Source organism: Streptomyces sp. NBC_01260 (assembly GCF_036226405.1).
GTDB classification, from domain to species: Bacteria; Actinomycetota; Actinomycetes; order Streptomycetales; family Streptomycetaceae; genus Streptomyces; species Streptomyces laculatispora.
On record NZ_CP108464.1, the window covers coordinates 1,317,103 to 1,374,620 of the forward strand.

Annotated in this window: 51 protein-coding genes and 1 pseudogene (2 of these 52 only partly in view); 30 read left to right on the top strand and 22 right to left on the bottom strand. The window is 71.4% G+C overall.

From position 1 onward, the window contains the following. Positions 1-2,134: the 3' portion of an alpha-mannosidase gene (locus tag OG322_RS05830; protein WP_329306138.1), read on the top strand. It extends 980 nt beyond the left edge of the window; only the last 2,134 of its 3,114 coding nucleotides appear in the window; the start codon falls outside the window, past its left edge; it ends in the stop codon at positions 2,132-2,134. A 45-nt stretch (positions 2,135-2,179) separates the two neighbouring features. Here OG322_RS05830 and OG322_RS05835 read toward each other — a convergent pair whose 3' ends face one another. From OG322_RS05835 to OG322_RS05845, 3 genes are all read right to left on the bottom strand, one after another. Further along, positions 2,180-3,922, bottom strand: coding sequence for a pyruvate dehydrogenase (locus OG322_RS05835; RefSeq protein WP_123463481.1), 1,743 nt, complete (start codon positions 3,920-3,922; stop codon positions 2,180-2,182). 115 nt (positions 3,923-4,037) lie between these two features. Beyond that, positions 4,038-5,516, bottom strand: a complete 1,479-nt coding sequence (locus OG322_RS05840) for a protein phosphatase 2C domain-containing protein (RefSeq protein ID WP_329306139.1) — start codon at positions 5,514-5,516, stop codon at positions 4,038-4,040. A 140-nt stretch (positions 5,517-5,656) separates the two neighbouring features. Beyond that, positions 5,657-9,433, bottom strand: a complete 3,777-nt coding sequence (locus OG322_RS05845) for a S8 family peptidase (protein ID WP_329306140.1) — start codon at positions 9,431-9,433, stop codon at positions 5,657-5,659. 211 nt (positions 9,434-9,644) lie between these two features. On the opposite strand from OG322_RS05845, the gene OG322_RS05850 reads away from it, so the two are divergent. From OG322_RS05850 to OG322_RS05860, 3 genes are all read left to right on the top strand, one after another. After that, positions 9,645-10,634 (top strand): helix-turn-helix domain-containing protein, encoded by a 990-nt coding sequence (locus OG322_RS05850; protein ID WP_329306141.1) that lies wholly within the window; start codon positions 9,645-9,647, stop codon positions 10,632-10,634. A gap of 108 nt (positions 10,635-10,742) precedes the next feature. Then, positions 10,743-11,225, top strand: a complete 483-nt coding sequence (locus OG322_RS05855; protein ID WP_185095474.1) for a DUF456 domain-containing protein — start codon at positions 10,743-10,745, stop codon at positions 11,223-11,225. Positions 11,226-11,402: 177 nt separating this feature from the next. Continuing rightward, a complete protein-coding gene (locus tag OG322_RS05860) occupies positions 11,403-13,784 on the top strand; it encodes a glycosyl hydrolase family 95 catalytic domain-containing protein (RefSeq protein WP_329306142.1) in 2,382 nt (793 codons plus the stop codon). A 6-nt stretch (positions 13,785-13,790) separates the two neighbouring features. Here OG322_RS05860 and OG322_RS05865 read toward each other — a convergent pair whose 3' ends face one another. After that, entirely contained in the window at positions 13,791-15,158 is a 1,368-nt protein-coding gene (locus tag OG322_RS05865) for a DNA-3-methyladenine glycosylase 2 family protein (RefSeq protein ID WP_123463472.1), read from the bottom strand. Between the two features lie 72 nt (positions 15,159-15,230). Then, positions 15,231-16,418 (bottom strand): ribosome small subunit-dependent GTPase A, encoded by a 1,188-nt coding sequence (rsgA, locus tag OG322_RS05870; protein ID WP_123463470.1) that lies wholly within the window; start codon positions 16,416-16,418, stop codon positions 15,231-15,233. 374 nt (positions 16,419-16,792) lie between these two features. Here rsgA and OG322_RS05875 point away from each other — a divergent pair, with 374 nt between their 5' ends. Next, complete coding sequence (locus OG322_RS05875) at positions 16,793-17,293, top strand: DUF5949 family protein (protein ID WP_123463468.1); 501 nt, start codon at positions 16,793-16,795, stop codon at positions 17,291-17,293. A gap of 129 nt (positions 17,294-17,422) precedes the next feature. On the opposite strand, the gene OG322_RS05880 is transcribed toward OG322_RS05875, so the two are convergent. The 6 genes from OG322_RS05880 to OG322_RS05905 form a co-directional block, all read right to left on the bottom strand. Next, positions 17,423-17,833 carry a rodlin gene (locus OG322_RS05880; RefSeq protein WP_123463465.1) on the bottom strand — a complete coding sequence of 137 codons (411 nt, stop codon included), beginning with the start codon at positions 17,831-17,833 and terminating at the stop codon, positions 17,423-17,425. A gap of 119 nt (positions 17,834-17,952) precedes the next feature. Next, entirely contained in the window at positions 17,953-18,135 is a 183-nt protein-coding gene (locus OG322_RS05885) for a hypothetical protein (RefSeq protein ID WP_123463463.1), read from the bottom strand. Positions 18,136-18,320: 185 nt separating this feature from the next. Beyond that, positions 18,321-18,731: a rodlin gene (locus OG322_RS05890; protein ID WP_123466229.1), complete on the bottom strand. Its 411-nt coding sequence runs from the start codon at positions 18,729-18,731 to the stop codon at positions 18,321-18,323. 182 nt (positions 18,732-18,913) lie between these two features. Then, positions 18,914-19,204 (bottom strand): hypothetical protein, encoded by a 291-nt coding sequence (locus tag OG322_RS05895; RefSeq protein WP_123463462.1) that lies wholly within the window; start codon positions 19,202-19,204, stop codon positions 18,914-18,916. A gap of 448 nt (positions 19,205-19,652) precedes the next feature. Beyond that, positions 19,653-19,886 carry a chaplin gene (locus OG322_RS05900; protein ID WP_123463459.1) on the bottom strand — a complete coding sequence of 78 codons (234 nt, stop codon included), beginning with the start codon at positions 19,884-19,886 and terminating at the stop codon, positions 19,653-19,655. 294 nt (positions 19,887-20,180) lie between these two features. Beyond that, positions 20,181-20,582: a rodlin gene (locus OG322_RS05905; protein ID WP_123463458.1), complete on the bottom strand. Its 402-nt coding sequence runs from the start codon at positions 20,580-20,582 to the stop codon at positions 20,181-20,183. 462 nt (positions 20,583-21,044) lie between these two features. On the opposite strand from OG322_RS05905, the gene OG322_RS05910 reads away from it, so the two are divergent. Continuing rightward, positions 21,045-21,836, top strand: coding sequence for a chaplin (locus OG322_RS05910; RefSeq protein ID WP_329307712.1), 792 nt, complete (start codon positions 21,045-21,047; stop codon positions 21,834-21,836). A 91-nt stretch (positions 21,837-21,927) separates the two neighbouring features. Here OG322_RS05910 and OG322_RS05915 read toward each other — a convergent pair whose 3' ends face one another. The 5 genes from OG322_RS05915 to OG322_RS05935 form a co-directional block, all read right to left on the bottom strand. Beyond that, entirely contained in the window at positions 21,928-22,863 is a 936-nt protein-coding gene (locus OG322_RS05915; protein WP_123463454.1) for a dihydrodipicolinate synthase family protein, read from the bottom strand. Next, positions 22,860-23,867 carry an ABC transporter ATP-binding protein gene (locus tag OG322_RS05920; RefSeq protein ID WP_123463451.1) on the bottom strand — a complete coding sequence of 336 codons (1,008 nt, stop codon included), beginning with the start codon at positions 23,865-23,867 and terminating at the stop codon, positions 22,860-22,862. The genes OG322_RS05915 and OG322_RS05920 overlap by 4 nt, the downstream gene beginning before the upstream one ends. Beyond that, positions 23,864-25,834 carry a dipeptide/oligopeptide/nickel ABC transporter permease/ATP-binding protein gene (locus tag OG322_RS05925; protein ID WP_123463449.1) on the bottom strand — a complete coding sequence of 657 codons (1,971 nt, stop codon included), beginning with the start codon at positions 25,832-25,834 and terminating at the stop codon, positions 23,864-23,866. Before OG322_RS05925 ends, OG322_RS05920 begins: the two co-directional genes overlap by 4 nt. A gap of 1 nt (position 25,835) precedes the next feature. After that, positions 25,836-26,786 (bottom strand): ABC transporter permease, encoded by a 951-nt coding sequence (locus OG322_RS05930; RefSeq protein ID WP_123463447.1) that lies wholly within the window; start codon positions 26,784-26,786, stop codon positions 25,836-25,838. Positions 26,787-26,967: 181 nt separating this feature from the next. Further along, the gene (locus OG322_RS05935) at positions 26,968-28,563 is read right to left on the bottom strand and encodes an ABC transporter substrate-binding protein (RefSeq protein ID WP_124285520.1); all 1,596 of its coding nucleotides are present in this window, start codon (positions 28,561-28,563) and stop codon (positions 26,968-26,970) included. A gap of 170 nt (positions 28,564-28,733) precedes the next feature. Here OG322_RS05935 and OG322_RS05940 point away from each other — a divergent pair, with 170 nt between their 5' ends. The 4 genes from OG322_RS05940 to OG322_RS05955 all read left to right on the top strand — a co-directional run bounded on the left by OG322_RS05940 (position 28,734) and on the right by OG322_RS05955 (position 33,494). Next, positions 28,734-29,465: a FadR/GntR family transcriptional regulator gene (locus OG322_RS05940; RefSeq protein WP_123463443.1), complete on the top strand. Its 732-nt coding sequence runs from the start codon at positions 28,734-28,736 to the stop codon at positions 29,463-29,465. Positions 29,466-29,665: 200 nt separating this feature from the next. Further along, positions 29,666-30,667, top strand: a complete 1,002-nt coding sequence (locus OG322_RS05945; protein ID WP_123463441.1) for an acetylxylan esterase — start codon at positions 29,666-29,668, stop codon at positions 30,665-30,667. 94 nt (positions 30,668-30,761) lie between these two features. Then, positions 30,762-32,198: an exo-alpha-sialidase gene (locus OG322_RS05950; protein ID WP_329306143.1), complete on the top strand. Its 1,437-nt coding sequence runs from the start codon at positions 30,762-30,764 to the stop codon at positions 32,196-32,198. Positions 32,199-32,312: 114 nt separating this feature from the next. Continuing rightward, positions 32,313-33,494, top strand: a complete 1,182-nt coding sequence (locus OG322_RS05955; protein WP_329306144.1) for an FAD-dependent monooxygenase — start codon at positions 32,313-32,315, stop codon at positions 33,492-33,494. Positions 33,495-33,523: 29 nt separating this feature from the next. On the opposite strand, the gene OG322_RS05960 is transcribed toward OG322_RS05955, so the two are convergent. Further along, positions 33,524-34,210 carry a FadR/GntR family transcriptional regulator gene (locus OG322_RS05960; protein ID WP_123463434.1) on the bottom strand — a complete coding sequence of 229 codons (687 nt, stop codon included), beginning with the start codon at positions 34,208-34,210 and terminating at the stop codon, positions 33,524-33,526. A 151-nt stretch (positions 34,211-34,361) separates the two neighbouring features. Here OG322_RS05960 and OG322_RS05965 point away from each other — a divergent pair, with 151 nt between their 5' ends. From OG322_RS05965 to OG322_RS05980, 4 genes are all read left to right on the top strand, one after another. Next, entirely contained in the window at positions 34,362-35,321 is a 960-nt protein-coding gene (locus OG322_RS05965) for a dihydrodipicolinate synthase family protein (RefSeq protein ID WP_329306145.1), read from the top strand. Continuing rightward, on the top strand, positions 35,318-36,283 hold the full coding sequence (locus OG322_RS05970; RefSeq protein ID WP_123463430.1) for an ROK family protein: 966 nt from the start codon (positions 35,318-35,320) through the stop codon (positions 36,281-36,283). The genes OG322_RS05965 and OG322_RS05970 overlap by 4 nt, the downstream gene beginning before the upstream one ends. Beyond that, entirely contained in the window at positions 36,280-36,960 is a 681-nt protein-coding gene (locus tag OG322_RS05975; RefSeq protein WP_123463428.1) for an N-acetylmannosamine-6-phosphate 2-epimerase, read from the top strand. Before OG322_RS05970 ends, OG322_RS05975 begins: the two co-directional genes overlap by 4 nt. A 63-nt stretch (positions 36,961-37,023) precedes the next feature. Then, the gene (locus tag OG322_RS05980) at positions 37,024-38,478 is read left to right on the top strand and encodes a sialate:H+ symport family MFS transporter (protein ID WP_329306146.1); all 1,455 of its coding nucleotides are present in this window, start codon (positions 37,024-37,026) and stop codon (positions 38,476-38,478) included. Between the two features lie 22 nt (positions 38,479-38,500). Here the strand turns inward: OG322_RS05980 and OG322_RS05985 are convergent. The 3 genes and pseudogenes from OG322_RS05985 to OG322_RS05995 form a co-directional block, all read right to left on the bottom strand. Next, positions 38,501-38,668, bottom strand: a pseudogene (locus OG322_RS05985) (MaoC family dehydratase); the annotation flags it as partial. Between the two features lie 191 nt (positions 38,669-38,859). Beyond that, positions 38,860-40,086 carry an acetyl-CoA C-acetyltransferase gene (locus OG322_RS05990; RefSeq protein ID WP_329306147.1) on the bottom strand — a complete coding sequence of 409 codons (1,227 nt, stop codon included), beginning with the start codon at positions 40,084-40,086 and terminating at the stop codon, positions 38,860-38,862. A 165-nt stretch (positions 40,087-40,251) separates the two neighbouring features. Further along, positions 40,252-41,148: a LysR family transcriptional regulator gene (locus OG322_RS05995; RefSeq protein ID WP_123463422.1), complete on the bottom strand. Its 897-nt coding sequence runs from the start codon at positions 41,146-41,148 to the stop codon at positions 40,252-40,254. Between the two features lie 180 nt (positions 41,149-41,328). Here OG322_RS05995 and OG322_RS06000 point away from each other — a divergent pair, with 180 nt between their 5' ends. The 5 genes from OG322_RS06000 to OG322_RS06020 all read left to right on the top strand — a co-directional run bounded on the left by OG322_RS06000 (position 41,329) and on the right by OG322_RS06020 (position 45,715). Further along, on the top strand, positions 41,329-42,246 hold the full coding sequence (locus OG322_RS06000; protein ID WP_123466227.1) for a CoA transferase subunit A: 918 nt from the start codon (positions 41,329-41,331) through the stop codon (positions 42,244-42,246). Positions 42,247-42,327: 81 nt separating this feature from the next. Then, positions 42,328-43,104, top strand: a complete 777-nt coding sequence (locus OG322_RS06005; protein ID WP_123463420.1) for a CoA-transferase subunit beta — start codon at positions 42,328-42,330, stop codon at positions 43,102-43,104. An 81-nt stretch (positions 43,105-43,185) separates the two neighbouring features. Further along, entirely contained in the window at positions 43,186-44,766 is a 1,581-nt protein-coding gene (locus OG322_RS06010; RefSeq protein WP_124285513.1) for a 3-hydroxyacyl-CoA dehydrogenase, read from the top strand. A gap of 73 nt (positions 44,767-44,839) precedes the next feature. After that, positions 44,840-45,283: a VOC family protein gene (locus OG322_RS06015; protein ID WP_123466225.1), complete on the top strand. Its 444-nt coding sequence runs from the start codon at positions 44,840-44,842 to the stop codon at positions 45,281-45,283. Between the two features lie 120 nt (positions 45,284-45,403). Beyond that, a complete protein-coding gene (locus tag OG322_RS06020) occupies positions 45,404-45,715 on the top strand; it encodes an NIPSNAP family protein (RefSeq protein WP_123466223.1) in 312 nt (103 codons plus the stop codon). A 578-nt stretch (positions 45,716-46,293) separates the two neighbouring features. Here the strand turns inward: OG322_RS06020 and OG322_RS06025 are convergent. Further along, positions 46,294-47,019, bottom strand: coding sequence for a DUF6597 domain-containing transcriptional factor (locus OG322_RS06025; RefSeq protein ID WP_123463415.1), 726 nt, complete (start codon positions 47,017-47,019; stop codon positions 46,294-46,296). A 161-nt stretch (positions 47,020-47,180) separates the two neighbouring features. Here OG322_RS06025 and OG322_RS06030 point away from each other — a divergent pair, with 161 nt between their 5' ends. After that, entirely contained in the window at positions 47,181-47,636 is a 456-nt protein-coding gene (locus tag OG322_RS06030; RefSeq protein WP_123463413.1) for a VOC family protein, read from the top strand. Positions 47,637-47,746: 110 nt separating this feature from the next. Here OG322_RS06030 and OG322_RS06035 read toward each other — a convergent pair whose 3' ends face one another. Then, positions 47,747-48,919, bottom strand: coding sequence for a YihY/virulence factor BrkB family protein (locus OG322_RS06035; protein ID WP_185095473.1), 1,173 nt, complete (start codon positions 48,917-48,919; stop codon positions 47,747-47,749). A 17-nt stretch (positions 48,920-48,936) separates the two neighbouring features. On the opposite strand from OG322_RS06035, the gene OG322_RS06040 reads away from it, so the two are divergent. The 10 genes from OG322_RS06040 to OG322_RS06085 form a co-directional block, all read left to right on the top strand. Further along, positions 48,937-50,574, top strand: coding sequence for an acyl-CoA dehydrogenase family protein (locus OG322_RS06040; RefSeq protein ID WP_124285511.1), 1,638 nt, complete (start codon positions 48,937-48,939; stop codon positions 50,572-50,574). A 277-nt stretch (positions 50,575-50,851) separates the two neighbouring features. Next, positions 50,852-52,132, top strand: a complete 1,281-nt coding sequence (locus OG322_RS06045; protein ID WP_123463407.1) for a GAF domain-containing protein — start codon at positions 50,852-50,854, stop codon at positions 52,130-52,132. Between the two features lie 81 nt (positions 52,133-52,213). Then, on the top strand, positions 52,214-52,819 hold the full coding sequence (locus OG322_RS06050; RefSeq protein WP_329306148.1) for a GNAT family N-acetyltransferase: 606 nt from the start codon (positions 52,214-52,216) through the stop codon (positions 52,817-52,819). 161 nt (positions 52,820-52,980) lie between these two features. After that, the gene (locus tag OG322_RS06055; RefSeq protein ID WP_309486338.1) at positions 52,981-53,064 is read left to right on the top strand and encodes a putative leader peptide; all 84 of its coding nucleotides are present in this window, start codon (positions 52,981-52,983) and stop codon (positions 53,062-53,064) included. Positions 53,065-53,178: 114 nt separating this feature from the next. Further along, positions 53,179-54,876: a nitrite/sulfite reductase gene (locus tag OG322_RS06060; RefSeq protein WP_329306149.1), complete on the top strand. Its 1,698-nt coding sequence runs from the start codon at positions 53,179-53,181 to the stop codon at positions 54,874-54,876. After that, on the top strand, positions 54,873-55,052 hold the full coding sequence (locus OG322_RS06065) for an IS1 family transposase (protein WP_123463400.1): 180 nt from the start codon (positions 54,873-54,875) through the stop codon (positions 55,050-55,052). The genes OG322_RS06060 and OG322_RS06065 overlap by 4 nt, the downstream gene beginning before the upstream one ends. Next, entirely contained in the window at positions 55,049-55,765 is a 717-nt protein-coding gene (locus OG322_RS06070) for a phosphoadenylyl-sulfate reductase (protein WP_329306150.1), read from the top strand. Before OG322_RS06065 ends, OG322_RS06070 begins: the two co-directional genes overlap by 4 nt. A 23-nt stretch (positions 55,766-55,788) precedes the next feature. Continuing rightward, on the top strand, positions 55,789-56,334 hold the full coding sequence (cysC, locus tag OG322_RS06075) for an adenylyl-sulfate kinase (RefSeq protein WP_241200271.1): 546 nt from the start codon (positions 55,789-55,791) through the stop codon (positions 56,332-56,334). Then, positions 56,331-57,266 carry a sulfate adenylyltransferase subunit CysD gene (cysD, locus tag OG322_RS06080; protein WP_123463394.1) on the top strand — a complete coding sequence of 312 codons (936 nt, stop codon included), beginning with the start codon at positions 56,331-56,333 and terminating at the stop codon, positions 57,264-57,266. Before cysC ends, cysD begins: the two co-directional genes overlap by 4 nt. Before the next feature lies 1 nt (position 57,267). Next, positions 57,268-57,518 carry the start of a sulfate adenylyltransferase subunit 1 gene (locus OG322_RS06085; RefSeq protein WP_123463392.1) on the top strand. The gene runs 1,093 nt beyond the window's last position, so 251 of the gene's 1,344 nt are visible here — the first part of the coding sequence; the start codon lies at positions 57,268-57,270; its stop codon lies off the right edge, out of view.

Sequence of the window (57,518 nt, forward strand, 5' to 3'; positions counted from 1 at the left end):
GGAGCCCGTCGGTTCGATGTGGGTGGAGTCCGACGCCAATCTGCCCGGCGGCGAGGCGCTGGCCCGGCAGATCGTGCACGGGAAGCGGTTCTTCGAGCAGGAGCTGGGAGTGGAGACCGAGGAGATCTGGCTGCCGGACTCCTTCGGCTGCACCGCCGCGTTCCCGCAGCTGGCCCGGCTGGCGGGAATCCGGTGGTTCCTGACGCAGAAACTGTCGTGGAACCAGACCGACAGGATGCCGCACCACACCTTCTGGTGGGAGGGCATCGACGGCACCCGGCTCTTCACCCACTTCCCGCCCGTGGACACCTACAACGCCCACTTCCACGGCCTCGAACTCGCCCACGCCGAGAAGAACTTCACGGACAAGGGACGGGCCACCCGCTCCCTGATGCCGTTCGGCTGGGGTGACGGCGGCGGCGGTCCGACCCGGGAGATGATGGAGAAGGCCCGCAGGCTCAGCGATCTGGAGGGGTCCCCGCGGGTCGGGATCGAGAAGCCGTCGGCGTTCTTCGCCGCGGCCGAGGAGGAGTACGGGGCGCAGGCGCCGGTCTGGTCGGGTGAGCTGTACCTGGAGCTGCACCGGGCGACGTACACCACTCAGGCGAAGACCAAGCAGGGCAACCGCCGCAGCGAACACCTGCTGCGAGAGACCGAGTTGTGGGCGACCGCGGCGGCCCTGCGGGCACCCGCGTACCGCTACCCGTACGAGGCGCTGGACCGGATCTGGAAGACGGTCCTGCTCCATCAGTTCCACGACATCCTGCCGGGCTCGTCCATCGCCTGGGTGCACCGCGAGGCCCGTGACACCTATGAGCGGGTGCGCGGGGAACTGGCGGACCTGGTGGCGGAGGCGGTGACGGCGCTCGGTGCGGCGCAGGGCCTGGTGGCTCTCAACTCCTGCCCGTACCAACGCAGTCAGGTCGTCGAGCTGGACGCCGAGGCGAGTGCGGTGCTGCCGTCCGGGGCTCATGCGCAGTCGCTCGGCGAGGGGCGCACCGCGGTTCTCGCCCAGTCGCCGGGGCTCGGCGCGGGGCCGCTGGACGGTGCGGCCGTCCCGGAGCAGGGGGTTTCGGCCGACGCCTGTGCGGACGAGGGGACCGTCCTCGACAACGGGCTGCTGCGCGTCACCGTCGACCGGGACGGGCTGATCGCCTCCGTCCTCGACCTGGCGGCGGGCCGCGAGGTCCTGGTCCCCGGCCATCGGGCCAACCTCCTCCAGCTGCACCCGGACCACCCGAACAACTGGGACGCCTGGGACATCGACGTCCACTACCGCCGCTCACGCACCGACCTGACCGACGCCGAGCTGGTCGAACTGGTGGAGGAGGGACCGCTGCGGGCGGCCGTGCGGGTGGTGCGTGCGTTCGGCGCGTCCAGGATCGTGCAGGAGATCCGGCTGGCCGCGGGGAGCAGGCAGGTCGACATCGAGACCGAGGTGGACTGGCAGGAGTCGGAGAAGGTCCTCAAGGCGGCGTTCCCGCTCGATGTGCACGCCGAACGGTCCACGTCCGAGATCCAGTTCGGCCACGTCCACCGGCCGACCCACGACAACACCGGCTGGGATGCGGCCCGTTTCGAGATCTGCGCCCATCGCTGGCTGCGGGTCGCCGAGCCGGGCTACGGCATCGCGCTGCTCAACGACTCGACGTACGGGCACGAGGTGACCCGGACCCCGCACACAACGGGCCTCGGCACGACCGTACGGCTCACGCTGCTGCGCGCCCCGCACAGCCCCGACCCGGCAACCGACCTCGGCACGCACCGGTTCCGGTACGCGCTGGCGCCCGGCGTGGAGATCACCGACGCGGTCCGGGAGGGGCTGGCGCTCAATCTGCCGCTGCGCGCCGCGGTCGCCCCGGCGGTGCCGTCGGTCGTGGCGACCGGCCATCCGGCGGTGACCGTGGAGTCGGTGAAGCTGGCCGAGGACCGCAGCGGCGATGTCATCGTCCGGCTGTACGAGTCGGCCGGCGGCCGGGCCGACGCGACACTCCGGGCCTCGTTCCCCGTCGTCGCGGCGCAGATCACCGACCTGCTGGAACGGCCGCTGCACGCGGCGGCGGCCGACGCGCACGGCCTCGCCCTGACGCTGCGGCCGTTCCAGATCCTGACGGTGCGGCTGACCCCTGCGTGAGGAACCGCCCCGGCCCGCGTCGGCGCCGTTCGCGGCCGTCGCGGGTCAGGGGCGGGGCATGTTCCGGAGGTTGGAGCGGGCCATCTGGACCATCCGGCCCACTCCGCCGTCCAGCACGATCTTGCTCGCGGAGAGCGCGAAGCCGGTCACCATGTCCGCGCTGATCTTCGGCGGGATGGAGAGCGCGTTGGGGTCGGTGACGACGTCGACGAGGGCCGGCCCCTTGTGCCTGAAGGCGTCCTTCAGGGCGCCTTCGAGCTCCTTGGGCTTCTCGACACGTACGCCGTACGCCCCCGAGGCCCGCGCGATCGCCGCGAAGTCCGGGTTCTTGTTGGTCGTACCGAACGACGGCAGTCCGGCCACCAGCATCTCCAGTTCGACCATGCCCAGCGAGGAGTTGTTGAACAGAACCACCTTCACCGGCAGGTTGTACTGGACGAGGGTCAGGAAGTCCCCCATCAGCATGGTGAATCCGCCGTCCCCGGACATCGAGACGACCTGCCGGTTCCGGTCCGTGAACTGCGCGCCGATGGCCTGCGGCAGTGCGTTGGCCATCGAGCCGTGGCTGAACGAACCGATCACCCGGCGTTTGCCGTTCGGCGACAGATAGCGGGCCGCCCAGACGTTGCACATGCCCGTGTCGACCGTGAACACCGCGTCTTCGTCGGCAAGTTCGTCCAGCACCGATGCCACGTACTCCGGGTGGATCGGGACGTGCTTGTCGACCTTGCGGGTGTACGCCTTGATCACGCCCTCCAGCGCGTCGGCGTGCTTCTTGAGCATCCGGTCGAGGAACTTGCGGTCGGTCTTCGCCTTCACCCGCGGGGTCAGACAGCGGAGCGTCTCGCGGACATCGCCCCAGACCGCCAGATCGAGCTTGGAGCGGCGGCCCAGGTGCTCGGGCCGCACATCGACCTGGACGATCTTCACATCGGTGGGCAGGAAGGCGTTGTACGGGAAGTCCGTACCGAGCAGGATCAGCAGATCGCACTCGTGGGTGGCCTCGTAGGCGGCGCCGTAGCCGAGCAGGCCGCTCATCCCGACGTCGTACGGGTTGTCGTACTGGATCCACTCCTTGCCGCGCAGCGCGTGGCCGACCGGGGCCTTCACCCGCTCGGCGAACTCCATCACCTCGGCGTGCGCGCCCGCCGTCCCGCTTCCGCAGAACAGCGTCACCCGTTTGGCCTCGTCGACCATGCGGCAGAGCTTCTCGATCTCCTCGTCGCCCGGCCGCACGGTGGGCCGCGAGGTGACCATCGCGTGCTCGATCGACTTCTCCGGTGCGGGCTGCGAGGCGATGTCGCCCGGCATCGAGACGACGCTGACACCGCCCTGGCCGATCGCGTGCTGGATGGCCGTCTGGAGCAGCCGCGGCATCTGCTGCGGGTTGGAGATCATCTCGTTGTAGTGGCTGCACTCCTGGAAGAGCAGCTCCGGATGGGTCTCCTGGAAGTAGCCGAGGCCGATCTCGCTCGACGGGATGTGCGAGGCGAGCGCGAGCACGGGTGCCATGGAGCGGTGTGCGTCGTAGAGGCCGTTGATGAGGTGGAGATTGCCGGGGCCGCACGATCCGGCGCAGGCCGCCAGTGTGCCGGTGATCTGCGCTTCGGCACCGGCGGCGAACGCGGCCGTCTCCTCGTGTCTGACCTGGACCCATTCCATCCCCGAGTGCCGGCGGATGGCGTCGACCACGGGGTTGAGGCTGTCGCCGACGACCCCGTACAGGCGCTTGACTCCCGCGCGGGCGAGGATGTCGACGAACTGCTCCGACACGTTCTGCTTGGCCATGGGTGCGTGCTCCCTCTGCCTGTTGCTCCGTGCACGTTCGGCTGTCCGGACTCCGGGGCGCGAAACCCCGGCCGGACGGGTTCCCCCGAAGTCCATCAACCCATGGCGCGCGCGGTTACGCCTCCCAGACGCCGACCGCCGTCCGGTCGTCGGCGTAACCCTTGACCCTGAGCTGGGTGTCCGCGAGGAACGCCGCGAGACCCGGCGCCCGGCCGGGTGCCCAGCGCTCGGCGAGCTCATCGGCCAGCGCCGGCTCGTCGCGCAGCGGATCCGCCAGACCGTTGCTGCACAGCAGCAGGGTGTCGCCCGGCCGGGCGACCGAGGCCCGGAACCGGAACGGCTCGGCGGGCGGCGGGACCGGGCTCTCGATGTACGGGGCCGGGGCGGTGGTGATCCCCAGGTCCATGGTCAGCCGCTCGCCGTCCGGCCCGCTCTCGGGGGACGACGCCGAGCCGAAGCCGACCACCCCCTCCCCGGCGAGTTCGCCGGGGTGCGGAACCTCCGGTTCGAGGTCCTGCCAGCTGCCGTCGCGAAGCCGGAAGAGCCCTCCGCCGCCGACGCCGAAGAAGACCCGGGTGCGGCAGTCGGGGTCGGCGGACAGCAGGAGGCAGCGCAGGCCCGCCGTGTACTCGTGCGCTTCGAGTCCGAGTTCGGCGGCGCGGGCACGGAGTTTGCCGTAGCTGCGGTCGGCGAGCCGGTGCAGGCCCGATTTGAGTGCGCCGCGGCGGCCCGCCCGTATGTCCTCGGAGAGCCGGGCATGGCTGCGTCCGACAGCCTCGCCGATCCAGCGGCAGGCATCGGCGGCGGCCGGATGCACGCCCTCGGCGGTACGGGCGCCGCCCGCGACGGCGACTAGGACGAGGGCGCTCTCGGCGGCGCCGAAGCGCACGGTGACCAGCGCGTCGCGCCGGGGCTCGCCCCGGAACCGTGCGGAGTCACCGCGCACGGAGGCGGCCCGCAGGGTGTACGTGCCGTAGCTGGCGCCGTCGAGCACGGTGTCGGCGACGAGGGCGTGGATCTCGCGCGGGTCGGTGGCGGGCAGCGCGGTGGGCTCGGCGTCGTACGTGGGCGGCCGGGCGCCCACGTACGAGGCGGGGCGGGGCGCTTGCGCCACGTGGGGTGCTTCCGCCCCGGCGATAGGGGCCGGGACCTCCACGTCCTGGCCGGGCGGCAGGTTCTGCGGGACACGGGGATCGGCGAGGGGAGGCGGGGGCGGCACGGGCGCCGGTTCGGCGGGCGGCGGCGGCGCTGCCGGTACCGGGCCCGCGAAGGTGCGGGGCCCGGACACACCGGCCGGGGGCTCCCAAGGAGCGCGTTCCGACTCCTCGCGCGGCGGCGGTGGAGCCGGGGGCGGAACGGGCGGGGTCTGCGCCGTCCGGACGGCCTCCGGCGGCGCGACACGCGGCCCGGGCACCGCCGCGGCGGCCTCGTACGCCTCACGGCCGTCGGGCCCCAAGGCGTCCGACGCCGAGTCGAAGCGGTCGTCGAGACTGTCGGCCGCCTGGCTCGCCCCGGCGTCCGGGGCGGATTCGTCGTACAGCCTGCGCCACCAGTCGTCCTCGTGGGCGGCGGGCCTCTCCCCCTGCTGACTCATGCCCATATTGTCGACCGCGGGGGCCCCGGCAAAACGGGTCATCCCGAAAATGTGCCCGAGGCCCGCCGGGAAATAGGTCCGCCGGGCGGCCCCACCCCCCACGGGAAGGACGCCCGGCGGACCGGTCGGGTGATCCGGCGTCAGCGCACGGCGTAGGCGTCGGTCACGGTCTGGACGACGGAGTTGCCCTTGGCGTCCGTCAGTTCGGTCCGCAGGGTGACCGGCTTGCCGGCCGCGTCCGCGTGGTTCACGGTCGCGGTCCAACGGCCGCCCTGCTGTGCGGTGGTGGCCCCGGTCCAGGTCTCACCGGCGTCGTACGAGTACGAGACCTTGACCGCGGTCAGCTTGCCGGGCGTGTAGCCGGCGTGACCCGTGACGCTCAGCCCGATCTTCTGACCGTCCTTCGCCGCGAGGGTCTTCATGCCGTCCGACGGCAGGTCGTAGCCCGGGAAGAGCAGCGCGAGGCCCTGGGAGTAGGCGCTCTCGTCCCGGTGCGAACGGAACTTCCAGGTGGTCTCGGTGGAGGTGGACCGCTTCCAGACCTGCGCGGGGCCGCCGATCTTCGTGGTGAACAGGGAGAGTTCGTACGGTGCGTCCTCGGCCGGAACCGTGAAGGTGCCGAACGGGTAGGAGCTGGTGCCGATCACCTTGCCGCCGCTGGTGAGCCGCATACTGCCGAGGTCACCGAACGACCCCTGGATGCCGGTGTGTTCGCTGTCACCGACGAAGGCGGGGGCGACACCGAGCAGATTGTCCTGGCGCTCGCCGGCCAGTTGCAGACCGCCCGTCGCGTCACGCGGGGCGACCGGGACCAGCACACCTCCGTACCAGTGCTCCGCGCGCTCGGACCCGGCCCGGTAGCTCCGCGCCACGTCGGTCATGGTCTCGCCCCAGGGGAAGCTGGAGGAGAGGTAACGCTGCCAGCTCATGTCGTCGGCGGAGGAGTACTCGGTACGGGTGCCGGGGACGGCGACCGTGTCGAATCCGCCGATGAAGAAGGAGGCGCCGTAGGGGCGGGAGACGGAGAGTGCGTCGACGTAGTCCGCCGCGACGCCCATCGACTCATAGGTGGAGGTGGACCTGGCCAGCTTTCGGTCGCGGACGGTGTACGTACGGTCCGAGGTGACCGGCCCGGTCTCGGGGAAGCCGAGGTTGTAGACGAACGGGCTGTTGGCGGTGGCCTCCCAGCGCAGGGTCACCGGGCCTTCCGCCAGGGCGGCGGTCAGCGCGGCGGCCTCGGAGGTCTCGATGCCGAGTACGGGGACGGGAGCCGGTGCGTAGCCGAACGAGGGCTGCCAGGGACCGGCCGACGGGCGGTGCGCGATGACCGCGGTGGCGCCGGCCGCCTTGGCGTTGCGGGCCAGGTTGTAGACGTTCGATTCGTCGTCGGGGACCTCGACCAGGGCGAGCCTGCCGTTGACCCCGGCGGCCTTCAGCTCCTCGGGGGTGCCGGCGCCCGCGTCGACGAGCGTGGCCTGTCCCTTGCCGTCGAGGCCGGTGGAGCCCCCTCCGGCGCTGCGGGGGTGCAGCTCCGCGCCGCCGACGACCGAGAGGTTCTTGACCAGCGGGGCGTAGGCCCGCCAGAAGCTGTCGAACTCGAAGTCGCCGTCGTGTGCCCGGCCCTGGATGTCGACGAGGTAGTCGTCAATGATGCCGGGGGCGGTCACCGAACCCGCGTGCATCCAGGCGCCGTCCCAGGTACGGCCGAAGGCGAGGGTCGTGGAGCGGGTCTCGCTCGACCGGTCCTCGGTCCTGATCCGGAGCCTGTGCGCCTTGCGGGCGTCGAGCACCAGTGTGGTGTCCTTGGTGACCTTCAGTTCGGGGCGGGCGAGGTAGCCGACCGATCCGACGAGCCGCCCGGTGGCGTCCTTCGGGTTCGGCGACGTGATGAAACTCGAGACGAAGTAGGCGCCGGGGCGCACCCGGTACACCTGGTCGGTCGAGCCGTCGTTGAAGCGGCGCTCGCCGCTCGCGTCGTCGGTGCCGATGAGGTCGAGCGAGGAGGAGCCCGCGGCGGGCCTGCCGGTGCGGTCGATCAGCTTGACGCGCAGGGTGACGGTCTCGGCGCCGACGTACAGCGAGAACGGGGTGGAGACCTTCACCCCGCCGGTGGCGGTGGCCAGGACCCGGCCGGTGACGTCGCCGTACTGGCTGTCCTGGAGGTGCGCGGCCGGGTCGAGCCTCAGCGGGACCTGTGCCGTCCCGCCGGCGGGCACGGTGACGCTGTTCGCGCCGAGTGCGGCGACGGAGGACCGGACGGCCGAACCGTCGTTGCCGGTGACACCCTGCACCTTGAGCGACAGCTTCACCGGCTTGGTGCCCGTGTTGGTGTACGGGACCTGGACGGTGGTGCGGTCGCTCTTGTCCTGCGGCCAGTTGAAGGTGCCACCCTGGACCGCGGGCGCGCCGGTCACGGTCGTGTCGATGGCCGCCTTGACGTCGAGCCGGCCACCGCCGGTCTCACGTACATCACCGGGGATGTCGCTCTTCGCGGACGACACGAGTGCCGCCTTGATCTGCTGTGCGGTCCAGTCGGGGTGGCGTTCCTTGACGATGGCGGCGGCGCCCGCGACATGCGGGGTGGCCATCGAGGTTCCGGACATCGACCGGTAGGCGTAGACCCCGCGGCCGCCTGCCGCGGCGGCCGAGATCGCGACGCCCGGGGCGGCGATCTCGGGCTTGAGGGTGTGCGAGACGATCGCGGGCCCGCGGCTGGAGAACTGGGCGGTGGAGTCGTCCCGGTCGACCGCGCCGACGGTCAGCACGCTGGGCGCGCAGCCGGGCGAGGAGACGGTGTTGAGGGTGGGGCCCGCGTTGCCGGCCGCGATGACGAACAGGGTGTCCTTGCTCTTGCCGAACTCCTCGGCTGCCAGGCTCATCGGGTCGGTGCAGTCGGTCGGGGTGGGGCTGCCCAGGCTCATGGAGACGACGTCGGCCTTCTGGTCGACGGCCCACTGCATGCCCGCGATGATCCAGGAGGAATCGCCCGATCCGCTGTCGTTGAGCACCTTGCCGACGAGCAGGTCCGCGCCGGGGGCGACACCCTTCTTCTTGCCGTCACTGGCCGCGCCGGAGCCGCCCACGGTGGAGAGGGTGTGGGTGCCGTGGCCCTGGCGGTCGTCGGTGGTGTCGGAGTCGGTGAAGTTCTCCGACCCGGTGATCCGGCCCTTGAGGTCCGGGTGTTCGGCGTCGGCGCCGGTGTCCAGGACGGCGACCTTGGTGCCCTTGCCGTCGTAGCCCGCCGCCCAGGCGAGGTCGGCGCGGATCTGCTTGGTGGACCTGTCGAGGCTGGCCTCGACCTTGCGGTCCAGCCAGAGCTTCTTCATTCCGGCGGCGGAGCGGGAGCGGGCGCCGGTGATGTCCGCCCAGAACCCGGCGGCCTTCGCCTTGTCCGCCTTGAGCGCCACACCGTCGATGACCGGGAGGGCGAGTCCGCGCTCGGCGCCGCGCGGGGTGGCGGGCGCGCTGCGGGCGGTGTCCTTGGTGTAGGTGGCGATGAGCGGTACGGAGTCCGCGTGCGCGTCGTCGTAGCCCTGGCGGATCAGCCCGGTGACGTTGAAGAGTTCCTCGTCCACCGTGCCGGTGGCGAGCGCCTTGGCCGCGGTGTCCGGGTAGACGTAGAGGTCCTTGCCGGAGCGGCGGGTCTGCACGAGGGGGAAGGTGCCGTCCTCGCGGGCCAGTGCGGTGGCCGTGGCGTTCCCCGAACTGTCCTTGCTCACCAGCACCTTGTCGCCGGTGACCAGTGTGACGGTGACCGGCTTGCTTCCCCCACCCTCGGCGGCCGCCGCCGCACTGCCGGTCAGCGGTCTCTTCGCGGTCGTGTCGCCCTGTGGCGCTGCCACGGACGGCGCGATCACCGTGACGGCCAGGACCGCGGCGGTGGCCGCTCCCAGTGCCGTACGCGATATCGGACGCATCGCTCTCCCCAAGTGAAACCGGAACAGGCAGTACAAAACACCACGTTCCGGAGGTTGTTGGTGCTGCGGTGGCGCCACATTGGCAGAGGGGCGGGCGGTACAGGGATGATGTACCGAGGCGGGTTTACGCCGTGGCCGCTTTCCGCCACGGCCGGTCGGCCGAGGAGCACGACATCACACGGAAGCACTGCGTCCGGGGAGGGGTCCGGGGATGCTGGGAGCCATAGGACTCGACGAGATACAGGAGTCGGCCTACCGCGCGCTGGTGGCGGTGGGGGCCGCGGAGGTCCCCGATCTCGCGCACCGGCTGGCCCTTCCGGAACCGGAGACCGAACGGGCGCTGCGCAGGCTGGAGCAGCACGGTCTGGCCGCCCAGTCCTCGGCCCGTACGGGGCGGTGGGTGGCGGCGCCGCCGGGCGTCGCGCTGGGCGCGCTGCTGACGCAGCAGCGCCATGAGCTGGAGCAGGCGGAGCTGGCGGCGGTGCTGCTGGCCGAGGAGTACCGGGTGGACGCCGCCGAACCCGCCGTCCACGACCTGGTCGAAGTGGTCACCGGCGCGAGCGCGGTGGCGCACCGGTTCCACCAGCTCCAGCTGGGTGCGACGAGCGAGGTGTGCGCCCTGGTCACCGGGAAGCCGATCGCGGTCAGCGGTCTCGACAACGAGTCCGAGGAGCAGGCCGCCACCCGCGGGGTGACGTTCCGGGTGGTGGTCGAGCGCGAGGTGCTGGCGCTGCCGTCCGGGATCCTGGAGCTGTCGGCGGCGCTGAGCCGCGACGAGCAGTGCCGGGTCGTGGACCGGGTACCGACGAAGCTGGTCGTCGCCGATGCCTCGCTGGCGATGGTTCCGCTGACCGGTCGCGGCGCGGAGCCCGCGGCCCTGGTCGTGCACGCCTCCGGGCTGCTGGAGTCGCTGATGGGACTCTTCGAGGCGGTGTGGCGCGAGGCGATGCCGCTGCGGCTCGGCGAGAGCGGGCTGCTGCGGGAGGACGTGACCGGGCCCGATCCGACGGATCTGGAGGTCCTGTCGCTGCTGCTCGCCGGGCTGACCGATGCCAGTGTGGCGAAACAGCTGGAACTGGGGCTGCGGACCGTGCAGCGCCGGGTCAAGGGGCTGATGGAGCTCACCGGGGTGTCGACCCGGCTGCAACTGGGCTGGCACGCCTACGAGCGGGGCTGGGTGTCCCGCGAGCCGCGCCTCTGAGCCGCACGCCCCTGAATCCCGGCGATACACCCTCTGAGCTGCGCCGACAAAACCCGCTGCGGGCATCGACGACGGGCGGGACCGGCCGGACTCCGGCACGCTGGTCAGATGAGTGTGTGGCAGCTCGTCGCCGTCGGCCTGGTCATCCTGCTCGGCCTGATCGGTGTACTGGTGCCCGGTGTGCCCGGTCAGGCGATCGTCTGGGCCGCTGTCCTGTGGTGGGCGCTGGCGGACAACACCCCGGCCGCCTGGGGCGTGCTGATCGGCGCCACGGCCCTCCTGCTGCTGAACCAGGCACTGAAGCCGCTGCTGCCGCCGCGCCGCCCGCATGAGTCGGGTGCGCCGCACAGGACGCTGACGCTCGGCGGGATCGGTGCGATCATCGGCTTCTTCGTCGTCCCGGTGGTGGGCGCGATCGCGGGGTACGTGGGCGTGATCTACGGGGCGGAGCGGCTGCGGCTGGGCAGCTGGGGGGCGGGGTGGGCCTCGGTCCGCTCGGTGATGCGGGCCACCGGCTACTCCGTACTGGTCGAACTGCTCGCCTGCCTGTTGGTGACAGGGGCATGGCTGGGCGTGCTGATTTCGCGCTGACGCAGGGCGTGCCCCTCCGGCGCTCATGTCACGTAGACGGAGTCCGATCACATGGACAGAAACACATCGGATCTCTCGCACTCTATTGACGCCCCGATTGCTCAAGTCTACCTTCCGAGAGGACATAGCTCGGATGACTTGCTGCGCCCGCCTGCGTACGAATCGCCAGGAGATGCCTTGCCCACAGCACCGGACCCCGCCTCCTCCCCCCGAACCGGTTCCCCGTCGCCCGCGCCCTCCCGCAGAACCGTTCTGGCCACCGGGACCGCACTCGGCGGCGCACTCGTGGCGGGCGGCGCGGCCGTCCCCGCCCAGGCCGCCGCCCCGGCCGCGGCCGCAGCGGCCCCTGTCGCGGTGTACTCCCCCGCCGACAGCTGGAACACCGTCCTCGACGACGCCGACCTGTACTGGCAGAAGCTGCCGAAGACCTGGTACGAGGGCCCGTACCTGGGCAACGGCCGGCTCGGCTCCGGCATCTACGCTGAGCCCGGCGCCGAGACCACGGCGATCCGGTTCAACGTCCAGCACTCCGAGGTCCAGGACCACCGCCCCGAGTACGGCTCGCTCTTCGGCCTGGCCCGGCTCCCGATCGGCCACTTCACCCTGGAGCCGGCCGGCACCATCACGGGCATCGACTGGCGGATGCGGCTGCGCACAGCCGAACTCCAGGGCACGGTCACCACCTCGGCCGGCACCCTCACGCTCCGCGCCTTCATCCAGTCCACCGGCGACGTCCTGGCCGTCGAGGTGACCCCGAGCGCGGGCGAGAGGGACTTCCGCTGGGTCTTCCACCCGGCCGAGGCGATCAGCCCCCGGGCCGCCTTCAAGCCGCTGCCCGACGGCTACACGGGCAATCCCCCGGCCGTCGTCGAACAGCACGGCGGCGCATCCGCGGCCGTGCAGTCGCTGCTCGGCGGCGGACAGCACGTCACCGCCTGGCGCGAGCGGGCGCGCGGCGCCAAACGCACCCTGTACGCGACCGTCGCTCATTCGCACCCGAGGAACACCGCCCGCGAGCGCGCGCTGCGTACCGTCACGGTCGCCTCGGCCCTTCCGTACACCCTGCTGTCCGCCCCGCACCGCGCCTGGTGGGACCGCTTCTACCGGAAGAGCTTCCTGTCCCTGCCCGATGCCCGGCTCCAGCGGTTCTACTGGATCCAGCTCTACAAAACGGCGTCGGCGGCGCGCAAGGACGCGCCCGTGATGGCCACCTCGGGCCCCTGGCTGGAGCCCACGCCCTGGCCCAACACCTGGTGGAACCTCAACGTCCAGCTGGAGTACTGGCTGATCCACGGCTCCAACCACCTGGAGCTCGACGCCGTCACCCGGGCCCTGAGCGAGTTCCGCGACCAGCTCTCCCGCGAGGTCGCCGCCCCCTACCGGGCGGACTCGGCGGGCATCCCCCGGACCACCGACCCGCAGCTGGTCAACGGCGCGGCCGTCGCCGACGGCGGTTACGGGGTCGGCATCCCCGGCCAGGACCCGCCCACCCCCGAGGTCGGCAACCTGACCTGGGCCCTGCACAACGTCTGGCTCTCCTACCGGCACACCATGGACCGGTCGATCCTGCGGGACACGCTGTTCCCGCTGCTGCGCAAGGCGGTCAACTACTACCTGCACTTCCTCGCCCCCGGCGCGGACGGCAAGCTGCACCTCCCGGCGACCTTCTCCCCGGAGTACGGCGTCAGCGCCCCCGACTGCAATTACGACCTGATGCTGCTGCGCTGGGGCTGCCGCACCCTGCTCGACTCGGCCCGGGAGCTGGGCGTCCGCGACCCGCTGACCGGCCGCTGGGAGGAGGTCCTGGCCAGGCTCACGCCGTACCCGGTCGACGAGAACGGCTACATGATCGGCGCCGGGGTGCCGTTCGCGAAGTCCCACCGCCATTACTCGCACATGCTCGCGGTCTACCCGCTGTACGAGGTCACCGGCTCCACCGACGAGGAACGCGCCCTGATCGAGAAGTCCCTCGCCCACTGGGTCGGCTTCGAGGGCGCGCTCCAGGGCTACACCTTCACCGGCGCCGCCTCCATGTCCGCGCTGCTCGGCAAGGGCGAGGACGCGCTGAAGTACCTGGGCCGGCTGATGAGCCGGTTCATCCAGGCCAACACCATGTACAAGGAGTCCGGCCCGGTCATCGAGACCCCGCTGTCGGCGGCCCAGTCGCTGCACGACATGGTCTGCCAGTCCTGGGGCGGCACCATCAGGGTCTTCCCCGCGCTGCCCGCCGCCTGGCAGGAACTGACCGTCCATGACTTCCGCACCCAGGGCGCCTTCCTGCTCAGTGCGGTGCGGGAAGGGGGCCGGACCCGCTGGGTGCGTCTGACGAGCGAGGCGGGCGCGCCCTGCGTCGTGCGGCACGGCATCGAGGGCGCGATCGAGGTCCGCGACGGGCACGGCCGCCCCCTGGGCCATGAGGAACTGGCCGGCGGATCGGTCCGCATCCCGCTCCGCAAGGGCGACTCGGCACTGATCACCGCGGCGGGCGACCGCCCGGACCTGACCGTCCGCCCGGTCACCGCGAACGAGCCGGCGCCGAGCTGGGGCCTGCCGGCCTGACCGCCGCTACCCGGACGCCCGGCCCGCGAACTCCGCATGGCGTACGCCGTAGGAGCGCCACGGCCGCCACCGGTACGAGCCGGGCGTCCCGTACGGATCGACATCCGGGTCACCCAGCGCGCGCATCCGGATGAGCGCTGCGGTTGCCGGGCCGACACCCGGCAGCCGCAGCAGCGTCTGCTCGGCCTCGTCCCGGTCGGCGCCCGCGTCGAGCCGTACGCCCCCGTCGGCGAGCGCCGACGCCAGCGCACACAGCCGCGGGTCAAGAGCCGAACCGGCCAGCGCGCCCGGTTCGGGGAACACATGGGTGAGCCCGCCGCAGGGCACGTCCAGGCGCTTCCCGTACGCCTCCACGAGGCCCTCGGCCACCGCCCGGCCGGTCAGGGCCCGCACGGCGAACTCCTCGGGGTCCGCCGCACCCGGCGAGCGCAGCCCGGGACGGGCGGCCACCCGTGGGGCGAGCAGCGGATCGGCGGCGAGCAGTTCGTCGACGGCGTACGGATCGGCGTCCAGGTCGAAGAGCCGGCGCAGCCGCTGCACCGCCGTGGTCAGATCGCGCAGGTCGGTGAGGTGGATCCGGGCCTCCAGCCAGCTCCCGGCGGACCGCTCGTCCACGGCGGCGATGGCGGTGCCGTACGGAAGGCGCAGGGTGCGCCGGTAGGTGCGGCTGCCGGGCTCGCCGCTGACCTCCTCGACGCGCGCGACCGTCTCGGCGGCGAGCAGGTCGAAGACCTCGCGGGCGGCGTACGGTCCCCGGTGCGCGAGCCGGAGCGGGATTCCGGTGGTGCGCGCCTCCTTGACCGCCGCGCCCAGGCCGCTGCCCGCCTCGGTCCGCAGCTCGCTCGGGGTACGGGCGTAGATCTGCCGGATCGTGTCGTTGAACTGGCGCACGCTCGCGAAACCGGCGGCGAAGGCGATCTCGGTGACGGGCAGCGCCGTGGTCTGGAGCAGTACCCGGGCCGTGTGCGCGCGCTGGGCCCGCGCAAGGGCGACGGGACCGGCGCCCAGCTCGGCGTTGAGCTGCCGCTGCACCTGCCGTGAGCTGTAGCCGAGCCGGCCGGCGAGACCGGGGACGCCCTCCCGGTCCACCACTCCGTCGCCGATCATCCGCATGGCGCGGCCGACCACGTCGGCCCGGACGTTCCAGTCCGCGGAGCCGGGGACGGCGTCCGGGCGGCAGCGCCGGCAGGCCCGGAAGCCGTTGCCCTGGGCGGCGGCCGCGGTCGGGTAGAAGCGGACGTTCCTTCGCTTGGGGGTGACGGCGGGGCAGCTCGGCCGGCAGTAGATACCGGTCGTCTCGACGGCGAAGAAGAACTCCCCGTCGAAACGCGCGTCGCGGCTGCTCACCGCCTCGTACCTGGTCTCTTCGTCCATCACACCGTCCAGTGTGCGGCCTCACGCACCACCGCACTCGCGGCTTTCGGACGTCGACCAGGGCGCCCCCGGCTACCGCACCCGGCCGCGCTTCGCATCCATGGCGGCCCGGCCTTCGGCCCCCTTGCGCTTCCAGTCGCGCCGGATCTCCGACCGGACCCGGGCATCGGTCTTGGCGACGATGCGCTGGTTCTCGCGCAGCAGCTTGCGGTAGCTGTCCATGCGCCTCTCGGGCAGCGATCCGTCACTCAGCGCCGCCAGTACCGCACAGCCCGGCTCGGCCTCGTGGGCGCAGTCGTGGAACCGGCACCGCTCGGCCAGTGCCTCGATCTCGGAGAAGACCTGGCCGACGCCGGTCTCCGCGTCCCACAGGCCGACCCCGCGCAGTCCCGGGGTATCGATGAGTACACCGCCGGAGGGCAGCACCAGCAGATTGCGGGTCGTGGTGGTGTGCCGGCCCTTGCCGTCCATGTCACGGGTGGCCTGCACCTCCATCTCGTCGTGCCCGAGCAGGGTGTTGGCGAGGGTGGACTTGCCCGCGCCGGAGGCGCCGAGCAACACGCTCGTACCGCCGGCGACGATCGCGGCGAACACGTCGACACCCTCACCGCTCGCGGAGCTGACGGGCAGCACCTGCACCCCCGGCGCGAGACGCTCGACGTCCTGGACGAGGTGGGAGAGCGTGGCGGCGTCCGGAACGAGGTCGGCCTTGGTCAGGACGACGATCGTCTCGGCAGCCCCGTCCCCGGCCGACGCCCCGTCACGCAGCAGTGCGTCACCACCGGCGCTGGACATGGCGAGGGCCAGGAACCGTTCGACCCGCCCCAGGTCGAGTTCCACGGCCAGCGAGACGCAGATGGCGATGTGGTCGACGTTGGTGGCGAGCACCTGGCCCTCGGAGCGCTTGGACGAGGTGGAGCGGACGAACGCCGTGCGCCGAGGCAGCAGCGTACGGACGAACTGCGGGTCGCCCTCGGGGTCGACGGCGGCCCAGTCGCCCGTGCAGACGATCCGCATCGGGTCACGGGGGACGACGAACGCGGTGTCGGCGCGGACGGTGCCCCGCGGGGTGACGATGTCGCACTGCCCGCGGTCCACCCGCACCACGCGTCCGGGCAGCAGCCCCTGTGCGGCGTACGGGGCGAACTCGGCCGCCCAGTCGTCGTCCCAGCCGTATGCGGCCAGCGGGTGCGACGACGAAGAGCCCTGCGGGGCGGAGGAGGAGAGAGAGGAAAGCGAGGATGAGGTCGGGAAAGACAAGGGAAACCCTTCACAGGGTGGCCCCGGCACTGCGCACGGCGGCGCAGAGGTGTCGAAGAAGGTCAGCCGGCGGCCACGGGGGTGGGAACGATGCACTTCGGCTTGTGGGCAGCGCCCACTGCAACGACAGTCATCAATGTCCTCACCTCCGGGTTCACGCACGGTCCGGGATCAGCGGTCTCGTCCGCCGCCCGTAACGTCGCAAACGATAGCCCGGAGCGGCCAGGCGGCGTCAACCGAATTAACGCGGCACCCGGCCCCAGTACTCCGGAACCGGCCGGTCCGCGGGCGCGGATCGCCGATATCCGCAACTCTCCCCCGATCGGGTGATACGCATGGAGATCGACCGGTCGCAGCCGGTTAGGGTGCCGGACATGACCTCCCCCCAGACAGCCACCGGCACCTTCACCCAGGCCCAGTTGGGCACCCTCACCCTGATCGGCTGGAGCGGCGAGCACCCCCACAACGGACAGGACGTCGCCTTCCTGCTCGTGTACTCGCTCGGCGACGGATCGGACGGCCCGGCGGCCGGCGAGAGCGCCATGCACATCGCCCTGGAGCGCAGCGGCCTTCCGGTCGGCGGCGGCCCCGTACGCGCCGACGAGACCCCCGGGCTCCCGGTGAAACTCCTCGTCCAGGCGGGTCAGGCCGTTCTGACACTGCCCCACTTCACCGCCCAGTACCCCGCCCGGCCGGAGTGGCTGGCGGCCGCCCGCGAACAGGGCGAGGTGCACGCGATGTTCGCCACCCGCCCGTGGCCGCAGGGGGCGCCGGGGCAGCCGGTGACCGAGGACTCGCTGCGGTCCTTCGCCGGCGATCCGGAGGTCATCGTGACCTCCGCCCACTGCGTCCTGCCGGTACGCAGCCTGGGCTGACCGGCCCCGGACACGCACGATGCCCACCGCCCCCGTGGAGCGGTGGGCATCGTGCGTACTCGGGTGCCCGCCGACGGACCGCGGGCGGCCCGGGACTTCCCGGACCGCCCGCGGCACGTGTGTCCGGCGTCAGTTGTTGGCGATGCCGTTCCCGGAGAGGACCGGGATGTCGTCCACCAGGTGCGAGAGGGCCTCGTCGCCCTTGGCCTGGACGGAGTTGTCGGCGCACTGCTGGTTCTGCGGCGAGTGCAGGACGTTGATGTCCTGGACCGCGACAGGCACGAGCAGGCCCACGAGCGCACCCGCGTTGGCCTTGACCGGGGCACCGACGCAGAGCTTGTTCAGCGAGCCCTGGACGAGCTCGACCTGCGGGCTGCCGTCGCCCCGGGTCACAGCGTTGCCGAACGAGTCCGTGGCGCCGTTGCCGTTGACCGACGTCGTGCCCTGGTCGTTACCGATCGCCATGGCCGAGGGGGCCATCGCGGCGGACAGGCCGACCATGGACACGGCTACTGCCGCGCCGGCCATCATCTTCTTCATCACACTTCACCTTTCGGAGCGTTCCGTTCTGGAACGTACTGATCAACCCCCCACCGAGGCGTCGGTTCCGCAGTTCCACTCAAATGGGTTGGATCCAGCGTAAGTTCGACACCTCGCCGTCAACCCCGGAAGGCCTCGCCGGAGGTGCGCGCCGCCGGTACGAGGCCGCCCGCACGGGGCGGGTCGGGCTCCGGGTCGCCCCGGGTCGCCTGCCATTCGGCGAGGAGGCGGTCGTAGATCGGCGTGACGCCTTCCGGGTGCCGGCGGCGGTCCTGCGGGCTCCTGCTGTCGTAGCTGTCCATGAGGGGGCCATACCCGCTACGGCGGAAGCGGCCCGGGGTCACTACGGCAACCGGCCCAGCAGGCCCGTCCTTTCGGGGGAGTATCGGGCTGCGCCCCCGGGAAACGGCACGGGGCCGACACGTCCGGGCGGCCGGAGTTCGGCTGCCGCGTGGACGGGTCGGCCCCACGGGCACGACAGGAACGACTAGTCGTTGGCGGCACCGTTGCCGGACAGGATCGGGATGTTGTCCAGGATGTGCGACAGCGCCTCGTCACCCTTGGCCTGGGTGGAGTTCTCGGTGCACTGCTGGTTCTGCGGCGACGACAGGACGTTGACGTCCTGGACCGCGATCGGAACGGCACCGAGCAGCGAACCGGCGTTGACCTTGGCGGGCAGGGCGATGCAGGGCTTGTTGAGCGACCCCTGGATGAGCGCGAACTGCGGGCTCCAGTCACCGTGGGTGGCGGAGTTGCCGTACGACTGCATGGCACCGTTGCCGTTGACCGAGGTGGTGCCCTGGTCGTTGCCGATCGCCATGGCCGAGGGGGCCATCGCGGCGGAGACGCCGACGATGGAGGCAGCGACCGCTGCCGAGGCCATAATCTTCTTGATCATGAAATAGCCCTTCTGGGGTTTTCTGTTGCCCGCTGTGCTGAGCGCCTTGATCAACTCGCGGCGGCGGGAATGGTTGTGGCGCTTCACTCGAACGGTGCTTCTGCCATCCGTCTGTTCACGGGAGGTGCGGCACCGGAGGGACGCGGAACGCTTTGGATCGGGAACTGCCGTCCTGGGACGGGTCAGCCACCGATCGGGAGACCGCCCATGAGGGGGGCGGCGCCCTTGGCCGCACCGGTGGCCTGGCCGGCGACCTTGGTGACGGTGCCGTTCTTGTGCAGCGCGTCGGCGGCGCCGCCGACGGTGTCGACGATCGGGTCGACGGCCTGCGGGGCCGCCGCCACCACCTGGTTGACACCGCCGTCGAGGCTGAAGTTCGGAGCCGTCGCGGTGGTAACGGCGAAGGCGGGAGCAGCCGTTCCGAGAGCGACCACGGAGCCGGCAACGAACGCGGCGGTCCTCGCGTACTTCACTTTCAGGTTCCCTTCTGCGGCGGCAGCATTTCCGGTCGCGTCCCCGCGCCGCTCCAGCCTTCTTTAGCTGTGACTTCTGCCGCTTTCTCCATGGCTAACGACCCGATTACGGCCGGGCAACTGGAGCAATCGGATTTTCTCGGAACGGCTCACCGGGCCACTCGATCGATTGCATGACTAATCACTGAATCGGGTGTGACTGCGGGACAGCGGACGCGAATCGGTGGTGCACTGTCGGTACTTCGTCCCGCGCGCCCGCCCGGATGTCAGCCCCCAGCCGCCGGCGCACCGCGCCCCGGGCCGGCGGAAAGACCTCAGGAATTTCCGCCGCGTCCGGGCAGGGCCGCGAACTCCCGGGACGGAGAACGCAGGAAAGAGGAAAGCCCCGGATCGCAGGAGATGCGATCCGGGGCAGACCGGTGCCGAGACGGGCTCAGCGGTACAACGATCAGACGTTGAAGCAGGTGTTGCCGAACGACGGGTTCAGCAGACCGACGACGCTCACGGTGTTGCCGCACACGTTGACCGGCACGTGGACCGGGACCTGGACGAGGTTGCCGGACAGGACGCCCGGGGAGCCCACGGCCGCACCCTCGGCGCCGGAGTCGGCGAACGCCGGGGCAGCGGCACCCATCGCCATGAGGGTTCCGGCGGCGACGGCGGCAATCTTGGTGTACTTCACTTTCAACCCTTTCTTTGACGGAGTCCGGAGCAGCAACGAGTTTCGTGCCGCACGAGCGCGGGTTCTGATCACTCGTAACTCCGCCGCTGTAATTCGTAACGATTTAAGACGGTAAGCGAAACTCTTCGAGGCGAAGATTCCTCAGAGTCCGCCCGAATGACACAGCTCCGATCACCCGACGTCACCGTCACGATCAACCGGACTGGCTCACGGGCAAGCCCCCTGGAGGGCAGCAGCAGGCCCGGACCGCTCGGAGTGAGGAACACCGGCGGCCCGGGCCTGTGCGCAGCTGGATCAGCTGTTGCCGGCACCGTTGCCGGAGAGGACCGGAATGCCGTCCAGGATGTGCGACAGCGGCTCGTCGCCCTTGGCCTGGGTGGAGTTCTCGGTGCACTGCTGGTTCTGCGGCGAGGACAGGACGTTGACGTCCTGGACCGCGATCGGGATGAAACCGATCAGCGAACCGACGTTGGCCTTGGCCGGCAGGCCGATGCAGGGCTTGTTCAGCGAGCCCTGGACCAGGCCGAACTGCGGGCTGCCGTCACCGTGGGTCTCGGCGTTGCCGAAGGACTGCGAAGCCCCGTTGCCGTTGACCGACGTGGTGCCGCCGTCGTCGCCGATGGCCATCGCCTGCGTGGCGCCGAGACCGAGGATGGAGGCGGCAACGGCACCCGTAGCCAGGACCTTCTTGATCACGATGGAACCCTTCTCGTACTGGATGCCCCGTACCGGAGCACACTGACCAACTCGCTTCCGGACGTTTGGTTATGTCCATTCACCCGAATGCCGGGACGTCACGGACATCCGTGCGAAAGAGACCGGCCAATCCACAGCGCATTCGGTATGCGCGCATTTTGATTCAAACCTCAACGGCCTTTCACTCACCCGGCCCCGAGCGCACCTCAATATGACGGAGCCTCGAAACGAACATTCATACGTAGCCCGTTCGGGTGGTCACACGATTCTCACGAATTCGACGTTTCTCTGACACGCGGGCGTCGTTATGGGTGGAGTCAAGCCCGCCCGACGGGACGCTCACCCAGCAGTACTGGCACGCCCGGCGGTTGCTGCATCGGCTGATGAATGAACTGCGGGCAATGCGCCCGCGCGAAATGTCCTAAGGAAGGGCAACCCATGCGAAAAACCTTGAGTAAAAGCGTGCTCGTCATGGCGGCGGCGTCAGGCATCCTGACCGCCTCCGGCGGCTACGCCTTCGCGGACGCCTCGGCCGACGGGGCCGCCGTCGGTTCGCCCGGAGTCGGTTCGGGCAACGCCGTGCAGGTGCCGGTGCACGTTCCCGTCAACCTCTGCGGCAACACGGTCAACGTGATCGGCCTGCTGAACCCCGCGTTCGGAAACGAGTGCGAGAACGCCGACGGCGGCTCGGACACCGGCGACGCCCAGGGCGCGAGCGCCAACGGCCTCGCGGCCAACTCCCCCGGTGTGCTGTCGGGCAACCTGATCCAGGCCCCGGTGGACGTTCCGGTCAACGTCTGCGGCAACACGGTCGACGTCATCGGCGCGCTGAACCCGGCGTTCGGCAACGAGTGCGAGAACGGCGAGGGCGGGAACGAGACCCCGAAGCCCCCGATCCACACCGAGCCTCCGACACACCACCAGCCGCCGACCCACCACGAGCCCCCGCAGCCGCCGAAGACGGGCCATCACCACCACCACAACGGCGACTGCCCTCCCGACCACCACCACAACCCGCCGACCCACAAGCCCCCGCACCACAACCCGCCCACGCACAAGCCCCCGCACCACAACCCGCCGACCCACAACCCGCCCACGCACAACCCGCCGACGCACACCTGGCACCACCACAAGCCGTCGCAGATGGCGCACACCGGTGCGAACAGCAACCTGGGCATCGCCGGTGGCGCCAGCGCCGCGATGATCCTCGGTGGCGGCCTGCTGATGCGCCGCAGCCGCAACTCGCAGAGCTGACCCTCCCCCCGCACGGAAAAGGTCCGGTCGGACAGCCCAAGCTGTCCGACCGGACCTTTCGCCGTCCCGTCCGTGGGACGGGCCGGGGCCGTCAGGCCCTGGAGAGCCCCGCGCGGTCCAGGCACTCGGCGATCGTCGCCGTCTCCGCCGCGTCCAGCGGACGCATCGGCGGGCTCATCACATTGGTGGCGATGATCCCGCGCAGCATGAGCGCGGTCTTGAACGCACCGAGTCCGGCGGCGGTGGCGGAAGCCGTTCCCGGGCGGGCGGCGCGGATGATGTCGAAGAGCCCGACGAGGCGGTCCTGCTCGGCCGTCGCCGCCGCCCAGTCGCCGCGTACCGCGGCTTCGTGGAGGCGTACGTATCCGTGCGGGTCGACATTGCCGAGGCCCGGCACCGAGCCGTCGGCGCCGCCGAGCATCATCGAGTCGACGACCAGCTCATGGCCGGTGAGCACGGAGAACCCGGGCAGTTCCCGGGCACCGATGACGAGCCGACGGAACGAGCCGTCGTCGCCGCTGGAGTCCTTCACCCCGGCCAGGACCCCGTCGGCCGCCAGCGGCAGCAGCAGTTCCGGGTCGAGCTTGCTGTGTACGCAGACCGGCACGTCGTACGCGAGGAGCGGCAGGTCGACGGCGGCTGCGACGTCCCTGAAGTGGCGGTCGATCTCGATGTCATGGGTGCGTGTGTAGAACGGCGCGGTGACGACGACGGCGTCCGCACCGAGCTCGGCCGCGCGGCCGGCCCGCTCGATGGCCCGGTTGGTGGTGGTCTCGATCGCTCCGACGAGGACCGGCACCTGGCCCGCGGCTGCCGCCGTGATGACCTCGATGACCTGGTCCTGCTGTCCGGGCGTCAGATAGGCGGTCTCGCCGGAGCTGCCGAGGGCGAACAGCCCGCTGACACCACCGTCGAGAAGATGCCCCACGACCCGCTCCAGGGAGGGGCGGTCGAGCTCGCCGTCCGCGGTGAGCGGGGTGACGACGGGCGGGATCACTCCCGAGTAGCGGGGGGTTCGGGGGGTCATGCGGTGCTCCTTGCGGACGGTACGGGGGTCGGGTCCCCGGAGGGGGACGCGGGGGTCTGGGGGTGGACGCAGTGCCAGCGGTGTCCGTCGGGTCCGTCGGTACGGACCGGGAAGACCGTGGCGCACTCGTCGTCCGCCTTCCAGCAGCGCGTGCGGAACGGGCAGCCGGTCGGCGGGTTGGTCGCCGAGGGGACCGGGCCGGTGAGCACGATGCGCTCGGTGGTCTCCAGCAGGCTGGGGGTCGCGGAGAGCAGTGCCTCGGTGTACGGGTGCGAGGGGGCGCCCGCGACATCCGCCGCGCGCCCCTCCTCGACGACGCGGCCGAGGTAGAGGACGGCGATGCGGTCGGCGAGGTAGCGCACGGTCTGGATGTCGTGCGAGATGAACACCATGCCGAGGCCGAGCCGTTCGCGCAGGTCCACCAGGAGGTTGAGGACCTGGGCGCGGACCGAGACGTCGAGCGCGGACGTCGGTTCGTCGGCGACGATCAGCTCCGGTTCGAGCGCCAGGGCGCGCGCGATGGCGACGCGCTGGCGCTGGCCGCCGGAGAGCTGTCCGGGCAGTGCGGCCAGGGTGTGGCCGGGGAGGCCGACCAGGTCGAGGAGTTCCTCGACGCGCGCCTCGCGCTCCTGGCGGGTGCCGCGGCGGTGCACGTCGAGCGGGTCGCGCAGGATCTGCCGGACCGTGAGCCGGGGGTTGAGGGCGGTGGAAGGGTCCTGGAAGACGACGCCGACGGCGGACCCGAAGTCGTCGCGCCGCTGGGTCCCGGACATCTCCCACAGGTCCTTGCCGTGGAAGGTGACCGTGCCCTCGGTGGGCTTCTGCAGACCGGTCAGCACCCGGGCCATCGTCGACTTGCCGCAGCCGGACTCGCCTACCAGGCCGACGATCTCGCCGCGCTCGACCTCCAGGCTCGCGTCGGTGAGGGCGTGCACGGCGTCGCGGCGGAACACGCCTCCGCTGCGTGCCTTGTGGCGTACGTGGACGCCGTCGAGCCTGATCACAGGGCGCTCCCTTCCAGCTGTACGGCCTTCGCCGGGTGGTGGCAGGCGAAGCCGTGGTCATGCGCGCTGCCGCGTGCGGTGAGTGCGGGGGTGGTGGTGCGGCACAGTTCGGTGGCGGCGCCGCAGCGCGAGGCGAACCGGCAGCCCTCGCCGAAGCCCTGTGGTGCGGGGACGACGCCGCGGATCTGGTGGAGCCGTTCGGCGCCCGCCTCCAGGGAGACGACCGAGCCGAGCAGGCCGCGGCTGTAGTGGTGGGTGGGGGCGGTGAGTACGGACCGGGTGTCGCCGATCTCGGCCAGCCGGCCCGCGTACATCACCGCGACGCGGTGCGACAGGTCGCCGACGAGGGCGAGGTCGTGCGAGACGAGCACCATCGCGAAGCCGAGTTCGTCGCGCAGCCGGACGAGGAGTTCGACGACCTGGGCCTGGACGGTGACGTCGAGGGCGGTGGTCGGCTCGTCCGCGATGAGCAGGCGGGGGCTGCGGGACAGCGCCATGGCGATCAGGACGCGCTGGCGCTGGCCGCCGGAGAGCTCGTGCGGGTAGCTGCGCAGGGTGCGTTCGGGAGCGAGGCCGACCAGGTCGAGGAGTTCGGCCGGGGTCTTCGTGCCCCCGCGCGAGGTGAGCTGCTTCAGCTGGGTGCCCACGAGCACGGACGGGTTGAGGGAGGAGAGCGCGTCCTGGTAGACCATCGCGATCTCGGGGCCCATCAGGGCGCGGCGTTCCTTCGGCGGAAGCTTCAGCAGGTCCCGGCCGCGGTAGAGGATCTCGCCGCTGACCTCGGCGTTGCGGGCGAGGAGGCCCATGACGGCGAGGCTGGTGATGGACTTTCCGCAGCCGGACTCGCCGACCAGGCCGAGGGTTTCGCCCTCGTGGACGGTGAAGTCGAGGGAGTCGACGACCGGGACGGTGCCGTACCGGTCGGGGAAGCGGATGGCGAGGTCCCGTACGACCAGGAGTTCGGCGGCGTCCTCCCGTACGGGGGTGATGACCGGCCCGTTGGCGTGGATGCGCTCCGCGAGCTTGGTGAGGGCTGCGTCGATGTCCACGGTGGAGCGGGCCTCCACCGGGTCCGGCGCCGTGGTGGTGTGGGCGGGGTCCGCGCCGGCACGGGCCTTCTTCGGAGCCGCCGAGGCGTCGGTGAGGCCCTCGGAGAGGATGTTGAGCGCGAGCACGGTGACCAGCAGGGCGAGGCCCGGGAAGAACGTGGCCCACCAGCCGCCGGCGAGGAGGATCTGCCGGCCGTAGGCCAGGACGCTGCCCCAGCTGGGGTCGGGGTCCTGCACACCGGCGCCGATGAAGGAGAGGCTCGCCTCGAAGATGATCGCCTCGGCGACCATCACGGTGGCGAACACCATGACCGGGGCCATGCAGTTGACGGCGACGTGGCGCAGCACGATGTAGCCGCGCCGGGCGCCGATGACCTTCTCGGCCGCGACGTAGTCCTCGCCGTACTGGGAGAGGACGTTGGCGCGGACCACCCGGGCCAGCGACGGGGTGTAGACGAAGGCGATGGTGAAGATGATGACCGGGACGCTGGTGCCGAAGACCGCGACGAGCACGGCGGCCAGGGCGATCGGCGGGAACGACATCACCACGTCGAGGGTGCGCATCACGGACTCGTCGCCCAGCTTGCGCGAGGTGGCGGCGAGTGCGCCGAGCAGGGCTCCGGCGATCAGGGCCAGGGCGGTCGAGCCGAGCCCGATGACGAGCGAGTAGCGCGAGCCGTGCACGACGCGGGCGAAGACGTCGCGCCCGGCCCGGTCGGTGCCGAACCAGTGGCCGGCGCCCGGGGCCTGGACCGGGGTGCCGGTGGTGAGCGGGTCCTGGGTGAGCAGCGGGGCGAACACCGCGCCGAGGATGACGACGAGCAGCACGCAGAGCGCGACGCGGGAGGTGACCGGGAGGGCGCGGAACGCGATGCCCGGTCGGGACAGCTTATTGGCCAGACGGCCCGTGGCGAACATGTCACACCGTCCTGATGCGCGGGTTGACCAGCAGATAGAGCAGGTCGACGATGACGTTGACCACCAGGAACGCGATGGCGATGGTCAGTACGGTGCCCTGGACCAGGGCGACATCGCCGCCGGTGACACCTTCGAGGATGAGCTTGCCCATGCCGGGCAGGTCGAAGATCGCTTCGATGACGACGGCGCCGCTGAGCAGGTAGCCGACCTTGACGCCGAGCACGGTGAGCGGGGTGACGAGCGCGTTGCGCAGCACCGAGCGGATCACCAGGAACACGGGCAGGCCGTTGCCGCGGGCGGTCCGGACGTAGTCGCGGTCGAGTTCGGCGACCATCGAGGTCCGTACGAGACGGGCGAGCGACGCCGCGACGGGCACGGCGAGCGAGAAGGCGGGCAGTGCCATGGTCCTGAGCCAGCCGCTGAAGGAGTCGGCGGGGTTGGTGTAGCCGCCGGTCGGGAAGATCCGGGTGTTCAGTGCGAACTGCTGGATGAGCAGGACACCGAGCCAGAAGGACGGGATGGCGACCCCGGCCATGGAGAGCACCCGGAACAGCTGGTCGGGCCAGCGGTCGCGGTACATCGCGCCGACGACGCCGAAGACGACCGCCAGGACGATCGCGAGGATCAGGCCGAGGACGGTCAGCTGGAGGGTGAGCGGGAAGGCGGCGGTGATCCGGTCGACGACTGGCTGGCTCGGCGGGACGGTCATCCCGAGGTCGAAGTGGAGCAGCTGGCCGAGGAAGTGGAAGTAGCGGACGGGCAGCGGGTCGTTCAGGCCGTTGGCCTCGGCGAAGGCCGCACGGGCTTCGGGAGTGGCGCTCTCCCCGAGCGCGTTGAAGGCCGGGTCGACCGGCGAGAACTGCAGCACCACGAAGACGAGCAGCGCGATACCGAGGATCATCACCGGCATCATCGCGACGCGGCGCAGCGCGAGCCGGAGAAAAGCAACCATCGTCGGGTTCCTTGCGGTTGGGCGGGCCGGCCCGGGACAGCGGGGGGGTGTTGTCCCGGACCGGGCGATCTGGCGCCGGGTGGCCGGCGCCGGGCTGGGGGGCCGGCGGCCGGGGCGGCCGCCGTGTCACCGGGCCGGTGGCGGCCGGTGCGGCGGCCGCCGGCGGCCCGGTGGCGGCCGGTCAGGCGCGGCTGACGTCCAGGAAGGACAGGCCCGTGGTGGGCAGCGGCTTGAAGCCGGGCAGCGCCTTCTCGGCCCAGGCGGTGGGGAGCTTGCGGTGCAGGATCGGGTAAAGCGCGGCCTCGTCGGCGACGAGGTCGGTGACCTGGCCCCACAGCTCCTTGCGCTTCGCCTCGTCGCCCGCCTGCGCCGCCTTGTCGAGGGTCTGCTTGACCTTCTTGTACGCGTCGGACTTGCCCCAGCCGTAGCGGCTCTCGGGCCAGAAGCCGTAGTAGAACCAGCGCAGGAGCAGGTCGGCGTCGTTGCCGAAGACCGACGGGTCGCCGGGGGCGACGAGGACCTCGAAGTCGCCCTTGTCGATCTTGGCGTACTGGGCCGGGGACTGGGCGATGCTGAGGGTGACCTTGACGCCCGCCTGCTCCCAGCTCTCCTTCAGCAGCGGGGCGATGTCCTTGACCCAGCCGGTGTCGGTGGTCAGGACGGTGAAGGACAGGTTCTTCACGCCCGCGTCGGCGAGCAGCTGCTTCGCCTTGGCCACGTCGTGCGTGTAGACCGTGGCGGCCTTGTGGTAGTCGGGGTGGGTCGAGGGCACGTAGCCTGTGGCCGCCGCGGCGTTGCCGACCATCGCGGTGGAGATGATCTTCTCGGTGTCCAGGGCGTAGTGCAGCGCCTGGCGCACCCGCTTGTCGGCGAACCGCTTGTCGGCGGTGTTGAACATCAGGAAGAGCAGCCCGAAGGACTGCACGGACTCGGTCCTGGCAGTGCCTGAGAGCCGCTTGACGTCGATGTACGGGACGTCCTCGATGGCCTGGACGCGGCCCGACTCCATCGCGCTGACGCGGGCCGACTGGTCGGACATCAGGCGCCAGACCATCTTCTTGGCCTTGGCGGGGTGGGCGCCGTTGTACTTGTCGTACGCCTCGAAGACGATCTTGTCCTCGCGGGTGGCCGAGACGAACTTGTACGGGCCCGAGCCGACCGGCTTGGCGTCGAAGGCCTTGGGGTCGGGCGCCACGATCTTCTTCGGGACGATCCGGGCCACGGCTATCCGGGACGGGAAGAGCGCGAAGGGGTACTTGAGCTTGAACTCGACCGTGCCGGCGTCGACGGCCTTGACCGTGTCGATGAAGGGCACGAACTGCGCCATCAGCGAGGCGTTCTTCGGGTCCAGGATGCGTTCGAAGCTGAACACCACGTCGTCGGCGGTGACGGCCGATCCGTCGTGGAAGGTCGCCCCCTTGCGCAGCGTCGCCCGGTAGGTGGTGGCGTTGATCTTCTTCGGCATCTCGGTGGCGAGCGCGGGGCGTGCCACGAGTGTTGCCGGATCGAGATCAACCAGGCCCTCGAAGATGTGCATATTGGCGGCGTACGGGGTCGCGCCCGAGGTGATCATCGGGTCGAAGCCGGTCGACAGCGGGTAGGACAGACCGGCCTCGATGAGGTCGCTGCCACTGCCCTTGTCCGTCGATCCGTCGGCGGTCGAGGACGGTCCGCCACAGGCGGCGAGGCTCGCCGTGATGGCGGCCGCAGCACCGACAGCACTGGTGTAACGCAGGAAGGTGCGGCGCTCGACACCGGCTGATCTCAGCTCGGGCACGGGTCCTCCAGGGACTTTGAGGTGGGGCATCGGGAGTGAAGACGGGGGGTGGATCGGTGGTTCACGGGGACCGCGGAACTTGAAGCATCAGACGTCAGATGTCCGATGCCTTGATAGCGTGGGAACGTAGCTTGACAATCGAGAGGGGTCAAGAGGTGGGGAGTTCACATATGTCCGGAACGAGGCCCGGCCGGCAGTTGCTCCGGCAGGAAGTCGTGGACGGCATCAAGCGGTACATCCTCGAAGAACGGCTCCGCCCCGGGGACCCGCTGCCCACCGAGCCCGCCCTGTGCGAGGCCCTCGGCGCCAGCCGCTCCAGCGTCCGGGAGGCCGTCAAGATCCTCAACGCGCTGGACATCGTCGAGGTCCGCCACGGGCACGGCACGTACGTCGGCAGGCTGAGCCTGTCGGCGCTGGTGGAGAGCCTGACCTTCCGCGGGCTGCTCTCCCCCGACGACGACTTCCAGGTGATGGCCGACCTGGTCGACGTGCGCGAGCTCTTCGAGCGCGGGATGGCCGACCGGATCGTCACGCTGCTCACGCCGGAGCAGCTCGACGCGCTGGACGGCCTGGTGGCCACCATGCGCGAGACCGGGGCGCAGGAGGGGCACGGCTTCGTGGACGCCGACCGGGCGTTCCACGCACTGCTCGTCGCCCCGCTGGGCAACGAACTGATCGGCCAGCTCTCGATGGCCTTCTGGGACGTGTACACGATCGTCGCCCCGCATCTCGACGGATTCACCCACGCCGACGAGACGGCGACGGTCACGGCCCACCAGAACATCGTGGACGCCGCGCGGGCCGGGGACACCGCCGGCTTCATGCAGGCGCTCGGCGAGCACTACGCCCCGGTCAGGCGCCGGATCTCCGAGGCCCGGGCCCGCGACGGCGCCAAGGGCTGAGCACCTGTCGCCGACGCCTCCGGCGCGGCGGCGGGGCCGGGCCCCGTTCCTCTCGGACCCGGCCCGGCGCACCCTTGACGGGCGCGACAGGGGCTGCCTAGGGTCCGTGTGCCGACAGGACATCTGACGTCATCCGTCTGATGACCTGTGCTTCACCTCGCACCCGGCACTTTCCCGCCGCGCCCCAGGAGGGCACCTCCATGCCGTTGACGGACCTCTCGCTCGCGGACTGCCGCGACTACCGGCCGCCGTTGCCCGTTCCGGCGGACTTCGACGACTTCTGGTCACGGACCCTGGACGAAGCCGGGGACCGCACCCAGCAGAAGCCGGTGTTCACCGAGGTGGAGACGGGGCTCACCCAGGTCCGCACCTACGACGTGACGGTCCCCGGCTTCGCCGGTCAACCGGTGCGCGGCTGGCTGCGGATGCCCGCCGGGGCGGGCGAACCGCTCGGCTGCGTCGTGGAGTTCCTGGGCTACGGCCGGGGCCGGGGCCTCTCGCACGAGAACCTGCTGTGGGCGTCGGCCGGTTACGCGCATCTGCTGATGGACACCCGCGGGCAGGGCTGGTCGGCGGCGGGCGGCGACACCCCGGATTCGGACGCCGGTGCGGCCGGAGTCGTGCCCGGCTTCCTCACCCGCGGCATCGAGAGCCCCGAAACGTACTACTACCGGCGGCTCTTCACCGACGCGGTGCGCTGTGTCGAGGCGATGCGCGGCCACCCCGCGGTCGATCCGGACCGGATCGTCGTCACCGGGGTGAGCCAGGGCGGCGGGGTCGCGCTGGCCGTGTCCGGGCTGGTGCCGGGGCTGGCCGGGGTGATGCCGGACGTGCCCTTCCTCTGCGACTTCCCGCGCGCGACGCGGATTTCTGCGCGCCCGCCGTTCACCGAGATCGCCGAGTACCTCAGGCTCCACCGCGACCGCACCGAAGCCGTCTTCACCACTCTGTCGTACTTCGACGCGGCGCTGCTCGCCACCCGGGCCACGGCTCCGGCCCTGTTCTCGATCGCCATGATGGACGAGATCTGCCCGCCCTCCACCTGCTTCTCCGCCTACAACAACTACGCCGGGCCCAAGGACGTACGGATCTACGCGTTCAACGGGCACGAGGGCGGCGCGGAGTACCAGCAGCGGGAACAACTGGCCTGGGTGCGTTCCCTGTTCGCAGGCCCGCCGGCGGGGCGGGCCGGCCACCCCTGACCGCAGGTCACCCGCCCCTGCTCAGCGACGCGCTCCACCCCCCAATCTCCCACCCTTCGAGAAGCACCACCCCTTCCGAGAAGAGAGATCGTCCATGCAGCGAACTGTCCCTGTCGCCCTGCTCAGCGCCGCCATGCTGGTGGTCGCCGTGACCGGTACCGCGCAGGCCGCGGCCCCCGCCCCCGGCACGCTCACGTCCCAGGACCTGACCGTCGACGGCGTGGGTTCCCCCCACTACCGCATCCCGGCCCTGACCACCTCGGTCAAGGGCACCGTGCTGGCGGCGTACGACTCCCGCCCCACCCTCGCCGACCTGCCCTCCAACATCGGCATCGTGCTGCGTCGCAGCACCGACGGCGGTACGACCTGGCAGGCGCAGCAGGTGGTTCGCAAGGACGCCGCGCCCAAGGGCTACGGGGACCCGAGCCTGCTGGTCGACCGGACCACCGGCCGCATCTTCCTGTTCTACGCGGCCGGCGTGAACCAGGGCTTCTTCGGCTCGGCCACCGGCAACGACGAGAGCGACCCGAATGTTCTGCAGGCCGACTACAGCTACTCGGACGACGACGGGCTGACCTGGACCCATCGCCGGATCACCAAGCAGATCAAGGACCCGGCCTGGGGCGGGATGTTCGCCGCGTCCGGCGAGGGCATCCAGCTGCGCAACGGGGCGCACAAGGGCCGGCTGATCCAGCAGTACGCCGTCCGTATCAACGGCACCAACTACGCGGTGAGCGCGTACAGCGACGACCACGGCGCCACCTGGAAGACGGGCAAGCCGGTCGACCCCGGCGACGAGAACAAGACCGTCGAGCTGAAGGACGGCACGGTCATGCTCAACAACCGGTCGGCGCCGTACCGGACGATCGCGTACTCCACGGACGGCGGGGTCACCTACACCCCGTTCGTCCAGGACACCGCGCTCCCCGACCCGGGGAACAACGCCTCGGTCATCCGGTACGCCCCCGATGCCCCGGCCTCGGACCCGCAGTCCTCGTGGCTGCTGTTCAGCAACACCGAGGACACCGGTTCACGGCGCAACCTCACCGTCAAGATGTCCTGCGACAACGGGAAGACCTGGCCGATCAGGAAGGCCGTCGACTCCGGCGCCGCTGCCTACTCGACCCTGACCCGGCTGCCGGACGGCAGGGTGGGGCTGCTGTACGAGCGCGGCGACTACGCGCACATCACGTACGACTCGTTCGACCTGAAGTGGCTGGGCGGCACCTGCGCCGACATCACGATCACCCCGCCCGCCTCGCTCAAGGCGGGGACCAGTGCCCAGGTCACGGTCCGCGTCGTCAACCGGATGGACGTACGCCGGGGCGCGGGCACGATCGACCTGTCCGTGCCGAGCGGCTGGACCACCGAGCAGACCGCGATCCCCGCGTTGAACCCCGGCCAGGGCGCCAACATCAGGATCCCGGTCACCGTGCCGGCAGGCACCTCGGGCAGCGCCGCGATCACCGCGACGTACCGGGCGGACGGCAAGCAGGCCCAGGGCCGTGCGACGGTGACGGTCGCTCCGTAACCGGGCGAGGTCCGTACGTCCAACCGCCGCACGGCGGTTGGACGTGCCCCGGCCGGCGACCGTTCAATGGGTGCGACGCGCAGCAGGCGGGGCAACCGGGAAGTGGTGGCGGACGTGGCACAAGCGGTTTTACGCATCGGGGTCGTCGGCGGAAGCGTCGCCGGGTGCGCCATGGCGATCGCCGGGGCCAGGGCCGGCGCGCAGGTGACGGTCCACGAGCGCAGCGACGGGGCCCTGGAGGACCGGGGGTTCGGCATCGTCATCCCGCCGGCGCTGCACCGGGAGCTGGTCGCGGCCGGCTATCTGGACGCCGGTATGCCGACGGCGCCGGTACCCTCCCGGGTCTGGCTCACCCGGCAGAGCGGGCACTCCACGGCGCGTGAACTGGCCCGTCAGGAAGGCGCGGTGACCGCCTGTCACTGGGGTCTTCTGTGGCGCACCCTGCACGCGAACGCCGTCGGCGCCGTGCGGTATCACCGGGGGCGGCCGGTCACGGAGGTGCGGCGCCACCCCTCGGGCGGCGCCGTGATCCGGACGGCGGACTCGGAGCAGGTGTACGACATCGTCGTCGGGGCGGACGGGCCGCGGTCCGTCACCCGGGAGAACGTGGCCCCGGGGGTGCGGCCGGTTCCGGCGGGGTACGCCGTGTGGCGGGGCACCCTGCCGCTCACCGCGCTCGCCGCCCGTCCGCACCTGCTCGATCTGCTGCGCAGCGCGTGGATCACGCTGGGATACCCGGGCGGGCACGGGGTCTTCTACCTGATCCCGGGCGCCGCGCCGGGGTCCCGGCTGCTGGCCTACGCCATCTACGGCTCCCCTCCCCCGGCGTCGTGGACCGCCGGGCGCGAGGCGTACGTACGGCGCATCGCCGAGGAGCACTTCCCGGCGGACTGGGCCGGTCTCGTCGGCCGGGGCGAGCACACGTCCATGGCGTACCACCCGGTCACCGACTTCCACGCGCCGCAGGTGGCCGATCCGCCGTTCCTGCTGGCGGGCGACGCGGCGAGCATCACCAGGCCGCACACCGCCAGCGGCGCGACCAAGGCGTTGCAGGACGCACTCTGCCTGGAGCGCGTCCTGCGCGGGGCACCCTCCCCGGCCGACGCGCTGCGCGCGTACGCGGCCGAGCGGTCGCCCGAGGGGGCCAGGCTGGTCGCCCTCGGCCGCAGACTGGGGCGTGCGATGGTCGAACGGACGCCGGACTGGACGGCGATGGGCGCGGCGGAGGTGGCGGCGTGGTCCCGTGCGACGCTGGACGGCGCCGACAGCTATCTGTACGGGGCGGCGCACGAGTGACGGTGGCGGTGCGCTGACGGGACCGGGGCTCAGGCCGGGCTGAGCCTGGTGCGGATGCCGTCGAAGTGGGTGCGCATCGCGCTCACCGCGCGCAGCCCGTCGGCAGCCGCCACCGCCGCGACGATCTCGCGGTGCTGGGCGCAGGTGACCCACGGGTCCTGGTGGCCGTCGTCGAGGTCCTCGCGCACCCGGTCCATCGCCGCCCAGAAGGCGTCGAGCACCTCGCTGAGCAGGTGGTTGTCGAGCGAGGCGTACAGCGCGAGGTGGAAGGCCCGGTCGGTGGCGCGGGCGACCCGGCCGGTGCCGGCCTCCTCCTCCATCTTCGCCACCAGCGCGCGCAGCACTTCGAGGTCCTCGTCCGGGACCCCGGCCGCGACGGCGCCCACCAGCCCCGCCTCCAGGGCCTCGCGCACCTTCATCAGCTCGGCGAGGCCCGGTTCGCCCTGGCGGTGGCGGACCGCCGCACGGAAGGCGAGCCCCTCGGCGAACGGGGACAGCGAGAGCGAGCCCACGAAGGTGCCGAATCCACGCCGGATCTCGACGACGTTGACCGCCTGGAGCGACTTGAGCGCCTCGCGCACCGACACCCGTCCGGCCCCGAAGAGCTCCATCAGCTCCGCCTCGGTGGGCAGCGCGTCGCCCGGCGCGAGCCGGCGTTCCAGGATCAGTTCCTTGATCCTGCGCTCGATGTCCTGAGCCATGGTGGGCCGCGCCACAACGTCCTCCTGAGGTGCCGTTGCCCCTTGACCGGTCGCAGGAGCATCTGTTTAAGGTGAAGCTAGACATAGGACATCTTACGTCTCACGTCTCGATCCGAGTAGCCCGACAGGCTCCGGGTCGGTATCCCGATCAGCTGGAGCCTCCACCATGTCTCTGACCGCACCGCTGCACGGCGTAGTTCCGCCGGTCTGCACCCCGCTCGACTCCCGCGGGGAGGTCGACACCACGTCCCTCGCACGGCTCGTCGAGCACCTCATCGGCGGGGGCGTGCACGGACTCTTCGCGCTCGGGTCCACCAGCGAGGTCGCCTACCTCACCGACGAACAGCGCGCCACGGTCCTGGAGACCGTGGTCAACGCCACCGACGGCCGGGTCCCGGTGCTGGCCGGGGTCATCGACACCACCACGGCCCGGGTCGTCGAGCACGCCAGGTCGGCCGCCCAGCTGGGCGCGGACGCCCTGGTCGCGACCGCGCCGTTCTACACCCGCACCCACGGCAAGGAGATCGCCGGGCACTTCCGCCGGCTGCGCGCCGAGGTCGACCTGCCGCTGTTCGCCTACGACATCCCCGTCGCCGTGCACAGCAAACTGTCCGCCGCGCTGGTCCGCGAACTCGCCGAGGACGGCACCCTGGCGGGGCTCAAGGACAGCAGCGGTGACGAGGGCGGTCTGCGCCGGCTCATCGTCGAGCTCGGCGGCCGCGAGGGCCGCGCGCACGGTCCGGTGCCGGAGTTCAGCATCCTCACCGGCTCCGAGCTGACCGTGGACGCGGCCCTGCTGGCGGGCGCCGACGGCGTCGTCCCGGGTATCGGCAACGTGGACCCGTCCGGCTATGTGCGGCTCTACGAGGCCGCGCGGGCCGGGGACTGGACGCGGGCCGCGAGGGAGCAGGAGCGGCTCATCGAGCTGTTCGCCATGGTCGACGCCGGCCCCGAGGCGGACATGGGCCGCAGCTCCTCGGCGCTCGGCTCGTTCAAGTCGGCGCTCCGGCTGCTGGGCATCATCGACTGCGGCGACACCGCGTTCCCGCAGATCCAGCTGTCCGCCGAGTCGGTCGCGCTGGTCTCCGGGCTGCTGCGCGCCGCCGGTCTGCCGCCGGTCCGATGACCTCGCCCGCTCGGACAGCGCCGGCCGGGCGGCCGGTCGTCGGCCTCGACCTCGGCGGTACGAAGATCGCCGCCGCGCTCATCGGCGCCGACGGAACGGTCCTCGCCCGGCACAGCCGTCCCACCCCGGCCCGCGACGGTGCGACGGCGGTGCTCGACGCACTCGCCGCCGCGGCGGCCGAGGCCGACCCCGGCCGGAGCGCCGCGGTGCTCGGCATCGCGGCGGCCGGAGTGATCGATCCCCGCACCGGCATGGTCACCAGCGCCACCGACTCGATCCGTGGCTGGGCCGGCACCGCCCTCGGCGCCGGCCTCGCGGACCGTACCGGGTACCCGGTGGCCTGCGACAACGACGTACGCGCCACGGCCGGGCCGGAACTCGCGGCGCTCGGCGCGGACGGCAGGGAACACGGCTCACTTCTCTTCGCCGCCATCGGTACCGGGGTCGGCGGCGCGATCGCCGTCGACGGGCGGATGCTGCACGGCGCGTCCGGCATCGCCGGGCACCTCGGCCATCTGCCCAGCCCCGAGGCAGCCGGGCTGCCCTGCACCTGCGGCGCCACCGGCCACCTGGAGGTCATCGCCTCCGGGCCCGGTATCGCCGCCCACTACGAGCGGCTGACCGGCGCCCCGGTGGACCGGCTGGAGACCGTTGCCGTGCGGGCCGCGCGGGGCGACGCCGACGCCGTGTCCGCCATCACCACCGGCGCGGCCGCCGTCGGCCATGTGCTCGGCGGACTCGCCAACGCCCTCGGCCCCGACCGGGTCGTCGTCGGCGGCGGGGTCCCGCGGATCGGCCCCCTGTACGAGGAGGCCCTGCGGGCCGCCTTCGCCTCGGAACTGATGGAGCCGCTGCGCGGGCTCGTTCCGCAGGCGCCGCTCCTCGGCCACGACGCGGCCGTGCTCGGAGCGGCCGCCCTGACCACCACCCTTCCCCTCCACCACCCGGGAGCTCTCCGATGACCGCACAGAAACTGGCCGCTCTGCTTCAGGGCAAGCTGATCGTGTCCTGCCAGGCACCTCCCGGCGACCCGATGCGCGAGACGTCCACCCTGGTGCGCCTCGCGCAGTCGGCGGTCGCCGGCGGCGGCGCCGCGATCCGGGCCAACGAGCCGGCGGTCGTCGCCGCGATCGTCGAGGCCGTCGACCTGCCGGTCATCGGTCTCTGGAAGGACGGAGACATCGGGGTGTACATCACGCCGACCGTCCGGCACGCCCTGGCGGTGGCCGAGGCGGGTGCGGCCGTAGTCGCCGCCGACGCCACCGACCGGCCGCGCCCCGACGGCTCGGCGTTCGCCGATCTCGTCGAGGCGGTCCACGCGGCCGGCGCCCTGGTCATGGCCGATGTCTCCACCCTCGAAGAGGGGGTCGCGGCGGCCCGGCTGGGTGCGGACTTCGTCTCCACCACGCTGTCCGGCTACGTTCCCGGCACGCCGAAGCAGACCGGCCCCGACCTCGCTCTGGTCGCCGCGCTCTCGGCCGCGATCGACGTCCCGGTCGTCGCCGAAGGCCGTATCAACACCCCCGCGGAGGCGGCCGAGGCCCTGCGGCGCGGAGCGCACAGCGTCGTCGTCGGCACCGCCATCACCGCTCCCACGGCCCTGACCGCCCGCTTCGTCGCGGGCATCGCCCGGCCCTGACCCTCCCCCACCACGCGGGGCGGCTGTTCAAGGGCGAGCGCCGTCCCGCATCCTGGAGTCACCGTGCAGACCACATCACCCCCCACGCTCCCCTGGTACCGCCAGGTCAGCCGCACCCAGTGGAAGTCGTTCCTCGCCGCCTGGATCGGCTATGTCCTCGACGGCTTCGACTTCGTGCTGATCACCCTCGTGCTGACCGAGATCAGTGACGAGTTCGGCCTGAGCACGGTTCAGGCCGCCAGCCTGATCTCCGGCGCGTTCATCACCCGCTGGCTGGGCGGGGCGGTGCTCGGCGCCATCGGTGACCGGTACGGCCGCAAGCTCTCCATGGTGCTGAGCATCCTGCTGTACTCGGTGGGTACCTTCGCCTGCGGGTTCGCCTGGAACTACCACAGCCTGTTCGCCGCCCGGCTGGCCATCGGCATGGGCATGGCCGGTGAGTACAGCGCCAGCGCCACGTACGTCATGGAGAGCTGGCCCGCCGGGCTGCGCAGCCGGGCCAGCGGCTTCCTGATCTCCGGCTTCTCCGTCGGTTCGGTGCTCGCCGCCCAGGTCTACAACTGGGTGGTCCCCTCGCTCGGCTGGCGCTGGATGTTCTATCTGGGCCTCGTCCCGATAGCCATCGCGCTGTGGATGCGGCGCGCGCTGCCGGAGGCCGAGGAGTGGACGGAGTCCGTCGCGGAGAAGGGCGCCAGGCCCCATCCGTTCGGGCCGCTGTTCGTCACCCGCGGCCGGGCCACCGCCAACACGGTGCTGGTCGTCGTCGCCACGGTGTCGCTGTTCCTCGTCTTCACGCCCGGCGGCGCCGGGATGGTGCCGGTGCTCTCGGTGATCGCCGGTCTCTCGCTCGCCGCGTTCGCCGTGCAGTTGGGCGGGAAGCGCGGCTGGGTGCTGTATCTGTCGATGATCGTGACGCTGTTCTTCGCGTTCCTGTACTCGTGGCCGATCCAGGCCCTGCTGCCGACGTATCTGAAGACCGAGCTGGGTTACAGCACGGACCAGGTCACCGACGTCCTGTACTTCGCGGGTTTCGGCACCATGGCCGGCTGCTGGGCCGCGGGCTTCCTGGGTGACCGGATCGGGGCGAAGAAGGCGTACGCGCTGACGCTGCTGGCCTCGCTCGCCTTCGTCTATCCGGTGTTCGCCGTACAGAACAATCTGCTGCTGCTCGGCATCCTGCTGTTCCTGCTCCAGGCGACGAGCTTCGGCATCTCCGGTCTGCTGCCGCGCTACATCGGCGGGCACTTCCCGACGGCGAGCCGGGGTGCCGCGCTCGGCTTCACGTACAACGTGGGCGCCCTCGGCGGGGCCGTCGCCCCGGTCCTCGGCGCGCATCTGGCCTCCGGCATGGACCTGGGGCAGGCACTGGCGGTGCTGACGTTCGCGGGCACGGTGATCGTGGTGGTGCTGGTCGGATTCGACGTACCGGCGCGGCTGAACCGGCTGACGGACCCGGAGTCCACGCCGGACCATCTCGCGGTGGCGCCGGCCGGGAAACCCGTGCACGCACGGCGGTAGGCCCCCATCAGGTCAGTTCACGTCACGGGTGGAAGTGGGGCAGCGACTCGGCCACGCAGGCGGGCTTGACGGACCCCTCCAGCTCGAAGGTGAAGGCCCGGGTCATCTGTACCCCGCCGCGGGCGACCTCCGTCACCGCGGTGACCGCGGCGTGCAGCCGGACCCGGCTGCCGACCGGCACCGGCGCCGGGATGCCGTTCACGGCCGGCGGAACGGGCCGGCCTCCGTTCGTCGTGGTCGTGCGGGCGGCGGTCCAATACCGAATTACCGGTGCAGTGAGATGCGGGGCGTCTCAATAGATCGCCGGGCAGCCGGGAAGCACCCGCGGCGGCGCAGCCCGGTGGGCTGCGCCGCCGGGTTACGGCGGGGTGGTGACCGCTCTCAGGCCGCGATGCGCTCGAAGACCGCGGCGAGGCCCTGGCCGCCGCCGATGCACATGGTCTCCAGGCCGTAGCGGGCCTCGCGGCGGTGCAGTTCCCTGGTCAGCGTGGCGAGGATGCGGGCGCCGGTGGCGCCGACCGGGTGGCCGAGGGAGACGCCGGAGCCGTTCACGTTGATCCGCTCCTCATGGTCCTTCTCGCCGAGTCCCAGTTCGCGGGTGCAGGCCAGCACCTGGGCGGCGAAGGCCTCGTTGAGCTCGATCAGGTCCAGGTCGGCGAGGGTGAGCCCGGCGCGGGCGAGCGCCGTACGGGTGGCGGGGACGGGCCCGATGCCCATGGTGGCGGCGGGCACCCCGGCGCGGGCGAAGGAGACCAGCCGGACGAGCGGGGTGAGGCCGAGCCGTTGCGCGGTGGGGGCGCTGGTCACCAGGCAGGCGGCGGCCGCGTCGTTCTGGCCGCTGGCGTTGCCCGCGGTGACGGTGGCCTCCGGGTCGGTCTTGCCCATGATCGGGCGCAGCGCCGCGAGCTGTTCGGCGGTGGTGTCGGGGCGCGGGTGTTCGTCGGCGCTGACCACCGTCTCGCCCTTGCGGGTCCGTACGGTGACGGGGACGGTCTCCGCCTCGTACCGCCCCTCGGCAGCGGCCCGGCCGGCGCGCCGCTGCGAGCGCAGGGCGAGGGCGTCCTGGTCGGCGCGGCTGATGCCGTACTCGCGGCGCAGGTTCTCGGCGGTCTCGATCATGCCGCCGGGCACGGGGTGGTTGACGCCGCCCGCGGTGACCCGGCCCCGGGCGAGTGAGTCGTGCAACTGGAGGCCGGGTCCCTTGATGCCCCAGCGGCCGTCGTGCGTGTAGTAGGGGGCGGCGCTCATGACGTCGACGCCGCCCGCGATCACCACCTCGCTGAAGCCGGCCCTGATCTGCATCGCGGCGTCGAGGACGGCCTGCAGTCCGGAGCCGCAACGGCGGTCGATCTGCGTGCCGGTGACGGACTGCGGGAGCCCGGCGTCGAGCGCGGCGACCCGGCCGATGGCGGGGGCGTCGGCGGACGGGTAGGCGCTGCCGAGGATCACCTCGTCGACCCGGTCCGGGTCGATTCCGGTGCGGGCGACGACCTCGGCGATGACGAGCGCGGCGAGGGAGGCCGGCGCCTGCCCTGCGAGCGCCCCGCCGAAGCGGCCGATGGGGGTGCGCAGCGGTTCGCAGATCACGACATCGTTCTGGTCGGGCACGGCGGGACCTTTCCGTGGAGGAGACGGGGGCGGGAACGAGTTCGGGACGGGGATGCGCCGGAAGCCGGCACGGGTGTGGGGTGACCCTCGCACCCGGCTACTGAGTCGGTCCAATATCCAGATCCCCCTGATTCGAGACGCGGCGCGTCTCAATGGGGCGCGCAGTCACGAGGAGGGCGTGGGCAGGGCGTTCTCCGCGACGGCGAGCACCGCACGCAGGGCGGCGGACGGGTTGTCGGCCCGCCAGGCCAGGGCCGCCTGGCGCCGGATGGGCGGGCCGGCGAGCGGGCGGTAGACGAGGCCGTTCTGCTGGATGTGCTGGACGGAGGTGACGGTGAGGGTCACCCCGACGCCCGCGGCGACCAGCGCCAGAATCGTGTACGAGTCGGGGGCCTCCTGCACCACCCGCGGGTTGAACCCGGCGGCCTCGCAGGCCCCGACCATCGCGTCGCGCACGGTCGAGCCGGTGTTGGCGGGGAAGGAGACGAACGGCTCCTCGGCCAGGGCCTCGATGGAGATGCTGTCCCGGGCGGCGAGCGGGTGGTCGGAGGGGAGCGCGCAGACCAGTTCCTCCTCGTCGATCACCCGGTGGGCCACGCCCGGCTGGGTCACCGGCAGCCGTACGAACCCCAGGTCCAGCGAGCCGTCCGCGACCCGCGCCAGGGCGACGTTGGCGTAGGTCTGGCCCGTCATGACCAGCTCGATGCCGGGGTGGGCGGCGCGCACCGCCCGGGTCAGCCGGGGCAGCGTCTCGTGGCTGGAGGCACCCGCGAAGCCGATGCTGACCCGCCCGTACTCGCCGCGGCCCGCCGCCTTCGCGGCCCGTACCGCGATGTCGAGGTCGTCGAGCACGGTCCGTACCGGCTGGAGGAACGACTCCCCCGCGCTGGTGAGCCGCACCGAGCGGGTGTTGCGCTCGAAGAGCTGGACGCCGAGCTCCTTCTCCAGTTGCCGGATCTGCTGGCTCAGCGGCGGCTGGGCCATCTGGAGCCGCCTGGCGGCCCGGCCGAAGTGCAGCTCCTCGGCCACGGCGACAAACGCGGACAGATGACGCAGTTCCATACCCACCCCTCGCCTCGGCGATCATTGATTAATCAGTCGTCTTGATCCGACCTTAATTTGGTATTGGACAGCAATCAATGGCCGCTGGCACGGTAGGGCGACGCGCACGCATCGCAGGGCGCGGCGACGCACGCGCAGCGGAGGAGCACCGTGGCCACGACGGACCGGAAAGACAAGACGATGCCGATGAGGGCGGCGATCGCCGACTTCGTCCACGACGGTGACACCGTATGTCTCGAAGGCTTCACCCACCTCATCCCGACCGCCGCGGGGCACGAGATCATCCGCCAGGGCCGCCGGGACCTGACGGTCGTCCGGATGACCGCGGACATCGTGGTGGACCAGATGCTCGCCGCGGGGTGCGTGACGCGCCTGGTCTCCTCCTTCGTGGGCAACTCCTCGGCCGGTTCGCTCGGCGAGCTCCGCCGCCGCGTCGAGAGCGCCGACCCGGCACCGCTCGCCTTCGAGGAGTACAGCCATTACGGGATGATCTGCCGCTATCTCGCCGGTTCCCAGCGGCTGCCGTTCTATCCCCTGCGCTCCTACGGGGGCAGCGACCTGCCGTCCGTCAACAGCGATCTGCGCAAGGTCACCTCGCCCTACCCGGGCCCGGACGGCGAACCCGAGCAGATCTATGTGGTGCCGCCCGTCAACCCGGACGTGACGATCATCCACGCGCAGCGCGCCGACCGCAGCGGCAACACCCAGATGTGGGGGCTGACCGGCATTCAGGCCGAGGCGGTGTACGCGGCGGGGAAGGCGGTCGTCGTCGTCGAGGAGATCGTGGACGACGAGGTGATCCGCTCGGACCCGAACCGCACCCTGGTTCCCGCCCACGCGGTCGACGCGGTCGTCTGCTGCCCGCGCGGCGCGCATCCGTCCTTCGCACAGGGCTACTACGACCGGGACAACGCCTTCTACCGGGCCTGGTCGCACATCAGCAAGGATCCGCGGCGGCTCCAGGACTGGCTGGACGAGTGGGTGCGCGGGACGGCGGACCACGCGGAGTACGTCGAGAAGCTCGGCGAGGAGTTCTGGGCCGGGCTCGCGGTCGGCGAGGCCCTCAGCGAGCCGGTGAACTACGGGCGCCGGCTGTGAGCACGCACCGGTGTCGCACAGGTACGCGCACGGTACCCAGGACACGGGACACGGGACACGGGACACGAGAAGGAACGGGTCATGACCACCACCGCACCGGGCACCATCACCTCGTCCGAACTGCTCTCCGTCGTCGCCTCCCGCGAACTGGCCGCGCGCCGGACCGTGTTCGCCGGGATCGGGCTGCCGACCCTCGCCACCGAACTGGCCCATCTGACGGTCGCCCCGGACATCGAGGTGGTGTACGAGTCCGGGGTCTGCGGCGCCCACCCCTCGCGGCTGCCGGAGACGATCGCCGACGCCGTTCTGATCACGGGGGCGGAGGCGGTGATCTCGATGCCGATGCTCTTCGGCTGTGTGCTCCAGGGCGGCCACATCGACGTCGGGTTCCTCGGCGCCGCGCAGATCGACCGCTGGGGCAGCCTCAACACCTCGGTGATCGGCGACTGGGACAGCCCGTCGGTCCGTCTGCCGGGTTCCGGGGGCGGTGTCGAGGTGATGGCCAACTCCCGCGAGGTCTTCGTGGTGATGCGCCGCCACAATCCGCGCTCCTTCACCGCGGAGCTGGACTTCTGCACCACGCCCGGACCGGACCGCGCGCTGGCCGAGGGCATCCGGCCGCTGGGCGCCGGAGTCACCCGCGTCATCACCGAACTGGGCATCCTGGCCCGGGAGGGGGTGGGCGAGGAGCTTCGGCTGGTCGCCGTCCAGCCGGGCGTCACCGTCGAACAGGTCAGGGCGGCCACCGGCTGGGACCTCCGGGTCGCCGACACGGTCGAGGAGGTGCCACCCCCGACGGAGGACGAGCTGCGGCTGCTGCGCGAGGATGTCGACCCGGACCGCGTGTATCTGCGCTGAGCCGCACGACCCGCGGGATCCACAAGATCCACGGGACCACCGGATCCGTCTGTCCCCCACCCCGAGAGGACCGTAACTGCCATGCGTATCAGGATCGTCGGAGCCGGAGCCATGGGCCGCGGCATCGCCCAGTGGGCGGCCGCCGCAGGACACACCGTCGAGCTGTGCGACGTACGGACGGAGGCGGTCACCGAGGCGGCCGGCTTCGTACGCTCCATGCTGGAGCGGGCCGTGCAGAAGGGCCGGATGTCCGCCCAGGACGCGGCGGCCGCCGTGGACCGGCTCGTTCCGCTGGAGGACCCGTGGGCCGAGGGCCCGGAGGTCGAGCTGGTCATCGAGGCCGTGCGGGAGGACCTCGCCACCAAGGCGGAGGTCTTCGGCCGGCTGGAGCGGGCGCTGCCCGGATCGGCCGTCTTCGCGACCAACACCTCCTCGCTGTCCGTGACCCGGATCGCCGCCACACTGAAGGACCCGACGCGCCTGGCCGGGCTGCACTTCTTCAACCCGGTACCGCTGATGCGGATCGTCGAGGTCGTGCCCGGCGCGGCCACCCGGCCCGGCATCCCGCCGCTGCTCACGGAGCTCGTGGAGAGCTGCGGCCACCGCGCCGTCACGGTCGCCGACACCCCCGGCTTCCTCATCAACCACGCCGGGCGCGGACTCGTGACGGAGGCGCTCGCGCTGCTGGAGGAGAACGTGAGCGACCCGGCGGGCATCGACCGGATCGCCCGGGACGTACTCGGCCTGCGGATGGGCCCGTTCGAGCTGATGGACCTCACCGGTCTCGATGTGACCGCCGCGGTCATCGACTCGATCTGGGAGGGCTTCCGCCACGAGGACCGGCTGCGCCCCTCCTACCTGACCCCGAACCGGGTGGCGGCCGGGCTGCACGGCCGCAAGACCGGACGCGGCTGGTTCGCGTACGGCTCCGAGGCGCCCGCCCCGGCCGCGGAGGCGCCGGTCACGGGCGACGCGGACCGTCCGGTGCACGTCGTCGCCGACGCGGCGGACGAGCGGGACGCCACCGCCCTGCGCGAGGCGCTGACCGCTGCGGGCGCCACGGTCGAGTCCGGCCCGGAGCCGTCGGCCGGGGCCCTGGTGCTGGTCCCGGTCTGGGGCACCACGGTCGCCTCGGCGGTGGCCGCGCACCGGCTGCCCGCCGGGCGCACCTTCGGTGTGGACCCACTGCCGGCGGCCGGGCGCCGCCGGGTGCTGGCCGTGACACCGGCCGCAAAACCGGCTGCCGCCCGGGACGCCCGCGCGGTACTGGCACGGGCGGCGGACGGCGGCGGGCCGTTCGCGGTGTCGGTGGTACGGGACACCGCGGGCTCGGTCGCCCAGCGGCTGCTCGCCTCGGTCGTGTCGGTCTCGGCGTCCATCGCGGAACGCGCCCTGGCGACCCCGGCCGATATCGATCTGGCCGTCACCACCGGTCTCGGCTATCCGGTCGGCCCGCTGGCCTGGGGCGACCGGATCGGCGCGGCCCGGATGCTGGAGCTGCACCGGGCCCTGTACGCGACGACCGGCGACCCGCGCCACCGCCCGACCCGCTGGGTCACCGAACGCGCCGCGCTGGGACTGGCTCTGACGGACCCGGGCACATCCCCGGCGCAGTGCGTCGCGGACGTGCGTGACGGGGCGGATGCGGCCGACGCGGTGTGACGACGGGGTGTACCGGCCCCGCGCGACGAGAATCCATGTCATGCGTCCGGCATCGTCCGAGGTGGGCGGGGACATGACCGATTCGTACAAGACCGCCGGCGGCCGCCCGGCCTACGGTCGGATCATGACTCCACGACTCGACGCGATCGGCATCGCCACCGCGGATCTGCCCGCATCGCTCGCCTTCTACCGCCGGCTCGGCCTCGACATCCCCGCCGACGCGGAATCCTCACCCCATGTCGAAGTGGCGCTCCCGGGCGGACAGCGCCTGTTGTGGGACACCGAGGACGTCGTCCGCTCCTTCGACCCCGAGTGGCCGGGGCCGAAGGGCGGTGAGCGCCTCGGGCTCGCTTTCCTCTGCGACAGCCCGGCGGAGGTCGACGCGGTCTACGCGGAGCTGACCGCCGCCGGCCACCGGGGGCACCTGAAGCCGTGGGACGCCGTGTGGGGGCAGCGGTACGCGGTGGTGCTGGATCCGGACGGCTGCGCGGTGTCGCTGTTCGCCGCCGCCGGCTGAGCCTTGACGCACCGAACTGATGTCTGCGGGTAACTTCCGGGATGCAAGCCCGCGCTGCTCACCGGCGTACTGGTCCATAGGGGCTGTCGAGTCCGAACCGGCTTGCAGCATTATGTGGGCGTGATCACCATTCATCTGAAGTACGAGATCGACGCCGACAAGCTCGCGGATTTCGAGGAGTACGGCCGCCGCTGGGTCGGGCTCGTCAACCGGTTCGGCGGGACGCACCACGGCTACTTCCTGCCGAGCGAGGGCGACAGCGACATTGCCTACGCCCTCTTCTCCTTTCCCAGTCTCGCCGCGTACGAGCAGTACCGCACGGACAGCATGATCGACCCGGAGTGCCAGGATGCTTTCGAACTGGCTCGTATCACCCGCTGCATCAAGCGTTATGAGCGCCGCTTCCTGCGGCCGCTCGACGTCATGTCCTAAGGGCTGGGCTTGAACGGCTGCCCCGGACGCCAGGACATGGCGTGAAATTCTTCAACCGCGTGGCGAACTCGATGGCCTCTCCACCGCCGTCGGCATGAGCCGAGGGGACACGGCTCTACGGCCGTCGGGCGTTCGTCCGCGGCAAGCGCAGGCAGAACACCATCAAGACCGTCATGGTCAGCGACGGCCAGGGCCGCATGCTGCTGTCCGGCGCAGTGCGGCGGCGACGCATGCACGATCGGACGGCCTTGCGCACCGAGGACATCGCCGAGCAGTTCCGGACCCGTCCCACAGTCAAGGCCAGGGCCGACTCCGGGTACCAGGGGCTGGCCAAGGAGTTCCCCGACCAGGTCGGCGCACCCCCGAAGAAGCCCGCGGCCCAGGCGTGCGAAGGCGACGGATACGCCCGGCGGGAGGCCGGGCGCCGCCAGGCCCCGGCACCGGATCTGCGTCGAGCGCACCACCGCCGAGCTCCGACAGCGGGCGCCCCTGGTTCACCGGACAGCGCGACGTCCACGCCGGAACCCACCTCGCGATCGCCGGTCCTGTCTCCTGCCGCCGGGCCAACCCGCCCGGTCTCAATGTCCCCCAAGGCCGTAAGGCCTGTCGGGCGCGGCGAAGTAACCGGTCAAGGTGGCGCCGGCCAGTTCGCGCATCTCCCGGGCGAGATGCGCCTGGTCGGCGCAGCCCGCCGCCAGCGCGGACTCGGCGTACGGCATTCCGGACCGTACGAGAGCCAGCGCCCGCTGCAGCCGCAGGATCCGGGCGAGCGTCTTGGGGCCGTATCCGAAGGCCGCCAGCGAACGGCGGTGCAGCTGGCGTGCGCCGAGGCCGACCGCTCGGGCCGTGTCCGCGACGGACCGGCCGCTGTCCAGCTGCGCGGCGACGTACCGCATCACCGGGTCGGGCGGCGCGGTACCGGCCGCCCTGCGCAGGGCGATCTCCTCCAGGGCCGCGGCCGGGTCGACGGCCTCGGCGACCCGCTCGGTGAGTTCCCGGACCTGCGCGTCCGGCCACAGCCCGGCCAGCGCGATCCGGCGGTCGCGCAGTTCGTGCGCGGGCACGCCGAGCAGGGCGGGCGCCGTGCCGGGGGCGAAGCGAATGCCCGCAAAACTGCCGCCGTCGCTCGCGGACGCGGGTTCCGCGTGGGTGTCCGGGCCCGCGACGAGCAGCCGGCCGCCGATCCAGAGGAGGTCCATGCAGCCGTCGGGCAGCACCGGATGGACCGAACCCCGCGGCACGGTCAGGGTCCACACCTTCGCGCCGTACATCCGCGACGCGCGCTCTTCGTACCTGTCGCCCATGGCATCAGTCTCGCCGACGGACGGAAACGGGCGGAATCGGTTTCCCGGGGCGGCCATGGCGGCACTGACGGAGTTCACCACCGACAGCGGCGCGACGGTGGAGAGTGAGGGCCTGTTGCGAAAATGGATCGTCTGTCAGACCTGCCTGGGATGCTCCGAGCATGGAGATGACAGTGCAGCTGACGATCGACTGTTCCGATCCGCAGAGAATGGTGACCTTCTGGGCCGAGGCCCTGGGTTACGTGCCTGAGCCTGCGCCGGGCGGGCACGCCACGTGGCGTGCTTACTGGGCGGCGGCGGGGGTGCCCGAGGCAGAGTTGCCGGCCGGTGCCGGGGATATTCCGGAGTCGATCATCGATCCCGCGGGAGGTGGGCCGAGGGTGTGGTTCCAGCAGGTTCCGGAGCCGAAGGTCGCCAAGAACCGGTGGCACTTCGACCTGAAGGTCGGTGGGGGCCGTGACGTCCCGCTGGACGTCCGCTCACAGCGGGTCAAGGTTACGGTGGAACGGCTGGTCAAAGCTGGTGCCACCGTGCTGCGGATCAAGGACGAACCGGACATGGGGCTCTACGCCGCCGCCATGCAGGACCCCGAGGGCAACGAATTCGACGTCGTCTGAGGACCGTTGCGACGGTGCTGGTCACCGCCACTCGTTCACGGCTGCGACCAGCACCGTCGCCTCGTGGCGGACGGAGAGCCGTTCCCGGCGGGCGCGCCCAGCGGCCGTTCTCACTCGCCGGGCTGGTGCGGCTTGTCCGTCTCCTTCTCGCGGCTCGGCTGCAGCCTGGACTTCACGTCGTCGGGCGGCAGGAACCGGGACCACCGCTCCGGGAACTCGGACGGCATATAGGGGCTGTCCCTCTCGTCCCCGTACTCCCCCTCGTCGTCGTCCAGACTGTCGTCCCAGCTCTCCGCCTGGGTGCGGGCCACGAACTCCGCCGCCTGGACCGCGCGCATCCGGTCGTTGGCCGCACGCGCCGCGGCCGTCGCCACCGAGGGCCACACCCGGTCGATGGCCGCGTTGACGGCGGCGCCCACCAGCACCGCGAACGCCGAGATGCCGATCCACAGCAGTACGGCGATCGGCGCGGCCAGGGAGCCGTAGATCGTCGGCCCCTCGACCGTACTGGTGAGGTAGATCCGCAGCAGGAAGCTGCCCAGCACCCAGATCGCGAGGGCCATCAGCGCGCCCGGTGTGTCCTCGATCCAGGGTGAGCGGACGGGCACGGACACGTGGTAGAGCGTCGTCAGGAAGGCGATGGACAGCAGTATCACCAGCGGCCAGTACAGGACGCTTATCAGCTCGGTGCCCCAGGGGATGAACTCCACGACGCGGTCGGGGCCGACCACCAGGAGCGGCAGCACGACCGCGCCCAGCAGCAGCGCCACCACGTACAGCAGGAAGGCGAGCATCCGGGTCTTGACGATGCCGCGCTGGCCGTCGAGCCCGTACATCACGGTGATGGTGTCGATGAAGACGTTGACCGCGCGGGAGCCGGACCAGAGCGCGATCGCGAAACCGATCGAGATGACATCGGGCCGGGCCCCGGTGGTGACGTCCTCCAGGAGCGGCTTGGCGAAGTCGTTGACGCCCCGCTGGGAGAGCACGGTCTGCGCCGCACCGAGGATGTTGTGCTCGATGGAGGCGACCGTGGTGGTGCTGGTCCACTCGTCGACGTAGCCGAGGAGGCCGATCAGTCCCAGCAACAGCGGCGGCAGGGACAGCAGGGTGAAGAACGCCGCCTCGGCCGCGAGTCCCAGGATGCGGTACTCCATGCACGAGTTGACGGTGTCCTTGAGCAATTGCCAGACCATCTGCCGCTTGGAGACGTTGCGGTAGAGGACTCGGGCCCGGTGGAGACGGCCCGGCGGCCGCTCGGGTGTTTCATTTGCTGCCTGCACGTCCTTACCGTAGCGGCATGGCAGCCACCACCCACACAGTGTCCAACCAGACCCCTCCCCTGCACGGCTACGACGTCTTCTCCGCGGACCGGGCGCTCACCGAAGCCGTGGACCGGCACCTTCCGCCGGAGCTGCTCGACGAGGCGCGGGGCGGGCTCGTCGAGCTCGGCCGGGCCGCCGGCTCCGCGCAGGCGCAGCGGTGGGGCGCCCAGGCGAACGAGAATCCGCCCCGGCTGCACACCCATGACCGGTACGGGAACCGCGTCGACGAGGTGGAGTTCCATCCGGCCTGGCACCGGCTGCTCGGCCATGCCGTGGGCGCCGGTCTGACCGACGCCTGGGACCGGCCGGGCGGGCATGTGCGCCGGGCGGCCGGTTTCCTGGTCTGGACGCAGGCCGAGGCGGGCCACGGCTGCCCGCTCTCGATGACCCATGCGGCGGTGCCGGCGCTGCGCACCGATCCGGCGACGGCCGCCGAATGGGAGCCGCTGCTGACCTCGCACGTGTACCAGGAGGGGCTGCGGCCCGCCGGGGACAAGGCCGGGGTACTCCTCGGGATGGGCATGACGGAGAAGCAGGGCGGCACGGACGTCCGGTCCAACACGACGCGCGCCGAACCCCTCTCCGGCGAGGGCGAGTACCTGCTCACCGGGCACAAGTGGTTCTGCTCGGCGCCGATGTCCGACGGGTTCCTGGTACTGGCCCAGGCCCCCGCCGGTCTGACGTGTTTCCTGCTGCCCCGGGTGCTGCCGGACGGCGCCCGCAACGCCTTCGCGATCCAGCGGCTCAAGGACAAGCTGGGCAACCGGTCCAACGCCTCGGCCGAGGTCGAGTTCGACGGTACGTGGGCGCGCCGGGTCGGTGAGGAGGGGCGCGGGGTGCGCACGATCATCGAGATGGTGGCGGCGACCCGGCTGGACTGCGTGATCGGTTCGGCCGCGCTGATGCGGCAGGCGGTGGCGCAGGCGGTCCACCACGCCACGTACCGCAGCGCGTTCGGCGGGGTGCTGGTCGACAAGCCGCTGATGCGCAATGTGCTGGCCGATCTGGCGCTGGAGTCGGAGGCGGCGACGGTGCTGGCGATGCGGCTGGCGGCCGCGTACGACGCCGGGACCGGGAGCGAGCTGGCCTTTCTGCGGATCGCGGTGCCGACGGCCAAGTACTGGGTGACGAAGCGGTGCACGCCGATGGTGGGCGAGGCGCTCGAATGCCTGGGCGGCAACGGCTACGTCGAGGAGTCGGGGATGCCCCGGCTGCTGCGCGAGGCGCCGCTCAACTCGATCTGGGAGGGCTCGGGGAACGTCCAGGCGCTGGATGTGCTGCGGGCGCTCCAGCGCGAGCCGATGGCGCTGAACGCGTTCCTCTCGGAGGTCGGCCGGGCGCGCGGTGCCGATCACCGGCTGGACCGGGCGATCAAGGATCTGCTGACCGAGCTCGCGGATCTGCAGGGGATCGAGGCGCGGGCCCGGCGGCTGGTGGAGCGGATGGCTCTGGTGCTGCAGGGCTCGCTGCTGGTGCGCTGGGCGCCGCCGGAGGTCGCCGACGCGTTCTGCGCGTCACGGCTGGGCGGGGACTGGGGCTCCGCGTTCGGGACACTGCCGCACACCCTGGATCTGGCGTCGGTCGTGGAACGGGCGCGGCCCGTGGAGCGTTGACCGGACGGGGCCGGCAGGCCGGACGGGCCGTCGGGGCAGCAACAGAGGGTGGTGCTGCGCCGACACGGCACCACCCCCCATGCTGTACACACCGGGCTGCGAGGCCGAGGCCGCGCCGTCCGGTGTACCACCACTCTTGTACGGACCGGGGACCGTCGCCAGAGTTGCAGAGGGTTGCAACCATTGTGTCGAGTTGTGGCATCCGGCCCCCGGCAGCGGCAGGATGGGGCCCCGCGGCCTTGACACGGGAAACAAGAGGCTCCAGGGGGGATCCGGCATGGAGGCAAGTCCTGTCGATGTGATGCGGCTGGCTGTCCGGGAGGCGGACCGGGCCACGCGCCTGGTCCACCGGGCCCGCGAGGCCCGGCTGGCGGGCGAGCGCACGCCGGTCGCGCCGCGTGCCGAGATCGAGGCCTCGTGGAACCGGGTGCTGCGCAACGGGGTCGATCCGGAGAAGTCCACCCACAGCGTCCTGCTGGAGCCGGACGAGATCGAGCACCGGCGCCGGTGCTCCACGCTGGGTGAGGTGATGCCGCTGCTCGGCGACGCCCTGGCGGCCATCGCCGACGCCTCGCAGCAGATCATGGTGGTCACCGACGTGGAGGGCCGGGTGCTGTGGCGCCAGGGCAACACGGGAGTGCTGCGCCGGGCCGACGACATCTGTCTGGCCGAGGGCGCCGCCTGGTCGGAGGAGAGCACCGGCACCAACGCGATCGGCACGGCGATCGCCGCGCGCGCCCCGGTGCAGGTCCACTCGGCGGAGCACTTCGTGCGCAGTCTGCACGGGTGGACGTGTGCGGCGGCCCCGGTGCGCGATCCGCGGGACGGCCGGCTGATGGGGATCGTCGACATCAGCGGGCCCGCGTCCACCTTCCATCCGACGACGCTCGCCCTGGTCGGTTCGGTGGCCCGGCTGGCCGAGAGCGAGATCAGGACCCGGCATCTGGAGTCGATCGACCGGCTGCGCTCGGTGGCGGCGCCGATGCTGTGCCGGCTGGGCGGCCGGGCGATGGCCGTGGACGCCCACGGCTGGCTGGCGGCGGTCACCGGGATACCGCCGGTGGACCGGCTGCCGCTGCCGAAGTCCCTGCAGCCGGGCCGGGTGTGGCTGCCCTCGCTCGGGATGTGCCGGGTGGAGCCGTTGCCGGGCGGCTGGCTGGTGCAGGTGGCGGACGGCGCGGTGGACAACCCGCCGCGCCGGGTGGTCCTCGATCTGAGCCGGCCGCGCGGCCTCGCGGTGAATGTGGTGAGCCCGGTGGGCACCTGGACGCAGCGGCTCTCCCCGCGCCACGCCGAGCTGCTGTTCGCGCTGGCGCTGCGCCGCGAGGGGCGTACCGCGTCCGAGCTGGCGCAGGACATCTTCGGCGATCCGACCAGGACGGTGACGGTGCGGGCCGAGATCTCCCGGCTGCGGCGCCATCTCGCGGAGGTGCTGGCACACCGCCCGTACCGCTTCGGCGAGGGGGTCGAGGTGGAGGTGATCCACCCGGAGCACCCGGGCGATCTGCTGCCGCACTCGAAGGCCCCGGTGGTGACGGCGGCGCGCAGCGCCCGGTGAACGGTGTTCTCGCAGGTCCTGGGCGTCCGTCTGCCCAGGCCGGCTTGGGCCGGGGCCGCGGGACATGGTTTTCTGGCAGTCATGAGCAACCCCGCGCGCCCCGCCGAACCGACCGCCGAGGTGACCATCTGGTCCCTGGAGCAGACCTCCCCCGATGATCTGCGGCCCTCCGCCGCGCCGGAGGGGGACATCCGGATCGTCCGGTCCGGGATACCGCTGCCGGAGTTCAGCCGCTTCCTCTACACGGCGGTCGGCGGCGACATCCGGTGGACGGACCGGCTGACGATGACGTACGCGCAGTGGCAGGAGGCGCTGGACCGGCCCGGTGCGGAGACCTGGGTGGCGTACGCGGACGGGACGCCGGCCGGGTACATCGAGCTGGACCCACAGGACGACGGCGTGGTCGAGATCATGTACTTCGGCCTCATCCCGGCATTCCGGGGGCGCCGGATCGGCGGCCATCTGCTCTCGTACGGGGTGGCCCGTGCCTGGGATCTGGCGGAGCGGTGGCCGCAGCGGCCGGCGACGAAGCGGGTGTGGCTGCACACCTGCTCCAAGGACGGGCCCCATGCCATGGACAACTATCTGCGCCGCGGCTTCCGGCTCTTCGACACCCGGGCCGAACGGGAGCCCGAGGTCGCCACCCCGGGTCCGTGGCCGGGTTCCGGCCGGGAGCTGCTCCCGTAACCCGACGTCCGTAAGAAATGCACTGGTTGTCCGGATATCCGAGTGGCCCGGCGCCCGTCACTTCAGTGACGGGCGCCACATTGTCTCACCTGTCAGGACAGTCCCGTCCACATCATGGATAGTGGTGGACTGGTCCGAGATTCGCGTGACACGCTTCCGTCATGTCTGGAACTGGAATTGCCTTGGTGAGTCGACGCCACGTCGACCTCGGCCGCATGTCCAGCGCCATCTGTCCGGCGAGCTGAGAGTCTCCAGCACCGCCGCGATCCCCTTTCTCTGCAAACCCTGCGCACCGCCGCGCCCAGACGCGAGTGTGCAGTTCAGAGCCGCCCTCCTGCAGTCCCGAAGGACGTACTGTCATGGCCGCTACCCCGGAACAGCCTGCGCCCGCGACCCCCCGCCGCAAGGCAGGACGCCACCGTGGCGAAGGTCAGTGGGCCCTGGGGCACCACACCCCCCTCAACGGCAATGAGCAGTTCAAGAAGGACGACGACAGTCTCAACGTGCGGACACGCATTGAGACGATCTACTCCAAGCGCGGGTTCGACTCGATCGACCCCAACGACCTTCGCGGGCGGATGCGCTGGTGGGGCCTGTACACGCAGCGCAAGCCCGGGATCGACGGCGGCAAGACCGCGATCCTGGAGCCGGAGGAGCTGGACGACCGGTACTTCATGCTCCGGGTCCGCATCGACGGCGGCCGGCTGACGGTGGCGCAGTTGCGGGCCATCGGTGAGGTCTCACAGGATTACGCGCGGGGCACCGCCGATGTCACCGACCGGCAGAACATCCAGCTGCACTGGATCCGCATCGAGGACGTCCCGGCCATCTGGCAGAAGCTGGAGGCAGTCGGCCTGTCCACGACGGAGGCCTGCGGCGACTGCCCGCGCGTGATCATCGGCTCCCCGGTGGCGGGGATCGCCGCCGACGAGATCATCGACGGGACCCCGGCGGTCGACGAGATCCACGACCGCTACATCGGCAGCAAGGAATTCTCCAACCTGCCGCGCAAGTTCAAGACGGCGATCTCCGGCTCGCCCGTGCAGGACGTGGTCCACGAGATCAACGACATCGCCTTCGTCGGCGTCGTTCACCCCGAGCACGGCCCCGGCTTCGACCTCTGGGTCGGCGGCGGTCTCTCCACCAATCCGCGGCTGGCCGAACGCCTGGGCGCCTGGGTGCCGTTGGACGAGGTCGCCGATGTCTGGGCCGGAGTCGTCGGGATCTTCCGGGACTACGGCTACCGGCGACTGCGCACCCGCGCCCGGCTGAAGTTCCTGATGGCCGACTGGGGTCCCGTCAAATTCCGTCAGGTGCTGGAGGACGAGTACCTCAAGCGGCCACTGCTCGACGGCCCCGCCCCCGAGCAGCCCAGCAGCCGCTGGCGCGACCACGTGGGCGTCCACCAGCAGCAGGACGGCCGCTTCTACGTCGGGTTCGCGCCCCGGGTCGGCCGGGTCGACGGCCCCACCCTGACCAGGATCGCCGATCTGGCCGCCGCGCACGGCTCGGACCGGCTGCGCACCACCGTCGAGCAGAAGATGCTGATCCTCGACGTGGAACCGGACCGGATCGAGTCGCTGTCCGCCGGACTGGAGGAGCTCGGCTTCCAGGTGAAGCCGTCCCCGTTCCGCCGCGGCACGATGGCCTGCACCGGCATCGAGTTCTGCAAGCTGGCGATCGTCGAGACCAAGGCGCGCGGCGCCTCGCTCATCGACGAACTGGAGCGCCGCCTGCCGGAGTTCGACGAGCCGCTCACCATCAACATCAACGGCTGCCCCAACGCCTGTGCCCGCATCCAGACCGCTGACATCGGCCTCAAGGGCCAGCTCATGCTGGACGGCGAGGGCAACCAGGTGGAGGGCTACCAGGTGCACCTGGGCGGCGCGCTCGGCCTGGAGGCCGGATTCGGCCGCAAGGTCCGCGGCCTGAAGGTCACTTCGGACGAACTGCCCGACTACGTCGAGCGGGTGCTGGGGAACTTCCAGAAGGAGCGCGAGCACGACGAGCGCTTCGCGACCTGGGCGGCACGGGCCAGTGCGGAGTCGCTGTCATGAGCGAGCGCGCCGCCCCGTTCCACTGCCCCTACTGCGGTGACGAGGACCTGCGCCCGCACGAGGCGGGGCACGGGGCCTGGGAATGCGCCTCCTGCAACCGAGCGTTCCAGCTGAGGTTCCTGGGCCTGCTGACCCGGGGACTGGCGCGCAACGACGGTGAAGGGGACGGGATATGACGGACACCCTGAAGATCGAAGAGCTCACGTCGGAGGACCTCAGGGAGCTGGCCGAGCGGGCCGGCCGCGAGCTGGAGGACGCCTCCGCACCGGAGATCCTGCAGTGGGCCACCCGGACCTTCGGCCCGCGTTTCTGCGTCACCTCCTCGATGGAGGACGCGGTCGTCGCGCACCTCGCCTCCCGGGCCCTGCCCGGCGTGGACGTCGTCTTCCTCGACACCGGCTACCACTTCCCCGAGACGATCGGCACCCGCGACGCGGTGGAGGCGGTGATGGACGTCAACGTCATCACCCTGACCCCGCGGCAGACCGTGGCCGAGCAGGACGCGGAGCACGGGCCGAGGCTGCACGACCGCGACCCCGACCTCTGCTGCGAGCTGCGCAAGGTCAAGCCGCTGGAGGAGGGCCTGACCTCGTACACGGCCTGGGCGACCGGGCTGCGCCGCGACGAGTCCCCCACCCGGGCGAACACACCGGTGGTCGGCTGGGACGAGAAGCGGCAGAAGGTGAAGGTCTCGCCGATCGCCCGCTGGACCCAGGACGACGTCGACGCGTACGTCGCGGAGCACGGTGTCCTCACCAACCCGCTGCTGATGGACGGTTACGCCTCCGTGGGCTGCGCGCCCTGCACCCGCCGGGTGCTGGAGGGCGAGGACGCACGCGCCGGCCGCTGGGCCGGGCGCGGCAAGACCGAGTGCGGGCTGCACGGCTGATGACGACTGATCAGGAGAACTCGATGAGCGTGACGGAGACGGGAGCCACCATCTGGCTGACCGGTCTGCCGAGCGCGGGCAAGACCACCATCGCGTACGAACTCGCCGGGCGGCTGCGCGGCGAGGGCCACCGGGTGGAGGTGCTGGACGGCGACGAGATCCGGGAGTTCCTCTCCGCGGGCCTCGGCTTCTCCCGCGAGGACCGGCACACCAACGTCCAGCGGATCGGCTTCGTCGCCGGACTGCTGGCGGCCAACGGCGTGAAGGTCCTGGTCCCGGTCATCGCGCCGTACGCGGACAGCCGGGACGCGGTCCGGCGGCGTCACCAGGCCGAGGGCACCGCGTATCTGGAGGTGCACGTCGCCACTCCGGTCGAGGTGTGCTCGGTGCGCGATGTGAAGGGGCTCTACGCCAAGCAGGCGGCGGGCGAGCTCAGCGGGCTGACCGGGGTGGACGACCCCTACGAGGCCCCCGAGTCGCCGGATCTGCGGATCGAGTCGCACCAGCAGACCGTGCAGGAGTCCGCGGCGGAGCTGTACGCGCTGCTGAGCGAGAGGGGTGCAGCGTGACGACCGTCGCGACTGTGTCGGAAGGCACCGACAATCCGTACGCACTCAGCCACCTGGACTCCCTGGAGTCCGAGGCGGTGCACATCTTCCGTGAGGTGGCGGGAGAGTTCGAGCGGCCGGTGATCCTGTTCTCCGGCGGCAAGGACTCGATCCTGATGCTGCACCTGGCGCTCAAGGCGTTCGCGCCCGCGCCGGTGCCGTTCACGCTGCTGCACGTGGACACCGGGCACAACTTCCCCGAGGTCCTGGAGTACCGGGACCGCACGGTCGCCGAGCACGGGCTCCGTCTGCACGTCGCCTCCGTCCAGGAGTACATCGACGCGGGCAAGCTCCGCGAGCGCCCCGACGGCACCCGCAACCCGCTGCAGACCGTGCCGCTGACCGAGGCGATCCAGCAGCACCGCTTCGACGCGGTGTTCGGCGGCGGCCGCCGCGACGAGGAGAAGGCGCGCGCCAAGGAGCGGGTCTTCTCGCTGCGCGACGAGTTCTCCCAGTGGGACCCGCGCCGCCAGCGCCCCGAGCTGTGGCAGCTGTACAACGGCCGGCACGCCGCCGGTGAGCACGTCCGGGTGTTCCCGATCTCCAACTGGACCGAGCTCGACGTGTGGCAGTACATCGAGCGCGAGGGCATCGAGCTCCCGGAGATCTACTTCGCCCATGAGCGCGAGGTCTTCAACCGCTCCGGAATGTGGCTGACCGCGGGCGACTGGGGAGGTCCCAAGGAGCACGAGAGGACCGAGACCCGTCAGGTCCGCTACCGCACCGTCGGCGACATGTCCTGCACCGGCGCCGTCGACTCCGACGCCACCACGCTGGACGCCGTGATCACCGAGATCGCCGCCTCCCGGCTCACCGAGCGGGGCGCGACCCGTGCCGACGACAAGATGTCCGAGGCCGCGATGGAAGACCGCAAGCGCGAGGGGTACTTCTAAAATGACCACACCCATCCAGCTGGCCGAGAGTCTGTCGACCACCACCCTGCTGCGGTTCGCCACCGCGGGGTCGGTCGACGACGGCAAGTCCACCCTCGTGGGACGGCTTCTGCACGACTCCAAGTCGGTCCTCACCGACCAGCTGGAGGCGGTCCAGGACGCGTCCCGCAAGCGCGGCCAGGAGGCGCCGGACCTGGCGCTGCTGACCGACGGACTGCGGGCCGAGCGCGAGCAGGGCATCACCATCGATGT

Bases quoted from the DNA above. Each gene is read 5' to 3' on its own strand.
- OG322_RS05835 (WP_123463481.1), bottom strand. From the start codon at position 3,922: ATGGCCAAGCAGAACGTGTCGGAGCAGTTCGTCGACATCCTCGCCCGC.
- OG322_RS05840 (WP_329306139.1), bottom strand. From the start codon at position 5,516: ATGAGTCAGCAGGGGGAGAGGCCCGCCGCCCACGAGGACGACTGGTGG.
- OG322_RS05845 (WP_329306140.1), bottom strand. From the start codon at position 9,433: ATGCGTCCGATATCGCGTACGGCACTGGGAGCGGCCACCGCCGCGGTC.
- OG322_RS05850 (WP_329306141.1), top strand. From the start codon at position 9,645: ATGCTGGGAGCCATAGGACTCGACGAGATACAGGAGTCGGCCTACCGC.
- OG322_RS05855 (WP_185095474.1), top strand. From the start codon at position 10,743: ATGAGTGTGTGGCAGCTCGTCGCCGTCGGCCTGGTCATCCTGCTCGGC.
- OG322_RS05865 (WP_123463472.1), bottom strand. From the start codon at position 15,158: ATGGACGAAGAGACCAGGTACGAGGCGGTGAGCAGCCGCGACGCGCGT.
- OG322_RS05875 (WP_123463468.1), top strand. From the start codon at position 16,793: ATGACCTCCCCCCAGACAGCCACCGGCACCTTCACCCAGGCCCAGTTG.
- OG322_RS05880 (WP_123463465.1), bottom strand. From the start codon at position 17,833: ATGAAGAAGATGATGGCCGGCGCGGCAGTAGCCGTGTCCATGGTCGGC.
- OG322_RS05885 (WP_123463463.1), bottom strand. From the start codon at position 18,135: ATGGACAGCTACGACAGCAGGAGCCCGCAGGACCGCCGCCGGCACCCG.
- OG322_RS05890 (WP_123466229.1), bottom strand. From the start codon at position 18,731: ATGATCAAGAAGATTATGGCCTCGGCAGCGGTCGCTGCCTCCATCGTC.
- OG322_RS05915 (WP_123463454.1), bottom strand. From the start codon at position 22,863: ATGACCCCCCGAACCCCCCGCTACTCGGGAGTGATCCCGCCCGTCGTC.
- OG322_RS05925 (WP_123463449.1), bottom strand. From the start codon at position 25,834: ATGTTCGCCACGGGCCGTCTGGCCAATAAGCTGTCCCGACCGGGCATC.
- OG322_RS05930 (WP_123463447.1), bottom strand. From the start codon at position 26,786: ATGGTTGCTTTTCTCCGGCTCGCGCTGCGCCGCGTCGCGATGATGCCG.
- OG322_RS05940 (WP_123463443.1), top strand. From the start codon at position 28,734: ATGTCCGGAACGAGGCCCGGCCGGCAGTTGCTCCGGCAGGAAGTCGTG.
- OG322_RS05945 (WP_123463441.1), top strand. From the start codon at position 29,666: ATGCCGTTGACGGACCTCTCGCTCGCGGACTGCCGCGACTACCGGCCG.
- OG322_RS05950 (WP_329306143.1), top strand. From the start codon at position 30,762: ATGCAGCGAACTGTCCCTGTCGCCCTGCTCAGCGCCGCCATGCTGGTG.
- OG322_RS05965 (WP_329306145.1), top strand. From the start codon at position 34,362: ATGTCTCTGACCGCACCGCTGCACGGCGTAGTTCCGCCGGTCTGCACC.
- OG322_RS05970 (WP_123463430.1), top strand. From the start codon at position 35,318: ATGACCTCGCCCGCTCGGACAGCGCCGGCCGGGCGGCCGGTCGTCGGC.
- OG322_RS05975 (WP_123463428.1), top strand. From the start codon at position 36,280: ATGACCGCACAGAAACTGGCCGCTCTGCTTCAGGGCAAGCTGATCGTG.
- OG322_RS05995 (WP_123463422.1), bottom strand. From the start codon at position 41,148: ATGGAACTGCGTCATCTGTCCGCGTTTGTCGCCGTGGCCGAGGAGCTG.
- OG322_RS06000 (WP_123466227.1), top strand. From the start codon at position 41,329: ATGCCGATGAGGGCGGCGATCGCCGACTTCGTCCACGACGGTGACACC.
- OG322_RS06005 (WP_123463420.1), top strand. From the start codon at position 42,328: ATGACCACCACCGCACCGGGCACCATCACCTCGTCCGAACTGCTCTCC.
- OG322_RS06010 (WP_124285513.1), top strand. From the start codon at position 43,186: ATGCGTATCAGGATCGTCGGAGCCGGAGCCATGGGCCGCGGCATCGCC.
- OG322_RS06015 (WP_123466225.1), top strand. From the start codon at position 44,840: ATGACCGATTCGTACAAGACCGCCGGCGGCCGCCCGGCCTACGGTCGG.
- OG322_RS06025 (WP_123463415.1), bottom strand. From the start codon at position 47,019: ATGGGCGACAGGTACGAAGAGCGCGCGTCGCGGATGTACGGCGCGAAG.
- OG322_RS06030 (WP_123463413.1), top strand. From the start codon at position 47,181: ATGGAGATGACAGTGCAGCTGACGATCGACTGTTCCGATCCGCAGAGA.
- OG322_RS06040 (WP_124285511.1), top strand. From the start codon at position 48,937: ATGGCAGCCACCACCCACACAGTGTCCAACCAGACCCCTCCCCTGCAC.
- OG322_RS06045 (WP_123463407.1), top strand. From the start codon at position 50,852: ATGGAGGCAAGTCCTGTCGATGTGATGCGGCTGGCTGTCCGGGAGGCG.
- OG322_RS06050 (WP_329306148.1), top strand. From the start codon at position 52,214: ATGAGCAACCCCGCGCGCCCCGCCGAACCGACCGCCGAGGTGACCATC.
- OG322_RS06055 (WP_309486338.1), top strand. From the start codon at position 52,981: ATGTCTGGAACTGGAATTGCCTTGGTGAGTCGACGCCACGTCGACCTC.
- OG322_RS06060 (WP_329306149.1), top strand. From the start codon at position 53,179: ATGGCCGCTACCCCGGAACAGCCTGCGCCCGCGACCCCCCGCCGCAAG.
- OG322_RS06065 (WP_123463400.1), top strand. From the start codon at position 54,873: ATGAGCGAGCGCGCCGCCCCGTTCCACTGCCCCTACTGCGGTGACGAG.
- OG322_RS06070 (WP_329306150.1), top strand. From the start codon at position 55,049: ATGACGGACACCCTGAAGATCGAAGAGCTCACGTCGGAGGACCTCAGG.
- cysC (WP_241200271.1), top strand. From the start codon at position 55,789: ATGAGCGTGACGGAGACGGGAGCCACCATCTGGCTGACCGGTCTGCCG.